The following is a 52,000-nucleotide window of genomic DNA, read 5'->3' as shown; positions in this document are numbered from 1 at the left end:
AAATTATGCCTGCTTATTTTAGCAGGCATAATGTTAAGCATTATTTAGGGGCGTAGCTCAGTTGGTAGAGCACCGGTCTCCAAAACCGGGTGTCGCGAGTTCGAATCTCTCCGCCCCTGCCATATAAATAGCCCTTCGTGAAAGCGAAGGGTTTTTTTATGTCAAAAGTAACCATTTAGTTCTATTTTCATACAGTTCGTCTGCCTCTTTTTACGTATTATTTCCCGTTTAGCTAACATCTATTCAAATTGTTCACATCATAAATCCCCATTTATCCTGTCAACTCACAAATTACCATTACTCCACTAACCACTCTTATTAGTCATATTTCTCATTAAAATCCTGCTGCCTCATATAAGGGTAACGTTCCCAATCCATGTCTATTTAGCTGAATTTATGTACAAAATGATTGTTATTCTATGGTGTGACGCTGCTCATTATTACTTTCACGAAATGTACTAAAACTAATTAGCCTTTTAGCTATCAGGAAGCTCACCTTAAAAAATATCATATATTTTGAGAATAACATTCTCTGCAAATTGGCCGAAATTCAGCGCAATCAATGTTCTGAATGAGCATATTAACTGTTCTTTAGAATAGTAATGAGTCAGCGGCTCGACGATGGCAAGTGAGGAGATAAATATGTACAGACGTTTACTGTTAGCGGCTGCTGTGACAGCAGCAATGTGTAGTGCAGTCCAAGCAGCTCCATTAGTTGTAGGTTTTTCTCAAATAGGTTCCGAGTCCGGTTGGCGTTCTGCGGAAACCAAAGTTTCTAAACAAGAAGCGGAGAAACGCGGAATAACATTAAAAATCGCGGATGCTCAGCAAAAACAAGAAAACCAAATCAAAGCAGTAAGATCGTTTATCGCCCAAGGTGTTGATGCCATTTTTATTGCTCCTGTGGTGGCAACCGGTTGGACGCCAGTGTTACAGGAAGCAAAAGAAGCCAAAATCCCGGTATTCCTGCTTGATCGTATGATTGAGGTGAATGACCCCTCTTTATATACAGCGGCAGTGGCTTCGGACAGCGTATATGAAGGTAAGGTTGCAGGTGAATGGTTGTTGAAAGATGTGGCAGGCAAACCCTGTAATGTGGTTGAACTCCAAGGCACTGTCGGTTCCAGTGTGGCCATTAACCGCAAAAAAGGTTTTGCTGATGGAATTGCCTTTGCGCCTAATGTGAAAATAATTCGTTCTCAATCAGGGGATTTCACACGCAGTAAAGGCAAAGAGGTTATGGAGAGCTTTATCAAAGCAGAGCAAAACGGCAAAAATATCTGTGCTGTTTATGCACATAACGATGATATGGCCATTGGTGCCATTCAAGCTATTAAAGAAGCGGGTCTGAAATCTGGCTCCGAAATCAAAATTGTTTCTATCGATGGTGTGCCAGATATTTTCAAAGCAATGAGTAGTGGTGAAGCAAATGCTACCGTTGAATTAACACCCAATATGGCCGGTCCAGCTTTTGATGCATTAATTGCATTGAAGAAGGACGGCACTCAGCCACCTAAGTTTATCCAGACAGAATCACGTTTATTACAGCCCGATACGGCTAAACAGGAATATGAATCCAAGAAGAGCTTGGGTTATTGATTTAAAAGGCGGGATTTGTCCCGCCTGCTTTCGTCACCTGTATTTGGGCAATATCTGAGTCATTTTTGAACGTGGGTACATCTGATGGAAACACTGCTAGAAGTCCGTGGCTTGTCAGTTGAATTTCCTGGTGTTAAGGCATTGGATTTTGTTGATTTCTCTTTGCAGCGCGGTGAGGTTGTAGCTTTACTGGGCGAGAATGGTGCAGGAAAATCGACGTTAATTAAAGCATTAACCGGGGTCTATAAGCGGGCAGCCGGCGAAGTCTATTTAGATGGTGTAGCCATTTGTCCTATTGATACAGCAGATGCTCAAAAAATGGGCATTGGTACAGTTTATCAAGAGGTCAATTTACTCCCCAATATCTCTATTGCAGCAAATCTCTTTATAGGCCGTGAACCATTGCATTGGGGATTAATTGATCATCGCACGATGAATCAACAAGCAACAAAATTACTGAAAGGCTATGGCCTGGAGTTGGATGTTCAGCGGCCTTTGGCTGATTTCTCTATTGCAATACAACAGATTGTTGCGATTGCTCGGGCAGTTGATCTATCCGCTAAGGTATTGATTCTGGATGAGCCGACGGCAAGTTTGGATGCTAAAGAAGTCAGTATGTTATTGGATATTTTGCGACAGTTGCGTGATCAAGGTATTGGTATGGTTTTCGTGACACATTTCCTCGATCAGGTTTATCGGATCAGCGATCGTATTACCGTTTTGCGTAATGGCAAGCTCGTCGGCACAAAAAACACTACAGAACTCCCCCGCATTGAATTGGTTCAGATGATGCTAGGCCATAGCTTTGACGAACAATTATTAAAACGTGGTGAACATAATATTGTGGTAAGTAACCCATTAGTTGAATTCAAAAACTATAGTCGGCGAGGAGTGGTGGAGAACTTCGATTTATCTGTTTCTCCCGGAGAAATTGTCGGTCTGGCCGGGCTATTAGGCTCGGGTCGCACGGAAACAGCGCAGTTAATTTTTGGTGTCACCACACCTGATACTGGCGAAGCCAAAATTCAGGGCAAACCGGTTAAAATTAGAACGCCACGAAAAGCGTCGAAATATGGTTTTGGTTATTGCCCGGAAGATCGTAAAACTGACGGCATTGTGGGGGCCGCGACGGTACGAGAAAACATTATTTTGGCCCTACAGGCCCAGCGCGGGTGGTTGAGGCCAATTTCTATACGTGAACAAATCCAAATTGCAGAGGATTTTATCCAGCAATTGGGTATTCGAACTCCTGGCCCTGAACAGCAAATTCAGTACCTCTCCGGCGGAAACCAGCAAAAAGTTTTGTTAGCCCGCTGGTTGGCCACAAAACCTCGATTTTTAATATTAGATGAACCGACTCGGGGCATTGATGTGGGGGCTCATGCTGAAATCATTCGGTTAATTGAAAAGTTATGTGATGAAGGATTAGCACTGCTCATTATCTCTTCCGAATTAGAGGAATTGGCAGGTTACGCCGATCGCGTCATTGTTTTGCGAGATCGTCGCCATATTGCACAACTCGGTCACGATGAGATTTCTGTTCCTGCCATTATGCAGGCGATCGCGGTGCAATAAGGAGTTACCTCATGGGAAACAGGAGCCTATCTATGCCGCAAAGGCCGCGTAAAGTTAAATGGGTCTTGCCGAGCGGTGCTACTCAATTTGGTGCTCTGGCGGTCATTTTATTGATTGATAGTTTGGTCGCACCACACTTTTTTTCAATTCATATTCAGGATGGCCGGCTGTTTGGCAGTGTGATTGATATCTTAAACCGGGGTGCTCCCGTTGCGTTATTGGCACTGGGAATGACGTTAGTGATCGCAACCGGAGGCATCGATTTATCAGTTGGAGCGGTGATGGCGATAGCCGGTGCGACTGCGGCCACATTAACCAGCGCAGGATATCCCTTATTGGTGGTATTGATCGCAGCACTTGCTGTCGGTGCGTTATGCGGCTTATGGAATGGTTTTTTGGTCGCGGTATTACAAATTCAACCGATTGTTGCCACCTTGATGTTAATGGTTGCAGGGCGAGGTATAGCTCAACTGATTACCGAAGGCCAGATTGTCACATTTGATAGCGGAGGGTTGGCAGAGTTAGGCAGCAGCACCTTGATGTATATGCCAATGTCTGTGGTCATCGCATTTAGTATGCTGATTATTGTGTGGCTATTGACGCGCAAAACGGCACTGGGGTTGTTTATTGAGTCTGTTGGTATCAACCTGCGTTCAGCACGTAATGCGGGGGTAAGTACCCGTTTGGTGCTGATTTCGGTATATGTCATTTGTGGTGTCTGTGCGGCAGTTGCGGGCATTATCGTGACCGCCGATATCCGTGGTGCAGATGCTAATAATGCCGGTTTATGGTTGGAGTTGGATGCTATTTTGGCGGTGGTCATTGGCGGTGCATCTTTAATGGGTGGGCGTTTTAATCTTTTACTTTCAGTGATTGGTGCTTTGATTATTCAGGGTATGAATACTGGGATTTTGCTTTCTGGCTACCAACCGGAATTCAATCTGGTTCTTAAAGCCATTGTGGTGTTAGCCGTATTGGTGGTGCAGTCACCGATGATCTCATTGAGCCATATCTTCACGAGGCGAAAATAATGTTAAAGCGTAATATTCCTTTGCTGATGACTATCGCCGTTTTTATTCTGGGATATGCCTTTTGTCTCAGTCAGTTTCCCAGCTTCTCTTCCTCTCGTGTTTGGTGTGACTTACTGACAGATAATGCTTTTTTGGGCATTGTTGCTGTGGGCATGACCTTTGTTATTTTATCCGGCGGTATTGATTTATCTGTCGGTTCAGTTATTGCGTTTACTGGCGTGCTGCTGGCGAAGCTAATCGGAACCTATGGCATTCATCCTATGTATGCTTTTGCCATTACATTGATTATGGGGGCGATGTTTGGCGCATTGATGGGGTGGATTATTGATTCTCTGAAACTCCCTGCGTTTATTATTACTCTGGCTGGGATGTTCTTCGTTCGTGGCATGAGTTTTATCGTGTCTGAAGAGTCGATACCCATTGATCATCCACTTTATGCCACGTTGGCAAATTTCGCCTGGAAAGTCCCCGGCGGGGGGCGGTTCACGTTATTAGCTTTTATCATGCTAATAGTTGTGGCATTTGGCATTCTCTTGGCTCATCGAACACGTTTTGGTCATAACGTCTATGCCATTGGGGGAAATAGCGTTTCTGCCGGCTTGATGGGGGTTCCGGTCAGACAAACGACGATAAAAATCTATATGCTGTCGAGCACGCTAGCCGCGTTATCTGGAATTGTTTTTTCTCTCTACACGTCTGCCGGTTATGCCTTAGCAGCCAGTGGTGTTGAGCTGGATGCGATTGCTGCTGTGGTTATCGGCGGTACGTTGCTCACCGGCGGTATTGGCACCGTTTTTGGTACTCTATTTGGCGTCCTGATTCAGGGGCTTATCCAGAGTTATATCACTTTTGATGGCACGCTTAGTTCATGGTGGACCAAGATTGTCATTGGTATTCTGTTATTTAGTTTTATTGCCATTCAGAAGGCGATGAGCGCTTTTTATCTAAATCGTCGGGCACACCCTAAGTCGCCGCCACTTAATCCGGTGTAGCGCTTTGGGTTGTGTTATTTATTGGTGTTTTTAAGAGTTGCCGGATCAATGTTTGCTGGTCGCTGTTTTGTAACCAAACTGCATACAGTGGTCGTACAACAGGTGGAATGTCAGCATTGATAATGAGCTGGGGATATTCTTTTTGCCAATGTTCTGGTAGGAAGGCGCAACCGCCAGTGCTTTCCAGCAGTTGTCGGGTTAACTGTGCGGAGGTGGTGGTTAATACGGGCATTTGTTCACTGTTGAGCAATCTATTTTCTTGTTGATGGACGTCAGCACCCCATTCAAGTTTGATATAGGGCGCTTCATTTGCATTATTATGCGCAACAGGCGCTGTTACTTCTTGTAATGAATCAAGCGGAATCATCGAATACAGCCGTAGAGAAAAATGCCCCAGTAGCTGGCTGGCCAGTTCGTCCATTTTCGGTGGTTCAGTTGTTATTAATAAATCCAGTTGCCGTTCGTGCAGCTGCTTGACCAGTGACTGTCTGAGCGCTATTCGTGCTTCAAGGCGCAATGCTTCACGCTGTTTATAGAGTAGTTGTAACCATGGCGTCAGATATGCCTCCCATAGTGATGCGGTTGCACCGATGGATAACTCGGCGTGCTGTAGCGAGTGTGCAACCTCTTTTTTTGCCAACTGCCAGGTACTCATCAGCGATTCTGCGTAGGGAACCAACCGTTCACCCGCAGGTGTTAGGCGAATATTATTGCGATGGCGAGTGAATAAATTTGCACCTAACTGATTTTCCAATTGACGGATACGAAAACTCACCGCCGACTGTGTTAAGTACAAAGATTCAGCTGCGCGCCCAAAGTGGCGGGTTCTACTGACCTCCAAAAAGGTTTTCAGTAATTCGGTATCCAAACCTATCTCCAATTTATTTTGTCGTTAAGATTTAAATGTTTTGTTTTACACGATGTCAAGCCTATCTAATACTCCGCGCCATAAACAGCACGACCATGAGAGAATTAGGAGCGTGTCAGATGGCGGATAGCTTCATCACGACCAATCGTTTTTTTGATAATAAACACTATCCTCGCGGGTTCTCGCGTCACGGCGATTTCACCATTAAAGAGGCGCAATTACTAGAGCGCCACGGCTACGCCTTTAACGAACTCGACTTAGGTAAACGTGAACCTGCTACTGAAGAAGAGCAACTATTTGTTGCTGTTTGTCGCGGCGAACGTGAGCCGGTCAGTGCTGAGGAAAAGGTGTGGTCCAAATATGTGACCCACACTCGTCGGCCTAAGCGCTTCCACACCTTGTCTGGCGGCAAACCGCAGATGGATGCAGTGGAAGATTATACTGACAGTGACGATTAATATCTGCCGTACTTGAAGTTGCAGAGGGATTCTATTGTCTGCAACTTCAATGATTCCGGGTGCGACCGGGTACGAATAGTGGTTAAAATAGGAGGTTTTGCCTCCTATTTCACATCAGGTTTTTGTGTAACTGCGCCAGTAGGCGGTCCATACAACGATAGCTTAGTGCTTCTGCTAGGTGATTTTTTTGAATGTTTTTCTCCAGAGCAAGGTCGGCAATGGTCCGTGCGACTTTCAGAATATGATGCCAGGCACGTACTGACAGACCTAACGTCAGTAATACCTGTTCAAGAAAAGCCGCATCCGCAGGTGCTAAATAACAATATTTCGTCACTTCATGGCTACCGAGCTGTGTATTGATCTTCCCCGCCCGTTCTAATTGCGTTCTTCTTGCCTGTAATACCCGTTGCCTGACGATTTCGCTACTTTCCCCTGGGTTTTTCTGCGCGCGCAGCATCCCAGCAGGCAGTAAAGGGACTTCTATTGATATATCAAATCTATCGAGAAACGGCCCAGACAGTTTTGCCAGATAGCGCAGAACCTGTTGTGGCGGTGTTCGGTTATGAACTCCCTGATAATGCCCACTGGGGCTGGGATTCATAGCAGCAATAAGTTGTACTTTAGCAGGGAAGCAAACTTTAGCTGCTGCACGGGAAATGATAATTTCGCCTGACTCCAGCGGTTCACGCAGCGAATCTAATACCCGTCGTTCAAATTCAGGCAGTTCATCGAGAAATAACACACCGTTATGTGCCAGCGATATCTCACCAGGACGAGGGATTGTTCCACCGCCCACCAGTGCGGCCATCGATGCGCTGTGATGCGGAGCACGAAAGGCCCGACAGCGCCATTGAGCGGGGCGTTCGTTACTGTGTAGCAAGCCATTGATTGCGGCTGCCTCCAGTGCCTCCTGATCTGTCAAAGGAGGTAATAACCCGGTTAAGCGATTGGCCAGCATGGTTTTACCGGTTCCCGGTGGCCCAAGTAGCAATAAGTTATGCCCCCCCGCCGCGGCAATTTCCAACGCGCGCTTGGCTTGTGACTGGCCGATAATATCTTGTAGGTCAAGGCTGTTATCCCATGATTGGGGGGGAGCTGGCACCTGACCCTGGGCGAGCGTATTTTCACCCTGTAAGAAACCACACACGGCAAGCAAGTGGTCCGCGACCCAGCTATCACCTTGTGGGATCAAGCCAATTTCCAGGTTGTTGGCGGACGGGAGAATTAACTGACGTTTGGCCTGGCTGCTGGCGAGTGCCGCTGGAATTGCGCCGCAAACCCGCCTTAGTGCTCCTGAAAGTGCTAACTCACCCAAGAACTCATATTGCGCTAATCGATCGGCAGGGATCTGTTCTGAGGCCGCCAATATCGCTAACGCGATAGGGAGATCATAACGCCCGCCTTCTTTGGGTAAATCTGCCGGTGCCAGACTGACGGTGATTCGTTTGGCCGGAAAGGTAAAGCCGCTATTAATTAATGCACTACGAACCCTGTCACGCGCTTCTTTTACTGTTGTTTCGGGTAAACCAACCAATACCAGCCCAGGTAACCCGTTACTGATATGCACTTCTACCGTAACCGGTGGTGCCTGAATGCCCAAGGTTGCGCGGGTATGGATAATTGCCAGTGACATGATGCTTCCCTTTGTGGTGATGCGTCCTTGCCGCCAGTTGAGGTGGCCGTGGGTGATAGCTGCAACAGGGTGCCTCACGCCTCTTTTTAGTGCAGAAAAGAATGATGAGATTGCGAGCGTTCACGAGAAGTTTCGCTGCAATAAATGCCGTGCAATTGAACGTTGCGCAGGAGATTGCAAAAAAAGCAAACTGCCAGTGCGGGTTTTAATGATTGATAATTAATATATTTGTGGCGTTTCGTGTGCGGGATGACAAAATAATTTTTTAAATAAATATTGTCAGACAACCGATAACTGTGATAACTCTGTAGGTATTCGTTCGACACTAGACAGATGAACAACCTAATTATGAAAGCGATTTTCCAAGTGATTAACCTAGTCCTAATTAGCGTGGTGGTGATTATTATCCCACCGTGCGGGGCTGCACTTGGACGAATAAAGGCATAAAAATCAAGCCTTAATCTCAAGAAAACCCCCGCACCGAAAGGTTCGGGGGTTTTTTTATTGGTACGTTAAACGACGTGAGGAACATAAAATGCACAACAGAATAAAATGCTGTTCCTTGCGGGAAAGGTCGGGGAAATAACTATGAATGGTGCTCAGTGGGTAGTTCAAGCGTTGCGTGCGCAGGGAGTTAGTACGGTATTCGGCTACCCAGGTGGTGCGATCATGCCTGTCTACGATGCTTTGTATGATGGTGGTGTCGAGCATCTGCTCTGTCGCCACGAACAAGGCGCTGCCATTGCTGCGATTGGCTATGCGCGGGCAACCGGTAAAGTCGGGGTATGTATTGCCACGTCCGGCCCCGGAGCCACCAATCTGATCACTGGTTTGGCTGATGCTTTACTTGATTCTGTACCGGTTATCGCCATCACCGGTCAGGTCGGCTCCGCGTTAATCGGCACTGATGCTTTTCAGGAAATTGATGTCTTGGGCCTCTCTCTGGCCTGTACCAAACACAGTTTTCTGGTCGAATCATTAGATGCGCTGCCAGGTATCATGGCAGAAGCCTTTGCTATCGCTACCAGCGGTCGCCCTGGGCCGGTATTAATCGATATTCCAAAAGATATTCAGTTGGCTGTTGGAGAATTGACCCCGCATTTGATGCCCGTTGAAGAGCATCTGGTGGATTCCGCCGCCGAGTTGCAGCAAGCCAAAGAGATGTTGGCCACCGCGCAAAAACCGATGTTGTATGTCGGTGGCGGGGTTGGCATGGCACAGGCCGTTCCTGCCTTACGTGCTTTTATCGAGGTGACCGGTATTCCTGCGGTGGCTACCTTGAAAGGTTTGGGCGCACCGGATACTAATCACCCGTGCTATCTGGGTATGCTGGGGATGCATGGCACTAAAGCGGCCAACTTTGCGGTGCAGGATTGTGATTTATTGATAGCCGTTGGCGCACGGTTTGATGACCGCGTAACCGGTAAGCTGAATACATTTGCCGCGAAAGCCAAAGTTATCCATATGGATATCGATCCGGCTGAATTGAGTAAATTGCGTCAGGCGCATGTCGCGTTGCAGGGGGATTTGAATGTATTGCTGCCTGCGTTGCAGCAGCCACTGAATATCCAGCCGTGGCGTGATGAGGTTATGGCATTAAAACAACAGTATAGCTGGCGTTATGATCACCCCGGTCAGGCAATTTATGCTCCGTTATTACTCAAGCAGATTTCCGAACGTAAAGCGCCGCAGACCATAGTGACTACCGATGTCGGTCAACATCAGATGTGGACGGCGCAGCATATGAGTTTTACCCGCCCTGAGAACTTCATCACCTCTAGCGGTTTGGGTACCATGGGTTTTGGCGTCCCCGCTGCTGTTGGCGCGCAAATGGCCCGCCCGGATGACATGGTTATCTGCGTTTCTGGTGATGGCTCGTTTATGATGAATGTTCAGGAGTTGGGCACGATAAAACGAAAACAGTTACCGCTGAAAATCGTTTTATTGGATAACCAGCGATTGGGTATGGTTCGGCAGTGGCAGCAACTGTTTTTTGATGGACGTTATAGCGAAACCAATCTTTCTGATAACCCCGATTTCATCACACTGGCCAGTGCTTTTAACATCCCCGGCCAACGTATCACCCGCAAAGACCAAGTCGATGCCGCTCTGGATGCGCTGTTTAACAGCAAAGGCCCTTATCTGCTCCAGGTTTCCATCGATGAACTCGAAAATGTTTGGCCGTTAGTACCGCCAGGCGCAGGCAATGAAACCATGCTGGAGAAAATCTCATGATGCCACATCAACCCTCTATCCAACATCAAATCTCTATCCAAGCCCGCTTCCGCCCTGAGATGTTAGAGCGTGTTTTGCGGGTTGTGCGGCACCGCGGTTTTCAGGTTTGTGCTATGAATATGTCGCCAATGATTGACGACGAAAATGTTAATATTGAATTGACCGTTGCCAGCGGGCGACCTGTCGATTTACTGTCTTCTCAGCTGAGTAAGCTTATGGATGTCGCCTGCGTCGAGATCTTACAACCTAATTCATTACAGATACGCGCCTGATGCGCCACAAGGAAAGAAAAGAATGACGAAGAAAGCTGATTTTATTTGGTTTAACGGTGAAATGGTTCCGTGGGCAGAGGCGAAAGTTCATGTGATGTCTCACGCGTTACACTACGGCACGTCAGTCTTCGAAGGTGTGCGTTGCTACGACTCCCACAAAGGGCCAGTCGTTTTCCGTCACCGCGAACATATGCAGCGTTTACATGACTCAGCCAAAATTTATCGTATGCCGGTTTCCCAAACCGTTGATGAGCTGATGGAAGCTTGCCGCGCAACGCTGCGCAAAAATAATCTGACCAGCGCGTATATCCGCCCGTTAGTGTTTATTGGTGATGTCGGTATGGGTGTGAACCCGCCAGATGGCTATAAAACTGACGTGATTATCGCGGCGTTCCCGTGGGGGGCTTATCTGGGGGCCGAAGCACTGGAGCAAGGTATTGATGCGATGGTTTCTTCATGGAACCGTGTGGCACCCAACACCATTCCAACAGCGGCTAAAGCCGGTGGTAACTATCTCTCTTCCTTGCTGGTGGGCAGTGAAGCACGCCGTCACGGTTATCAGGAAGGGATTGCACTGGATATTCATGGTTTCTTGTCTGAAGGGGCCGGTGAGAACCTGTTCGAAGTCAAAGATGGCATTCTGTTCACGCCGCCGTTTACCTCTTCTGCTTTGCCGGGCATTACCCGCGATGCAATTATTAAACTGGCGAAAGATATGGGCCTGGAAGTGCGTGAGCAGGTGCTATCGCGTGAATCTCTCTATTTGGCCGATGAAGTGTTTATGTCCGGTACTGCGGCAGAAATTACCCCTGTACGCAGCGTGGATGGCATTCAGGTGGGTATTGGTAAACGTGGCCCAGTCACGACCAAAATTCAACAAGCGTTCTTTGGCTTGTTCACCGGTGCAACTGAAGATAAGTACGGTTGGCTGGACCCAATCAATCAATAATAAATAAAAACTGACAGACAGAATCAGCAGGTGGTTCGTTCGCCACCTGCAACACAGAATACATTGGAGTGAAGAGACAATGCCTAAGTACCGTTCCCATACCACCACTCATGGCCGCAATATGGCTGGTGCCCGCGCGTTGTGGCGCGCAACCGGTATGACCGATGATGACTTCGGCAAACCGATTATTGCAGTAGTTAACTCATTTACCCAGTTTGTTCCGGGCCACGTTCATTTGCGCGACTTAGGCAAGCTGGTTGCAGAGCAAATTGAAGCCTCTGGCGGTGTGGCGAAAGAGTTCAACACTATTGCGGTGGATGATGGGATCGCGATGGGCCACGGCGGTATGCTCTATTCACTGCCTTCGCGTGAATTAATTGCCGACTCGGTTGAGTACATGGTTAACGCCCATTGCGCGGATGCGATGGTCTGTATCTCTAACTGCGACAAAATTACCCCAGGGATGTTGATGGCGTCTCTGCGACTGAATATTCCGGTTATCTTTGTGTCCGGCGGCCCGATGGAAGCCGGTAAAACTAAATTATCCGATAAAATCATCAAGCTGGATTTGGTTGATGCCATGATTCAGGGTGCAAATCCGAATGTCAGCGATGCCGACAGTGATCAGATTGAACGTTCTGCCTGCCCAACCTGCGGTTCCTGTTCCGGGATGTTTACTGCCAACTCGATGAACTGCCTGAATGAAGCGCTGGGACTGGCGTTGCCGGGTAACGGTTCACTGTTGGCGACCCATGCTGACCGTAAGCAACTGTTCCTCGATGCCGGTAAGCATATTGTGGCGTTGACCAAACGTTATTACGAACAGGATGATGTCAGCGCCTTGCCGCGCAGCATTGCCAACAAAGCCGCATTTGAAAACGCCATGACGCTGGATATTGCGATGGGCGGCTCGACTAACACGGTGTTGCACTTACTGGCTGCGGCGCAAGAAGGGGATATTGATTTCGATATTAGTGATATCGACCGTTTATCGCGTCAGGTGCCTCATTTGTGCAAAGTGGCACCGAGCACGCAGAAATACCATATGGAAGACGTGCACCGCGCGGGTGGCGTGATGGGGATTTTAGGCGAACTGGACAGGGCCGACTTGCTTAACCGCGAAGTGCGCAACGTGTTGGGGCTGAATCTGACACAAACGCTGGCAGCCTATGATGTGATGCTGACCCGCGATGAAGGCGTCAAGCAGATGTATGCCGCAGGCCCGGCTGGCATCCGTACCACGAAAGCCTTCTCGCAGGATTGCCGCTTTCCATCGCTGGATACTGACCGTGAAGAGGGGTGTATCCGTACCCGCGAACATGCTTATAGTCAAGACGGCGGCTTAGCAGTGCTGTACGGCAATATTGCTGCGAATGGCTGCATCGTTAAAACGGCAGGTGTGGACAAAGAGAGCCTGACCTTCCGTGGCCCGGCAAAAGTCTATGAGAGCCAAGATGATGCAGTAGCCGCGATTCTTGGTGGCCAAGTGGTGGCGGGCGATGTGGTGGTTATTCGTTACGAAGGACCGAAAGGCGGGCCAGGGATGCAGGAAATGCTCTATCCAACCACTTATCTGAAATCAATGGGATTGGGCAAGAGCTGTGCGTTGTTAACCGATGGTCGTTTCTCCGGCGGAACCTCCGGTTTGTCGATTGGTCATGTCTCGCCGGAAGCGGCCAGTGGTGGTTTGATTGGTCTGGTACAAAATGGCGATTTTATCGATATCGATATTCCAAATCGCGGCATTGTATTGGATGTGAGTGAATCTGAGCTGACTGCCCGCCGTGATGCAGAAGAGGCTCGTGGCGATGCTGCCTGGTCGCCTAAAGCTCGCGAACGTCAGGTCTCTTATGCGCTACGTGCTTATGCCTTACTGGCAACCAGTGCCGATAAAGGCGCTGTGCGCGACAAAAGTAAGCTGGGAGGCTAATTCTCATGGCGGTATCACAACCCTTATCAACTGCCCCCGATGGGGCAGAATATCTGCGGGCAATATTGCGCGCGCCGGTATATGAGGTGGCGCAAGTCACCCCGCTGCAAGTGATGGAAAAAATTTCCGCCCGCTTGGGTAACACCATTTTGGTGAAACGTGAAGACCGGCAGCCGGTGCACAGTTTTAAACTGCGTGGTGCTTACGCGATGCTGGCTGGCCTGACAGAAGAGCAGAAAGCCTGTGGCGTGATTACCGCTTCTGCCGGTAACCATGCGCAGGGGGTGGCGCTCTCCGCCAGCAAGTTGAGGATCAAGGCGCTGATCGTGATGCCGGTGGCAACCGCTGACATCAAAGTGGACGCGGTGCGCGGTTTTGGCGGTGAGGTGCTGTTGTTCGGTGCCAATTTCGACGAAGCCAAAGGCAAAGCTATCGAATTGTCTCAGTTGCAGGGTTACACCTTTGTGCCGCCATTCGACCATCCGGCAGTGATTGCCGGGCAGGGGACGCTGGCGATGGAGCTTCTTCAGCAAGACGCGCATCTTGACCGGGTGTTTGTTCCGGTCGGCGGCGGCGGGCTGGTGGCCGGTGTGGCGGTACTGATTAAACAGCTAATGCCGCAGATTAAAGTGATTGGGGTTGAAGCCGAGGATTCAGCGTGCTTACGTGCCGCATTGGATGCGGGCAAGCCGGTTGATCTGGCCCGTGTTGGGCTGTTCGCTGAAGGTGTTGCGGTTAAGCGTATTGGTGACGAGCCGTTCCGCCTGTGTCAGGAGTATCTGGACGAGGTGATCACCGTCGACAGTGACGCTATCTGTGCGGCAGTCAAAGACTTATTTGAAGATGTACGCGCTATTGCTGAGCCATCAGGTGCTTTGGCGCTGGCGGGGCTGAAAAAATATGTCCAGCAGCATAATATCAAGGGCGAACGTCTGGCCCATGTGCTTTCGGGTGCTAACGTCAACTTCCACGGATTACGTTATGTATCAGAGCGTTGCGAGTTAGGCGAGCAGCGCGAAGCCTTGCTGGCCGTGACTATCCCTGAGCAAAAAGGCAGCTTCCTGCGATTTTGTGAATTACTGGGGGGGCGTTCCGTCACCGAGTTCAACTACCGATATGCTGATGCCGAAAACGCCTGTATTTTCGTTGGGGTGCGTTTAACGCGCGGTTATGCTGAGCGTGCTGAGATCCTGGCTGAATTGCAGGGTAAAGGTTATCAGGTGGTGGATTTATCTGATGATGAAATGGCCAAGCTGCATGTGCGTTATATGGTCGGTGGGCGTCCTTCCAAGCCGCTGCGTGAGCGCTTATTCAGTTTTGAATTCCCAGAATCACCGGGCGCATTGCTGAAATTCCTGCACACTTTGGGCACGCATTGGAATATTTCTCTGTTCCACTATCGTAGTCATGGAACTGATTTTGGTCGGGTGCTGGCAGGGTTTGAGTTATCAGACTCTGAACCGCAATTTGAACAGCATCTGACCGCCTTGGGTTACGATTGTCATGATGAAACTAACAATCCGGCGTTTAAATTCTTCTTAGCGGGCTAAGCCTTAGACCGTGATATGGCTGTAAATACATATTATTGTCGACAAAAACTCAGAGTGAAGCTCTCTGAGTTTTTTATTGGTAATTTAATTATATTTATCTTCTTATATACTCTCAAAAATAAGTATTATAAATAAAATGCTGTGTTATTGCAGCGTAATATAATTATCGACATTGTTAATACTGATGAATGATGTCGTAGTTAATATTTCGTGATTGAATGATTTAATTTTTATTGAATCATCCAAACTTAAAATAATACAGTGGAGTTTATCTATGAGTGAGTTATTAGTACAGCCTCGAGCCTCTATACCTGCTGGCTTATCATACTTTTATTGGGATGATATTTATCATAATACTACCGGAAGCATCTTTCAGACCCATGCTGATGATACGCCTTTTAGCGGTGGAACAAGATGTTTCACTCAAAAAGTCACTCAGGCAACTAAAGAGAATAAAGATTCGGGATATTACACTCGTTTTAGTAAAATGCAAAAGACAGTCGATCTGGACTCCATTTCTGCGAGTGATTCTGCCGGTAATATAATTTACTTTATCTCTGTGAACAAAAATACTACTAAAGTAGTTAGCTACTTCAGATATGGCTTAGACAACAAGTTAATCGAAAGCCAGTCGTTTAGATATTCGGGGGATAGATTTACTGGGCGCACAAAGTCTACCTACAACCCTCGCGGTCAGAAAACAGAGAAAGAGCAATTTGATATTCGTGACAAGTTAATAAAGTCTGAAAATTTCAGCTATAAAGCCGATGGCTCCGTAATAGATGAAAAGATCTACAGCCTAAATGGAGACATTAATTCAAGAACTAAATTACATTATGACTTCAGCGGCCGTGTTATTAAAAGTGATGAATGTAATTCAGACGGTAGCCTTATTGAAAGAACGGTATTTGAGTATAAGAGTAGAGGGCAGGGGCTGTGTAGGAAATTGATTTTCAATAGTAACCGTGATTTAACGAGTAAAGAGGAGTTTGGTTACCATGAAAATGGTGAGTTATCCTGGTCTGGTAAAATAAACTACAATAGCAAGAATACCAAAGATGTTGAATCACGTCATTATTCTAATGGTAAAGTGAGTAAAATAATCAATGATGAGTATTCACTTGGCGGTAATCTTCGCCAACGCATTGAGAAAGAATACGATGTTACCAATAGTAAACTAATTAAGAAGACAGAATTAAATTATTCTATGGATGGAATACTAAAGAAAAGTACAGAGCAATATATTCATGCTAATGGCAAAGGGAGTAAACGTATTACTCAGTATTATAAAGATGGTGTCAATTTAACGCGTAAGATTGAACTGAATTTCTCTACTATGGGTAAGATAACTGGAAAGATTGTAGAAGTATTTGATTCTACTGGTGAGATCACTAAAAAGGTCGTAGATGAGGTTGATACTAATGGTAATATGATTCGCACGATTGAAGAAAATGATGAAATAAGTTACGAAACAAAATATAGGCCGATTGATAAAAATATTACGAATAACTCGCTTAGTGATACCCGCCAGTTGGCCGATTCAATCAGCAGTTTCCCTACTCAAGAGAAAACACCAGCCCCTGAGGAAACTATTATTAGTGCTACTCTGGGGAAGAGAAGTCTTATCCCTGTTATGAATTATGTTTCACCTCATTAGCGGATGCCCTCTTTGCTAAGAGATATTCATTATGGAAACTATAATAGTCTCCAAAATGCGTCAATAAGCGGCTCATTGAGCCGCTTTTTCTGCACGCAAACTCCCAGCTCAAATGGCTCGACCAGCGAAACATCATCTAACAGAGAAATGCGATTACGCACCGGTTCCGGGCTGTTATCTACCACCACCGATGGAATAAGCGCCACCCCACACCCTAGTGCCACCATCGAGACAATGGCCTCATGGCCGGAAACAGTAGCATAAATCAATGGGTTACTGATGCGCTGGCGGCGGAACCATAAATCAATGCGTTTTCGCGATGGGCCGTGCTCGGGCAAAATAAATGGAATAGTGGCCCAATCGGGTTGTTCAATTGATACCTGTGAGCGCACTGCACAAGGCAGTGCGGGAGCAATCAAAACCAGCGGTATCTCGCCAATTTGAGTAAAGGACACGGTGGTCGGTAGCACTTCAGGGCGGCCAGCGATACCCAGATCAGCTTCATTAGATTGCACTTTATCGACTGCATCGGCGGCATCACCGGTGGTCAACTTGATTTCAACCAACGGATGGCGCGCCCGAAAGCGGTCGAGAATTGGCGGCAAATGGCTGTAGGCGGCGGTCACCGAACAAAATAGCCGTAGCTCACCACTCAGAGATGGCCCGTGCTGGCCTAATGCATGGCGCAATTGTTGATATTGCAGCAATGTTTGCTGAGCGAAGGCTTTCAATTGAGTACCCGCATCAGTCAGTTGTACCGCGCGGTTATCACGTAAAAACAGCGGTTGGCCGATAGTCTCTTCCAGCCGCTGGATTTGGCGCGATAGGGTGGATGGACTCACATGCATCGCTTTGGCTGTGCGACCAAAATGGCGGCTTTCAGCCAAATGTAGAAACAACTTCAGGTCACGTAAATCCATAACAGGCAGCCTCTTAGGTGAGAATACGCGGTGTATTGTATAATAAACAGGCTGCATTGCAGAATCTGCAATATCACATTGTTAATATATCAATTTCAGCAATGAGTTTCCTGTCATATAGTGAGTTCAAGGCAATCCCCGACACCGGCAGGGGATGTGAGAAAACAGCAACACACAATAGCTATTAACAAACACAATATTCGTCACGCAAACACATTATTCGCTGGCAGTAACTAGAATAAATAGCTGCACCCACAAAACAGAACCCGAACGGAGTAATATCATGGCTAACTATTTCAACACCTTGAACCTGCGTCAGCAGTTGGCGCAATTAGGTCAGTGTCGCTTTATGACCCGCGACGAATTCGCCGATGAAGCAGGCTACCTGAAAGGGAAAAAAGTGGTGATCGTCGGCTGTGGCGCACAAGGCTTGAACCAAGGCTTGAACATGCGTGACTCCGGTCTGGATGTGGCTTACGCCCTGCGTAAAGAGGCGATTGCCGAGAAGCGAGCTTCATGGCGTAAAGCAACTGAAAACGGTTTTAAAGTAGGTACTTACGAAGAGTTGATCCCGCAAGCAGATTTGGTGGTTAACCTGACGCCAGACAAACAGCATTCCGCCGTCGTTAAGGCTGTTCAGCCACTGATGAAAGAGGGCGCGGCACTGGGTTATTCCCACGGTTTCAATATCGTAGAAGTGGGTGAACAAGTGCGTAAAGACATCACCGTGGTGATGGTTGCGCCAAAATGCCCTGGTACGGAAGTGCGTGAAGAGTATAAACGTGGTTTTGGTGTGCCGACATTGATCGCCGTTCACCCGGAAAATGACCCTAAAGGCGAAGGCATGGCGATTGCCAAGGCGTGGGCAGCAGCAACGGGTGGCCACCGTGCCGGTGTATTGGAATCTTCTTTCGTTGCGGAAGTTAAATCAGACCTGATGGGCGAGCAGACTATTCTGTGTGGTATGTTGCAGGCCGGTTCACTGCTGTGTTTCGATAAACTGGTTTCTGAAGGTACTGACGCCGCTTACGCTGAGAAACTGGTTCAATTCGGTTGGGAAACCATCACCGAAGCGCTGAAACAAGGCGGGATTACGCTGATGATGGATCGCCTGTCTAACCCAGCTAAACTGCGGGCTTATGCGTTATCTGAGCAACTGAAAGCGATTATGGCTCCGTTGTTCCAAAAACATATGGATGACATCATCTCCGGCGCTTTCTCCAGTGGCATGATGGCAGACTGGGCGGAAGACGACGTTAAACTGTTGAACTGGCGCGAAGAAACCGGCAGAACAGCATTTGAGAACGCGCCCCAGTTTGAAGGAAAAATCTCTGAACAAGAATATTTCGACCACGGCGTATTGATGATTGCTATGGTCAAAGCGGGCGTTGAACTGGCATTCGAAACGATGGTTGATTCTGGCATTATCGAAGAGTCGGCTTATTACGAATCCTTGCATGAACTGCCATTAATCGCCAATACCATTGCCCGTAAGCGCCTGTATGAAATGAACGTGGTTATCTCTGATACCGCAGAATATGGTAACTATCTATTCGCCAATGCAGCAGTGCCATTGCTGAAAGGTAAGTTTATGGATTCTCTGCAAGCGGGCGATTTAGGCAAAAGTGTTGCCGGAACAGCGGTAGATAATGCCCAACTGCGCGATGTAAACGAAGCTATCCGTAACCACCCAATCGAAGCTGTCGGCCATAAGCTGCGTGGCTATATGACCGATATGAAACGTATCGCGGTTGCCGGCTAATAACCGACTGTAGTGTGTTATTTGATATTAAGCCTCCCAGGTAACGGGGGGCTTTTTTATTTCAGATTAACTGTATTTCGGTCAGGGTAATATTTCGTAAATAAATGCTATCACGGCCCGATAAAACTCTTGTAAGGTGCTAATCGTGGTTGAACACCTCACCAGTAATGTCTGCTTTTTGATTTTATAAATCACAAAATTATTTCGTTGATAATAAATAGGTCTCGCTAATTAGTGAGGCCTTTTTGTTTTATGAAATTACTCTGGCTGATGTTAATTACATCATAAGAAGGATTTTAAATATAAAAAGGAGATAAGTAACGAAGTAAAAAAATGGCGCGCCGAAAATGGTAAGCCCGGATTTAAAGAGTAATTTATATCGTTAAATAATATAAGCCGCCTTTCTGGTGGCTTATATTATTTATTAATTAAATGTTAATAACCTCGCTATTATTTCATTTGGTTTCCAAATGTGGATTTGTTGCGAGGTTACTAAAGCATCTTGAAATTCCTGAGCAATTTAAGCTCAGGAATCAAGATATACTGAAAAAGGGAGAAGTATAAATGGAAAATAAAAATCTATCTGATTATACAGAACAGGAATTCTTAAGTTTTTTGAAAGATATTTATTATGATGCATATCCATCTGAGGCTGAACATGATGAGGCTATTCTTAGATTTGAAGAATTGATCGAGCATCCAGATGGTTCTGATTTGATTTATTACCCTAATGATGATTGGGAAGATAGCCCTGAGGGTATTTTAGCTGAGATAAAAAATGGCGAGCCGAAAATGGTAAGCCGGGGTTTAAGAAATAAATAATAGTGAGAGTAATAATATAGACCGTCTCTCTGGGCGGTCTATATTGATAAGTTTTTTATTTCAGCTCACGACTAAAAGGTTTACGGTTACCTAAATCATCAATTAAAACAAAATTGACGATTTTACTGCCTGGGACTGGTGAGCTGTTTAGCAGAAAGTCGAGCTTTGAATAGGGGGCAACCATATCCGGTAGCCCTTCAGCGGAACCGAATGTTAAAGACGCTAACGACGCATAATAAGGGGTCGGATTATTAACCTTAACCAAGGTGGTGTCGCCGTTACGTTCAAGCGTGAAAGCTAACGCTGTACCAAGAGTATTTCCCGGTGCTGGTAGGTTTTTAGGCCGGTAAAAAACTTTATATTGCAGCCGTAAGCCCAGCGTAACGAAAGATTCATCTTCGGCTTTAGGTGCCGCTTTAGGTGGGATCTCGTAAACATTGAGCCAAAATGCAGATTCCCGATCCACCGGTAATTTACTGGCGCCCGACAAAATTAATCGTAGGCTGCGTTGTGCCTGTGGTTGTAATCGAAACAGTGGAGGTAACACTAATACGGCAGAAATCGCTTTCTCCGGTGTTGCCATCAAGTCGCCGTCGTCCACCCAAACCTGTACCGCCACCGGATAGCTATTGCTATTAACCAGTTGCAGTGATTCTTCAGTGTTGCCTTCACTGAAGATAACGCGTGTTTTTTCCGCAATCACACTTGCCTGCGCCGGTACACTACAGGCCATCATTAGCCAAAGCAGCAAGCCACTAAACTTGCGACTTTCACGTTTGAAAAAGCGATTATTGGACACGTATAACCACTTGCGCATGTGCATTCACTGCTCCTGGCGTCACGGTTTGCCCGCTGATTTTGCTTAACTCAGCCCGAAAGTTCTCAGTGTAACTGTTCCCGCCACTCACCGTACCGGTTAACTGCTGTGCGCCCTGGAAGATACCATACCAGCCACCGCTATTTCCGGTTTGAGTCACATTCTTTGATAGCAGATAAATTGGGTTATTGTTGCGGTAGATACGTATCCCCACGCCACTTGCCATGCCTGCGGTGCCATAATTATCTGATACCAAATGGCTAATACCACCACTGCCGTTCATTAATCCCAAAGCTTGCGCTTTGGCCGCATTCGCTGCCGGCACCAGAAAGCCCATTGCTATAGCGCCTGCATTAACGCCGGAGGTGATACCGGTCTGGCATTGGAAATCCACATTAAACTCAGCAGAACTGGTATTGCCGTTATTGAGTTCTGCGACAGAAATCCTGGGTAATATGACGGTTGGCGTAAAGTTGGTTACCGCGCAAATTGTAGTGCGACGAAAAGTCACATAATTGTACAACCCGATAGAGGCAGGCCAGGTCGAATACCAACCGGGCCAGTTTGATACCGAGTCAGTTCCTTCAATCGGGCCACTAACACCCGGCCCCTTAAAGGCGATATAGGCATTTGGCTGAGTGTAAGCATAGGTATAAGATGCGGCATTGTTGGTGCTGGAACGTGCATAATCGATACGGAATAGCTCGGTATATAGGTTACTAAAGTTCTTAGCTTTGACCAAAATACGGCCAGTGCTGTCGGTATCCAACCCAGTTAAGCGTCGGCCTTTCCAGAGGCGTGAGTAATATTCACCCGTGGATAGGTTAGTCAGCCTGATAACCACATTACGGACATAAGTCGCAAAGCCGGAGGGCACATTGCCTGCAATCGCACCATCTTCATTCTTGCCGCCAAAATCGTTATCCCCGTTAGTGGCATACATCTCGAAAAGCTGATCGACGTCGGCTGCGGCACAGCGGAACAGTACCCTATCAGGGTCATAACCGGTATTCAGTGCAAAGGTGGTAAAGTCAGATGTCGCAGCGGCTAATAATGTGCCGTCGGGTTGAAAATTGGCCGCAGTACTAAGGTCAATAACACCCGGTAAGCCGAGTGATCCATTATTGTTATCCAGGGAGCCGGCCCACGTACCTGCCGTACCATCACCTGCACCTAGCTGATTCTGTGCTGTAATTCGGGTGCAAGTTGACCATGCTGATGGGCTAAATAGCCCAATAAGTAATATCATGCTTACCACCGTGCGCGCGCGATGGTAACGGCAAGGCTTGGTTAGCCGTGAGGTGTCGTAAGATATGAGTTGTTCTGTTGGTCTTAACATTATTGTTCTCATAATTGTTAACGGCGGCAACTGCCTGTGATATGGATGATCTCTTGCTCAGTATCCTGGCTACCCAAAGCATAAGGTAATTCACACTGTTCGTTGCTGTTTTCACCCCAGCGAACATGGAGCGAACCTTTGTCCTCTTTCACGCGTACGTAGATCTGATTCCCTTGGCCTACCATGCCGACAATTTCATTTTCACTGGTATACACATCTGCGCCCAGTGGTAATCCCTCACCTTCGGCGGCCTGGGTTTGGATTAATACCGCGTAGCCGGTCAAGGTTTCGAATTTCACTTTCACCGCGGCTCCGGCATAAGGGACGACGCGCCCCTGATTCTCTTTCAACTCCGTGTTGCGATTAATGCCTTTGGTATCCAAGCCAACCGTATTGTAATTATAAGGTGTTAATGCCGGTATTAGGGCAAAACCGTTACTATCAATTCTCGCGCCTTGCGCATTTCGTACTGTCGCACCTTGAGCGCCATCCGCTTCAATTAAACCAAAGGTTTCGCCGAGATATGGCCCGAGGGTCACGCCTTTTCGATGTATTACTGCCGCTCCGCGAGCGCCAGCACCATATTGGGTATAATTATTGCCACGAGAATAGCTGCCATTGACAGTCGCATTAGGGAATTGTTTTTGTATATTTGCACCCCAATTATTTGAGCTGCCACTGATATTGCTGTCGTCATAGCCAGCATTCACAGAATAGTTCAATGTATTACGTTCACCGGCAGTACCGGATAATGACGTCTGATAGTTATTGCCACTTTTCGGGTTACGGTTGGCAGACATTGATAAATATTGATTCCTACTGCCAATATTCAGAGGAATAGACACAGTTAATGATGCAATATTTTCAGTATCGCCATAGCGTGTTGTTGTCTCATTAGCATCCTCATCCTCCCAACTAAACTGGGTAGATGTATAAATAGTACGCTGGCGGCTGATTGCTACGTTATAACTGATATCCCGGTAGCTATTTGAATAATTTAGCTGTAACTGTGTATCTCTCTGCGTATCGTTATAATAATCACTGGTCGATGCGGAAGCTGCGAGTTGCCCATAACCACCCAAAGTTTGGTTTATTGTGGTGGTGAATTGGCTACGTTGTTTATAGGTCGATGAATCCCAGGTACCGCCATTTTGTTGCACTGAACGCACACCGAAAACATCATTTAAATCGCGATATCCTTTGGTTGAATAGCGATATCCGGCCAATGATAATGTCGTCCCAGTGTCACTAAATGTCTGGCTATAGGTGGCTTGTAGCCGCCAGCCATCTTGTGTTTGGTCATCTTCAACTTTGGCATAAGAATAGGTGGCATTAAGGCCAAACGCACCAACTGTCGTACCCAATACACCACCGGCGAGTAATGCCGTATAGTCTTGCGCTAAACGAAGGCCACTATTAGCCGTTAACTGATTGGTAAGGCCACGCTCATAGGTGAAATCAGTGAAATAGGTATCAATATTAGTGAAATCACGAGATTCCCCGACCACGGCATTATAACGGCTCACCCCTGGGCGCATTGAATCCGGCACGGCACTGAATGGCACAGTAAATGTCGAACGGCTACCATTTGCCTCAATAACCTCAATATTGAGGTCACCCTGGCTGGTGGTGCTATATAAATCATTAATAACAAATGGGCCAGGAGCAACGTTAGTTTCATATATTTCACGCCCATTCTGGCTAATAACAACTCTGGCATTGGTGCTGGCAACACCACGTACTTCAGGCGCAAAACCGCGCATTGACTCTGGCCACATGCGTTGGTCGGTTGCCATTTTAACGCCACGAAATGACATAGTGCCAAATAGGGTACTGTCGGTAAACGTTTCGCCCAGCGTTAATTGACTATCTAATTGTGGGATAGGGCGCTGTATATAAGTGCGGATATTATTCCATTGGGTATCACTGTTATTACTATTACTGGCATAACGCACGTTTGATTGTTGGCGTAGTTGCCATAACCCAAGATTAAGGCCGCTTTTTAGGCCAATAAAGCCGTAGTCAGAGGTGCTATTTTGTTGCGACTGAGTGTCGCTGCGATAAAAGTTGGAACTGTAGTTAATAAACGCGAGTTTTTCACCTTCCTGCCATTCACTCTGCTCGATATAGCCCCTGGGCCGGTTTTGCAGCAAAGCTTGTGGAATTGCCAGTTCTAAGCGCAGTTTTGCCTGATCAAAATGAAAAGATGCCCCTTTTACCCGCTCAGCCAATGGCCCGCATTGTTCTGTAGATGTCGCGGCAGCAGAATCTGAGACTGGCTCTGTCTCTTGGAGGCTGGGTTCGTTGGTGTCGGTACTGTTCTTGTCAATCAGTTCAATACCCATTGACGTTAAGAACTCATCGCTCAGGCAGGGGTAAACTTCGGATGAACCCGCATTCTTAACAAATTTAATGGCCGTGCGTTTAAACTGTTTGTTATTAACTAAGACATCTACGCCCTCGTAATTGCCAGCGGTAACCGAATTCTCTTTATTAAGCTGATTCAAACCTGAGGCAAAATTTGTCCCTAAAAAGAGAGACTCATCAAATTCGAGGCTTTGTGGTTCTTCTTGAGCCAGAACAACGTCAACATGTAATATTAAGGTAATACATAATGTTAATGCTTTCTTACGGGCAGAGAATTCTTTTTTGGCAACGACGCGTGCGAACTCCATAGATCTTCCTTTACCGGAAAGTTACTACTAAACACGGCATATTTATCAATTTTAAAGTTGCAGATGTGTTGGCTGTACTTAATAAATAGAATCACTTAATGATATCAGTGGTTCTAGCTCAATGAGAGCCTCATCTCTACGAGGTAGCATAAATGCTTTAAAATCGGATTCTGACCGATTTGTCTCTCATTTGCTGTGTTCCTGCATATTGAAATCTATGGGGTATAACTGCCGCTATCTTGTCCGCCGAAATCATTCACTATCAGGAAATTAACAACAGCTTTAGAAGGTGCAGATGAGTTTGGAATAACCCACTTGGCTTGAGACATCGGAGGGATCATCTCTGATTTTATTTTTAAGTTTTTTACCTGCCCCAACGACTTCCCCACTGGCGATGGTGGCATAGAAACCTGTCGGATTATTTCCCGTAACAACAACATCTTTACCTTGTTGGCGCACACTAAAAGTCAGTGCGTCGGATACTTGGTCAATACGACCAGTAATGCTTTCGGGCCGATAAAATATCTTAATGCGATTACGCATCAGCACTAACATTTTATTATTTTTCTCTGCTTTATTGACGGGAGGTACCTGTAAAAAATTAAGGTAGAACACAGACTCTCTATCAGTTGGCAGGCCGCTACCGGTATATTTCAGCCGCAATGTTTGTCCCGCATTTGCTTCAATACGAAAGAATGGAGGGGTGACAATAAAGGGCGCTTTACCCGTCTCTGGCGTTGATTGGGCATCGCCACTGTCTAGCCAGACCTGAACAGCATTAGGGAAGTTATCTTTATTGGTCAATTGCACACTGTGCTCTTTTTCCCCCGCCGAATATATAATACGACTGCCGTTCATGACCACGCTGGCTTTGGCAGAAAATATACCCATAAAAATTAATAAAGTGATTAACAGATAACGAGAACTGTAGCTTTGTATATTAAGCATGATGGGTATGTCCTCTAAAGGAAACTGGCCGAACGGTTCTTTTTGTCGGTACTTGACGCTGCGGGCTATGGAGGTCATCCGACTCACTTACTGCTAAGTTTATCGAGTTCTGACAACTTTGCCTGATTGCAGCGTCAATTAATTAGAGTATATCTACTCTGGGAGGGTAGATATTACAGATAAGAAACTGCGTATTGTACAGAGGCAATCACAGAACCAGGGGTTGCTATTCCGGTTGAGTAATATTGAACCGCAAAATCATGCTCTGCTGTTGTTTCGCCTGCTTTTAACACTATACCATCTTGTGGCAAGCCGCTATTCAAATCGATGCCGGCTATTGTTGTTGCGTCTTTCAGTAACTGAAGTTCAACGTTCGTGGCAGTGCCCGTATTTTTTAAGTTACCGGAAGTTGTTACCTGACTACCAACGAAAACTGTTTTTATATCAATATCATCAGGGCCTATTGTGCAGCCAGATACGCCCAGCGTAAAGGTGGTTTTACCTGCTGTTTTGCCTGAGGTATTCAATTCGCCACTCGATACTGTTGGCAGCAATACCATTGGGTTTGCATTAAGTCCGTTGACAGTTACAGAGCAAGTTTGTGCTGTGACTTCCCCTTGGAAAGTAATCGTATTATTACTGGCTGCCAGTGCAGCAGTCGTGGACGCAGAGAATAACGCTATAGCCAAAGTGATCTTATTCATTTGAAACTCCAATATAATAATTAGAAATCAGCCAAATACTCAGTCATATTGAAGTACGACTGAATATTTAGTTTAATTAATATGAAGTGGGGTAATGACTATATGTGCGAATGTTATTCGATTATACTTGTCAGCTTTCCACATGTTCTTTAATTAAGTCATTTAATGGTGTCTATTTTTCCACATCCATTACTTGATGCTGAGAGAATATAGAACTCTGTCTTAACTTTACATAGGATAAACTAACTGATTTGTGTAGGATAATTCCTACGAAAAATAATACCGCAGTAAAACTAATTTAAGTTATTGTTTTATTTGTAATTTAAATTAACTTTAGAATTGCTAATGAGATCTTTCTTGTTGTTTTTTTTGAAATACTCGTTTTAGTTAATATTTTCTGATGTCTGGAGTAAGAATTATCTAATGTTATTTTCGGGTGTATTATTCGTTTTAGTGAAATGTGAAGATATAGAAACAACTGTTACAATAGTGTTTATACTATTGTAACTGAAAGCATTAATATGATGTGGATAACATAAAATGATAACCGATAGGCATAATACTAAATTATTTGCGCCGCCTAAAGGTGGCGCACGACTGATTTAGTTACGGTATAACACTTTAATAATGTGGTAACCGAACTGGGTTTTTACCGGGCCATAAGGTTGCAGCAATTCGCAACTGAACACAGCTTTATCAAATGCTGGAACCATATCCCCTTTATTGAATTCGCCCAGATCACCACCGTTACGTTTTGACGGGCAGTTAGAGAACTTTTTCGCTAACTCTTGGAAATTTGCACCGTTATTCAACTGTGCCAGAATATCGTTTGCCTGCTTTTCATCATCAACCAGAATGTGCAGCGCAGAAGCTTTGTTTGCCATAGTCACGATTACCACCCATTGATAGGGTCTATTAGGGTTATTTGAACGAAGGTTATTTTCAAGGTGGCCTTGAAGCGCGTCAGTGTAGCGTATTTTGGTGGCAATGAGTGCCACTCCTGTTAGAGTTTTACAAATCAAAAGCGCAGGCAGTTTTTTTTCACTGGCGGCTTTCTGCTACAATCCTGTTCCCCTCGTCCACCCACAGAGTTTCCGAGTGCCATGCAATTAAATCCCAGCCAACAACAAGCCGTCGAATTTGTCACCGGACCCTGCCTGGTGTTGGCCGGTGCAGGATCGGGTAAAACCAGAGTCATTACAAACAAGATTGCCCATCTGATCCGCCAGTGTGGTTATCAGCCTAAACATATCGCAGCGGTCACCTTTACCAACAAAGCGGCGCGTGAGATGAAAGAGCGTGTGGCTCAAACACTCGGTCGCAAAGAGGCCAGGGGCTTGATGATTGCCACTTTCCATACTTTGGGGCTGGAAATCATCAAAAAAGAGTACAAAGCGCTGGGGATGAAATCGAACTTCTCCCTGTTTGATGCGCAGGATCAACTGGGCTTATTGAAAGATTTGACCCACAAGTGGTTGGAAGACGATAAAACGTTACTGCAACAGTTAATATCCCAGATCTCCAATTGGAAGAATGATCTGCTCGATCCGGCGAGTGCTGCGGCACAGGTACGATCTGAGCGCGATAAGCTATTCGCCCATTGCTACGGTTTATACGATGCTCATCTGAAAGCCTGTAACGTGCTGGATTTTGACGATTTGATCTCGCTACCGACGCTGTTGCTGCAAAAAAACCTCGAAGTGCGTGAGCGTTGGCAGAATCGCTTGCGTTACTTGCTGGTGGATGAATACCAAGATACCAATACCAGCCAATATCATATGGTTAAGTTGTTGGTGGGCAGCCGGGCGCGCTTTACCGTGGTGGGTGATGATGACCAATCCATCTATTCATGGCGCGGTGCGCGTCCACAGAACCTGGTTTTATTGAATGAAGATTTCCCACAGTTACAAGTGATCAAGCTGGAGCAGAATTACCGCTCATCTGGCCGAATCCTGAAAGCGGCCAATATCCTGATCGCCAATAACCCGCATGTTTTCGAAAAGAAACTGTTTTCAGCGCTGGAATATGGCGATGAGTTGAAAGTTATTACCGCCAATAATGAAGATCATGAAGCGGAAAGGGTGGTTGGCGAGCTGATCGCGCATCACTTTGTCAAAAAGACTCAATACGGCGATTATGCCATTTTGTATCGTGGTAACCATCAGTCAAGGTTGTTCGAAAAGCTGCTGATGCAAAACCGCATCCCTTATCGTATCTCTGGTGGTGATTCGTTCTTCTCGCGGCCAGAAATCAAAGACTTACTGGCTTATTTGCGGGTGTTGACCAATCAGGAAGATGACAGCGCATTCTTACGTATTGTGAATACGCCAAAACGTGAGATTGGTTCAGCAACGATCCAAAAACTGGGTGAATGGGCTAATGTGCGTAATAAAAGCCTGTTTCGAGCCAGTTTTGATTTAGGGTTGGGTGAACATCTCAAAGGCCGTGGCCTGGAGTCGTTACAGCGCTTTACCCATTGGATGGACGGTATTATTCGGTTAGTGGAACGTGAACCAGTGGCTGCGGTACGGGATTTGATCCACGGTATCGATTATGAAAGCTGGTTGTTCGAAACCTCTCCCAGCCCGAAAGCCGCTGAAATGCGCATGAAGAACGTGAATCTATTATTCAGTTGGATGACCGAGATGTTGGAAGGGTCTGAGCTGAATGAACCGATGACACTGATTCAAGTGGTTACGCGTTTTACCCTGCGCGATATGATGGATCGGGGAGAAAGTGACGAGGAGTTAGATCAAGTGCAACTTATGACGCTGCACGCCTCGAAAGGGCTGGAATTCCCTTATGTTTTCTTAGTCGGAATGGAAGAGGGGTTGTTGCCGCACCAAAGTAGCATTGATGAAGATAATGTGGATGAAGAACGGCGTTTGGCTTATGTGGGTATTACCCGCGCTCAACGTGAGTTATTTTTCACTTTATGCAAAGAGCGGCGGCAATACGGCGAGCTGATTCGGCCAGAACCCAGCCGTTTCCTGATGGAACTGCCGCAGGATGATCTTAATTGGGAAAACGAGCGCAAAGCGGTCAGCCCGGAAGAGCGGATGCAAAAAGGCCAGAGTCATCTGGCCAATATTCGGGCCCAGCTAGCGAATGCAAAGAAACAGTAACGGGCAGCGAAGTTAATGCAGCCGTCGCCGGTATCAAAGACGTTATTAAATACCATCATATTTTGGCTATTACCCAACTCGATACCATCAGCGTTATTTGCATCATATGTTTGGTGGATCAATCCGTTGGCAACCACATTATGATTTTCCAGATTCGCCAGTATATCTGCGGTATAGGGGTGTTGAAGCAGTACATGCACTGTCATCCTTTAAAATAAACATCATTTTATAAAAATACACACGATGTTTATTTTTAAGACTGGGGGCGATCACAGTCTGATAGTTTTATCGGAATTTCAGTGCGAAGGAGGGAGATGGGGCGGCCTTGGCCGCCCAACAGCAAAGAATTTAGTTAAATTCTTCTAATAATAGTGGCCACTGGACATAGCTCTGCCAGTGACTTTCTTGCTCTAGCGCTTCAGCACGGTATGGATGCTGTTGCAACCAGCCTGGCGGCAGCAAAACAGTCAGTGTTTCACCCTTGGCCCGCAGCCTGATCGCTGGCAGAGTGTCATCGCGGCGGCGGCTGGAGAAAATAATCGCCAGACGCAGTAAACGACACAAGTGTTGTGCCATTGCCATTGGCAAGGCATTTTGTTGGTTTAATAGTGATAAATCGAGCGTATCGCTTTGATTTTGCAGCAGAGCAGAGAGCAGTAGTTTTTGAGCGGGAGTGAAACCGGGTAAATCCAGATTGCGGATCAGATAGGCCGCATGTTGCGGAGCACGCTTAAAATCGACGCTTAAACCAATTTCATGGATTAAGCAGGCATTTCGCAGTAACTCACGACATCGGTTATCGAGATGCCACTCTTTCTCCACTTGCAGTAAAAAGTTATCAGCCAGTTGACTGACACGCTTGGCTTGCTCAGTATCCAGCAAATAACGGCGCTGCAAATTACGTACTGTTCGGCTGCGAATATCCAACTCAACCGGCAGATGTAACATGCCATACACCAGCCCTTCGCGCAGTGCGCCGCCAGCTAACGTCATGCTTTCAATTGCCAGTTCCTGGAATATGGCGATCAAAATAGACAGGCCGCTGGGGAAAACCAGTGCTCGCTCCAGTGTTAAACCGGGGATTTCCAGCTCTTCCAGCTTGCCGCACTGAATTGCTCGTTGTTTGAGCTGCTGCAACTTGGCCAGCGTGATCAGTTCATCCATACCCTGAGCGACCATGATCTCTTGCAGAGCTTGCACAGTGCCAGATGCTCCGACACAAATTTGCCACCCGTGATCACGAAAACGCTTCGCGACCGGTTTGATCATCTCGCGGGCGGCGTGTTCAGCGCGTTCAAAATTGTCTTTTGCCAGATTGCGGTCACTGAAATAACGCTCCAGCCAGGTAACGCAACCCATTGATAAACTGACAAGTATATTGGCTTGAGCACCGTTGCCCGTCACCAGTTCTGTACTGCCGCCACCAATATCGACCACCAGACGTTGCTCTGGCCCGCCAGTGGTATGCGCCACGCCATGATAAATTAGTCGCGCTTCTTCTTCACCACTGATCACCTGAATGGGGCAACCGAGGATCTCTGTTGCTGTGCGCAGGAACTCGTCAGCATTGGAAGCCAGACGCAGGGTTGCTGTTGCCACCACGCGGATCTGATCCAAAGGAATATCCTGTAAACGTTCTGAAAAAAGTTTCAGGCATTGCCAGCCACGCTCCATCGCTTCTTGCGATAAGTGGTTCTGCCTATCCAAACCGGCAGCCAAACGAACTTTTCGTTTAATGCGAGCCAACGTTTGGATACTGCCTGCCACCTCACGTACCACCAACATGTGGAAACTGTTGGAGCCAAGATCGATGGCAGCATAAAGTGAGGTGGAACTTAGCATTGTTTTATCAGCTCGGTCGCTTACGGTTATTCCGTGGTGCGCCACTACGACGTGGGGCAGAGTTACGTCGTGGACCATTCCCGGTGCGGGTGCGGGCCAAACGTTTTGGTGCCGGCAAGTCTGTTAATAGCGCATCGCTATTATATTTGCTTACTGGAATGCTATGACCAGTATAGGTTTCAATCGCCGGTAAGTTTAACGCATATTCTTCACAAGCCAGGCTGATGGAGTGACCACTTTCGCCAGCACGACCAGTACGGCCAATGCGGTGAACATAATCTTCGCAGTCATCTGGCAGGTCATAGTTGAAGACATGGGTGACCAGCGGAATATGCAGGCCGCGTGCAGCCACATCGGTAGCAACCAGAATATCCAAATCGCCTTTGGTGAAATCTTCCAGAATGCGCAGACGTTTTTTCTGTGCGACGTCGCCGGTAAGCAGGCCAACACGATGACCATCGGCAGCCAGATGGCCCCAGATTTCTTCACAACGATGCTTGGTATTAGCAAAAATAATGCAGCGGTCTGGCCACTCTTCTTCAATCAACGTCTGCAGCAGACGCATTTTTTCTTCATTTGAAGGATAGAACAGCTCTTCCTGAATGCGGTGGCCAGTTTTTTGTAACGGTTCCACTTCAACATATTCGGCGTTGTTCATTTGTTCGAATGCTAATTCACGTACCCGATACGAGAGAGTGGCAGAGAACAGCATATTCAAACGTTTATCAACGGAAGGCATCCGGCGGAATAGCCAGCGGATATCTTTGATAAAGCCTAAATCGTACATCCGATCCGCTTCATCCAATACCACGACCTGAATCGCACCAAGGTTGATGTAATTTTGTTTTGCGTAGTCGATTAAACGGCCTGTTGTGCCGATCAGAATGTCGACGCCACTTTCCAGCACTTTAAGCTGTTTGTCGTAGCCGTCGCCGCCATAAGCCAAGCCTAATTTCAGGCCAGTCATCTGAGAAAGTGATTCAGCATCGGAGTGAATTTGCACTGCTAATTCACGTGTCGGTGCCATAATCAACGCCCGCGGTTGATTGGTCTGACGACCCTCTTCTGCCGGGTGAGAAAGCAAATAATGGAATGTAGACGCTAAGAATGCCAGCGTCTTGCCGGTTCCTGTTTGCGCCTGACCCGCTACATCACGCCCCGAGAGGGTGAGTGGCAATGCTAACGCCTGAATCGGCGTACAATACTGAAATCCTTTGTTTTCAAGGGCTTCAATAACTTGCGGGTGCAGGGCGAAGTCGGAAAACTTCTGTTCGGTCAAGTGTGTTTTGCTCATAGTGTGGTAGAATATCAGCTAACTATTGCTTTACGAAAGCGTATCCGGTGAAATAAAGTCATCCTATTGTTGGTTAATGCTACACCAACGAGGTAGACACAATCCTTTGGAGTAGAACATGAGCGATAAAATTATTCACCTGAGTGACGACAGCTTCGACACTGACGTGCTAAAAGCCAGCGGCCTGGTTCTGGTCGATTTCTGGGCTGAATGGTGTGGTCCGTGCAAGATGATTGCTCCGATTTTGGATGAAATTGCTGACGAGTATGAAGGCAGACTAACTATCACTAAACTGAATATCGATGACAATCAGGGCACGGCACCAAAATACGGTATCCGTGGTATCCCTACACTGTTGTTATTCCGTGATGGTGAAGTTGTCGCCACCAAGGTAGGTGCCTTGTCTAAAGGTCAGCTCAAAGCATTCTTGGATGCAAATCTGTAAGCGGCGTTAGCCGTCACAATACCCAAAGTCATTGAAGCTGCAGCAAGGCCGCAAACGAGCGAATCCCGATGAGCTGACTCAGGTCAGTGATTCGGGTGAGTAAGAGTTGCTAACACAGCTGTGGCTTCAAGGCCGTAGGGTATGTTTAGCGGCAGTTGTGATTTCTCGCACTGACCGCTAGACGCCTGCAAAGAAGCGTGTTAAGTTTACTTCACTGCGTATAGAACATTCCTGTGTATTGAGTCCGGGTTTGTAGCATCTAGCTTATTCTTTAGTACCTAAGAAATAGTCTGTAGCATCTTAATAGTTTGAATCTAACGTTTTACTCTATGTCGAAATAATGTGTGTTGAGAATGATTATGAACTCAATCGGTTTTTTGACAGTCTGACGGCTTTACAAAATCAGTCTAAGGCACCTTCAATCTTTTTACCGTTGTGTCGCGCAATCTGGCGTAAGTCATTACTTACGTAGCTTGTCAAGGCCGGTGATTGAATGTCCCATTAAACAGGCACGTATGACGCTGCCATACCATTCACGACCATAGTTCGAGACATACCCCGAGTTTAAGAACCCACCATTATGAATCTTACCGAATTAAAGAACACGCCGGTTTCTGATCTGATAACACTTGGCGAAAATATGGGGCTGGAAAACCTGGCCCGGATGCGTAAACAAGACATTATTTTCTCTATTTTGAAGCAACATGCCAAAAGTGGAGAAGATATCTTCGGTGACGGTGTATTGGAGATATTGCAGGACGGATTTGGTTTCCTCCGTTCAGCAGACAGCTCCTACCTCGCCGGTCCCGACGACATCTATGTATCCCCAAGCCAAATTCGCCGTTTCAACCTCCGTACTGGTGATACCGTTGCCGGTAAGATTCGTCCGCCTAAAGAGGGTGAGCGTTATTTTGCACTGTTGAAAGTTAACGAAGTTAACTACGACAAGCCGGAAAACGCCCGTAACAAAATCCTGTTCGAAAACTTAACCCCATTACATGCCAACTCTCGTCTACGCATGGAACGAGGTAATGGTTCGACAGAAGACTTAACGGCCCGTGTGCTGGATTTGGCATCGCCAATCGGTCGTGGCCAGCGCGGTTTGATTGTGGCACCGCCAAAAGCGGGTAAAACCATGCTGTTGCAGAACATTGCGACCAGCATCGCATATAACCACCCTGATTGCGTATTAATGGTATTGCTGATTGACGAGCGCCCGGAAGAAGTGACTGAGATGCAGCGTCTGGTTAAAGGCGAAGTTATCGCTTCTACCTTTGATGAGCCAGCATCGCGTCACGTTCAGGTCGCTGAAATGGTTATTGAGAAAGCAAAACGTCTGGTTGAGCATAAAAAAGACGTTATTATTTTGCTGGACTCCATTACCCGTTTAGCGCGGGCATACAACACCGTGGTACCGGCTTCAGGCAAGGTATTGACCGGTGGTGTTGATGCTAACGCCTTACATCGTCCAAAACGCTTCTTTGGTGCTGCACGTAATGTTGAAGAGGGCGGCAGCCTGACCATCATTGCCACCGCGTTGGTTGATACCGGTTCTAAAATGGATGAAGTTATCTATGAAGAATTTAAAGGTACCGGTAACATGGAACTGCATTTATCGCGCAAAATTGCCGAAAAACGTGTGTTCCCAGCCATCGATTTCAACCGCTCTGGTACGCGTAAAGAAGAGCTGTTGACCACCACTGAAGAATTGCAAAAAATGTGGATTCTGCGTCGAATTCTTCACCCAATGGGTGAAATTGATGCGATGGAGTTCCTTATCAGCAAGCTGGCGACAGCAAAAACTAACGATCAGTTCTTTGATAACATGAGACGTTCGTAAGTTTAGAAAATCAAGAAAAAAAACGCCACGCTTAGCCGTGGCGTTTTTTGTTTTTGGGCTATACGATAGCGGAGTTTGTTATCCATTAAGTGGGCAACAGCACAGCACCAACCGATGCTTATTTTGGTATCCATTCTCAACACCGGAGAGAAAATATCAAAATAGAGTTGGGAATAACAAATAAGGCTGTCATCATATTCAGAAATAACTGAAAGCGTGTGGCGGGCATGGTAAGTGCCAAACCACATGTTAAGCTGTCATATCTTTTTGCAGAGAGCGGTTAAACGTGAATTTACTCACCATGAGTACTGAAATATTTATTATTTTCCTGTTTTCGTTGGCATTTTTATTTGTAGCTCGCAAGGTTGCCAAGAGAATTGGATTAGTTGATAAACCTAATTACCGCAAACGTCACCAAGGTTTGATCCCATTAGTGGGCGGAATATCTGTGTTTGCAGGTATCTGTTTTACTTTTCTGATTACCAGTCAGCAAATACCTCATTTTCGCCTCTATCTCGGTTGTGCCGGTTTGTTGGTATTTATCGGTGCATTAGATGACCGTTTCGATATCAGCGTAAAAATCCGTGCTTTTGTTCAGGCGCTGGTTGGTATTGCCATGATGGTAATCGGAGGGCTTTACCTACACAGTTTGGGGCACGCCTTCGGTCCGTGGGAGATGGTGTTGGGGCCATTTGGCTATGTTGTCACACTGTTTGCAGTCTGGGCGGCGATAAATGCTTTCAACATGGTTGATGGTATTGATGGCTTACTGGGCGGTTTATCTTGCGTCTCTTTCGGCGCAATGGGGATTTTACTGTATCAGGGCGGGCAGATGGCTCTGGCGTTATGGTGTTTTGCCATGATTGCCGCCATCCTGCCTTATATCTTGTTGAATCTCGGGTTGTTAGGGCGCAGATATAAAGTCTTTATGGGTGATGCCGGCAGTACTTTGATTGGTTTTACGGCAATCTGGATGCTGTTGCAAACGACGCAGGGAAATTCTCATCCTATTAATCCGGTTACTGCTTTATGGATTATTGCCATTCCTTTGATGGATATGATTGCCATCATGTATCGGCGTCTGCGCAAAGGGATGAGCCCTTTCTCTCCTGACCGCCAGCACATTCATCACCTTATCATGCGTGCCGGTTTTACCTCACGGCAGGCTTTTGTCTTGATTACGCTGGCCGCCGCCCTATTGGCCGCTGTTGGTGTTATCGGTGAACGACTGACATTTATCCCTGAATGGGTCATGTTGGCATTATTCTTGCTTGCATTTCTGTTGTATGGCTACTGCATAAAACGGGCATGGCGAGTCGCACGTTTTATCAAGCGTATCAAACGTCGGATGCGCCGGGCATCGCAAAATAAGCATGAATCTTAACCTGAGGCTTTTAGGCAGTGATGAAACCAGAATCTATGTCGACTGATAAAACAGGATCTACCCATAATGAGCCTGCTGTGGATAACGAGTTAGATATCCGTAGCCTGTTTCGCACTCTCTGGCGTGGCAAGGTGTGGATTATCGGGATGGCAATTCTTTTTGCTGCAATAGCGCTGGGTGTTTCCTACCTGGTGAAACAGCAGTGGAGTGCTACAGCTATTACAGACCGGCCAACCGTCAATAATTTGGGCGGCTATTATTCCCAGCAGCAATTCTTGCGTAACCTGGACACCCGCATTAATAGCGGCGTTGCCAGCGAGCAGCCAGGTATTGCTGATGAAGCCTATGGTGAGTTTATTACCCAACTTGCGGCTTACGATACCCGTCGTGATTTTTGGCTACAAACTGATTACTACAAGCAACGTCTGGAAGGTGATGCTAAAGCCGATGCGGCATTACTGGATGAGTTGGTGAACAATATTGTTTTCACGCCGCGCGATGATAAAAAAGTTTTGAACGACAGCATTAAGTTGACGGCGGAAACCGCCTCTGATTCAAATAAACTACTGCGTAGTTACATCGATTTTGCCAGTCAACGTGCGGCCAGCCATTTGAATGATGAAATTCAAGGCGCATGGGCTGCTCGTACTCAGTCAATGAAAGCCCAAGTCAAGCGGCAGGAAGCGGTGGCCCAAGCGGTATTCAACCGTGAAGTCGCTGCGGTGACGCAGGCATTGAAAGTGGCAGGGCAGCAAGGGATTAACCGCAATCAAACGGATACCCCTGCGGAGCAGTTGCCTGATTCTAAAATGTTTATGTTGGGTAAACCGATGCTTGAAGCCCGCCTGGAAACATTACAGGCGACTGGCCCGAGTTTTGATATTGATTACGATCAGAATCGCGCCATGCTGGCAACTTTGAACGTCGGCCCGACACTGGATAAAACATTCCAGGCTTATCGTTATTTACGTACCCCGGAAGACCCGGTAACGCGTGATAGCCCACGTCGTGTTTTCCTGCTGATTATGTGGGGCGCGATTGGAGCCTTGGTCGGTGCTGGTGTAGTGTTGGCACGTCGCACTGCGATACAATCGTAATCGGGCGCATTCTATAAATTACAGTATGGGTACATCGTGTACCCACTTGCAGGCGTTGTCTGCGGCTAACTGACCTAAAGAGATTCACTGTGAAAGTGTTGACTGTTTTTGGCACCCGGCCTGAAGCCATTAAAATGGCTCCTCTGGTGCATGCTTTGGCTCAGGATGAAGCCATTGAATCAAGAGTTTGCGTAACCGCTCAACATCGTGAGATGTTGGATCAGGTATTGCGTTTATTTGAGATTCAACCGGACTATGACCTGAATATCATGAGGCCGGGACAAGATTTGACGGAAATAACCTGCCGCATTCTGGAAGGGTTAAAGCCTGTTTTGGCGGAGTTTAAGCCGGATGTCATTTTGGTACATGGCGATACCACGACCACGTTGTCGACCAGTCTGGCCGCATTCTATCACCGCATTCCTGTTGGTCATGTTGAAGCGGGTTTACGTACCGGGAACCTCTATTCTCCGTGGCCAGAAGAAGCCAACCGCCAGTTGACCGGTCACCTGGCAACGTACCACTTTGCTCCGACCGAGAATTCGCGCCAAAATCTATTGCGTGAGATGGTGCCGGATAACCACATCTTCGTTACCGGCAATACGGTGATTGATGCGCTGTTCTGGGTACGTGATCGGGTGATGAATAACCCGGAGTTACGCGCCAGTCTGGCGCAACGCTACCCGTTCCTCGACACCAATAAGAAAATGATTCTGGTTACCGGCCACCGCCGTGAGAGCTTTGGCGGTGGTTTTGAGCGAATTTGCAGTGCGTTAGCTGAAATTGCCCTTAAACACCCTGATGTGCAGGTGGTTTATCCGGTGCATCTCAATCCAAATGTCAGTGAGCCGGTCAATCGTATTCTGAAGGGTATCGATAATATTATTCTGATCGACCCGCAAGATTACCTGCCGTTTGTTTATCTGATGAACCACGCTTATCTGATCCTGACGGACTCCGGCGGTATTCAGGAGGAAGCGCCTTCATTAGGTAAACCGGTATTAGTCATGCGGGATACCACTGAGCGCCCGGAAGCTGTCGATTCCGGTACGGTTTTGTTGGTTGGCACTAATATTAATAAAATTGTCGATGCAGTGACCCGCTTGCTGACTGATGAAACTGCCTATCATCAGATGACACGGGCACATAATCCTTACGGTGACGGCCAGGCCTGTCAACGCATCCTTGAAGCTTTAAAGAATCATCAGGTGACGCTATGAGTTTTGAAACTATTTCTGTTATCGGTCTTGGGTATATTGGCCTGCCAACGGCTGCTGCTTTCGCCTCGCGTAAGAAGAAAGTCGTTGGTGTGGACGTCAACGCCCATGCAGTTGAAACCATTAATCGCGGTGCCATCCATATTGTGGAGCCGGATTTAGATAAAGTGGTGAAGCTTGCTGTCGAAGGCGGTTACCTACAAGCCGTAACCAAACCACTGGCAGCAGATGCGTTTCTTATTGCCGTACCGACACCGTTTAAAGGCGATCACGAACCGGATATGGTTTATGTCGAATCAGCCGCTAAATCTATCGCTCCGGTGTTGAAAAAAGGTGACCTGGTCATTCTGGAATCCACCTCTCCTGTGGGTGCCACTGAACAAATGGCGCAATGGCTGGCTGAAGCTCGCCCTGATTTGAGTTTCCCGCAGAACGCCGGTGAAGAGGCTGATATCAACATCGCCTATTGCCCTGAGCGCGTATTGCCAGGCCAGGTGATGGTTGAACTGATTCAAAACGACCGTGTTATCGGTGGGATGACGCCGAAGTGCTCTGCCCGCGCCAGTGAGTTGTACAAAATCTTCCTCGAAGGCGAATGTGTGGTGACCAATTCCCGCACCGCAGAAATGTGCAAGCTGACTGAAAATAGCTTCCGCGACGTTAACATTGCCTTTGCCAACGAACTGTCGCTGATTTGTGATGAGCAAGGAATCAATGTATGGGAGCTGATTCGCCTGGCGAATCGTCATCCACGCGTCAATATCTTGCAGCCAGGCCCAGGTGTTGGCGGCCACTGTATCGCGGTTGATCCGTGGTTTATCGTTTCGCAAAATCCACAACTGGCTCGCCTGATTCACACCGCTCGTTTGGTGAATGATGGCAAACCGCTGTGGGTAGTAGATCGTGTTAAAGCGGCCGTTGCTGATTGTTTGGCAGCCACTGATAAACGTGCGTCTGAAGTGAAAATTGCCTGTTTCGGCCTGGCATTCAAACCTAATATTGATGATTTGCGTGAAAGCCCAGCGGTTGAAATCGCCCATCTGATTGCACAATGGCACACCGGTGAAACATTGGTGGTTGAGCCTAATGTGGAACAACTGCCGAAGTCGCTGGCAGGCCATGTCACCCTAAAAGATACCGCCACTGCCTTGCAGCAAGCGGATGTGCTGGTGATGCTGGTGGATCATAGCCAATTTAAAGCAATCAAACCTGAAGATGTGAAGCAATCCTGGATTGTTGACACCAAAGGAGTATGGCGTTGAGACGTATTCTGGTCACCGGCGGAGCCGGTTTTATCGGCTCCGCCGTGGTAAGACATATTATTGATGGCACCTCAGATAGCGTGTTGGTGGTGGATAAGCTTACCTACGCTGGCAATCTGGAGTCACTGGCGGTTGTCGCTCACAGTGAGCGCTACGCTTTTGAACTGGTTGATATTTGTGACCGTGCTGAGTTGGATCGTGTTTTTGCGCAATATCAGCCAGATGTGGTAATGCATCTGGCTGCAGAAAGTCATGTTGACCGCTCTATAGATGGCCCGGCTGCTTTTATCGAAACTAACGTGGTGGGCACTTACACTATGTTAGAAGCGGCGCGCCATTATTGGCAGCAACTGCGCGCTGAGGCGAAATTAGCATTTCGCTTCCACCATATCTCAACGGATGAAGTGTATGGCGATCTGCACGGTACGGATGATCTGTTTACCGAAACCACACCTTATGCGCCAAGCAGCCCCTATTCCGCCTCTAAGGCATCCAGTGACCATCTGGTGCGCGCCTGGCAGCGAACTTACGGTTTACCAACCTTGGTAACCAATTGTTCAAATAACTACGGCCCATATCATTTCCCTGAGAAATTGATCCCACTGGTGATTTTGAATGCGCTGGCGGGCAAACCGTTGCCAGTCTATGGCAATGGCGCGCAGGTTCGCGATTGGCTGTTTGTTGAGGATCACGCCCGCGCCTTGTACCAAGTGGTGACCGAAGGTGTGGTGGGCGAAACATACAATATTGGCGGCCATAATGAGCGCAAAAATATTGAGGTGGTTGAGACCATTTGTACACTTCTGGATGAACTTATCCCCGCCAAACCGGCCGGAATTGTGCATTACCGCGACCTGATTACTTATGTCAAAGACCGTCCAGGCCACGATATGCGTTATGCCATCGATGCCAGCAAAATTGAGCGGGAACTGGGCTGGCGGCCACAGGAAACCTTCGAAAGTGGCATCCGCAAGACCGTATTATGGTATTTAAATAATAAATCTTGGTGGCAGCGTGTTCAGGATGGTTCTTACGCCGGTGAGCGTCTGGGCTTGAGTGACTGATACTCTTCATCTTTCAAGTTGCAGATGTGTTGGCTGCGCTCATTACTCGGCCCGTCCATGGGCCTCGCCTCTGCGAGGCCGCTGCAAGCAGCGTTCAAATCGGTTTCTGACCGATTTGTCACCCGAATCAATGACTTATGTCAGCTCATCGGGATTTCCTTGCTTGCCGCCTTCCTGCACCTTGAAACCTATAGCGTATTTCGTTAGGTGACTGACGATAGGTTCGAAGTTTATTAATCATTGAGATGACGTCATCCAGTAGTTTGCATGATGTTTTCAAGACCATGACGTTTTTAAAAATGGTATGTTTCAGGAGATTGTATGAAAGGCATAATTCTGGCTGGTGGCTCTGGTACGAGGCTGCACCCCATCACCCGTGGCGTCTCTAAGCAACTGCTTCCGGTGTATGATAAACCGATGATTTACTATCCGCTGTCAGTGCTGATGCTGGCAGGGATCCGTGACATTCTGATTATTTCTACTCCAGAAGATTTGCCGTCATTTCAGCGCTTGCTGGGTAATGGTGATGAGTTTGGTATCAATCTGAGTTATGCCGCGCAACCGAGTCCAGATGGGCTGGCACAGGCATTCCTTATTGGTGAAGAGTTCATTAACGGCGAATCATGCTGTCTGGTGCTGGGAGATAACATCTATTTTGGTCAGTCTTTCAGCCCGAAATTGAAAGCGGTGGCGGCTCGTCAGCACGGTGCAACTGTCTTCGGCTATCAAGTCATGGACCCTGAGCGCTTTGGCGTGGTGGAGTTTGATGACAACTTCCGGGCGCTATCTCTAGAAGAAAAACCGAGTCAGCCAAAATCTAATTGGGCAGTCACCGGGCTTTATTTTTACGATAACCAAGTGGTTGACTTTGCAAAACAAGTTAAACCATCTTCCCGTGGTGAGCTGGAAATAACCAGCATCAATCAGATGTATTTGGATCGCGGTGAACTGACGGTGGAATTATTAGGCCGTGGCTTTGCCTGGCTGGATACCGGTACTCATGACAGCTTGATTGAAGCCAGTACCTTTGTGCAAACCGTTGAAAAACGTCAAGGTTTCAAGATAGCCTGTCTGGAAGAGATCTCTTGGCGCAATGGCTGGTTAGATGATGATGGCGTAAGACGTGCGGCAACGGCATTGGCGAAAACCGGTTACGGCAAATATCTATTGGACTTACTCCATGCCCGTCCACGCCAGTATTGAGCCGCTGGCCTGGGAAAGTGAATTTTTCCAGCGCCACAGTGCAAAACTTAACTTCTCCGATTCAGCCCCGCAACTTAACCCGGCTGAGTTGGATGCTTTTACCCTGACCCAAGCCAAAGTACCGACCCATCACCTTGACCTCATTGACTCCCTCGGCCAGCTTGGTTTCAAGTTAGTTGAAGGTGAGGTTGATCTGGCGCTACCAGTTGAGGGCAAGACTGTAGTTGGCACGGAAAATGCTACATCTGAGACAGATAGTGGAACCTATCAACAGCGGCTGGCAACAACCGCCGATATCCCGCTATTGCGCAGCGTGGCTGCTCGCACCTTTGCATTAAGCCGTTTTCGTGCGCCGTGGTATGACCCACAGGACAGCGGACGATTTTATGCATTATGGGCTGAAAAGGCTGTGCTGGGTACTTTTGACCATCAATGCTTGTTGGTGATGGATGTATGTGGTCAGCCTGCGGGGTTTGTGACATTACGCGACTTGCAAGATGGCAGCGCGCGTATTGGCCTGTTAGCGGTATTTCCTGACGCACAGGGTAAAGGCATAGGTTCATTATTAATGTCGGCGGCAAAGCAGTGGTGCCAGCATCATGGGTTACAGCGGTTACGGGTAGCCACACAGATGAGCAATATTGCTGCTTTGCGCCTCTATATTCGCAGTGGTGCTTCGATTGAGAGCACCGCGTATTGGTTATGCAGGGGATGAGATGATTCCATTTAACGCTCCACCGGTAGTAGGCACAGAACTGGGTTATATGCAGGCGGCTATGACCAGCGGTAAATTATGTGGCGATGGTGGCTTTACCCGTCGCTGCCAGCAGTGGATGGAGCAGCGCTTCAACTGTCCAAAAGCATTATTGACGCCATCTTGCACTGCCTCACTGGAAATGGCCGCGTTGCTGCTGGATATCAAGCCTGGCGATGAAGTTATCATGCCAAGTTTCACTTTTGTGTCGACCGCCAATGCCTTTGTGCTACGTGGTGCCAAGATGGTGTTCGTTGATATTCGCCCGGACACCATGAATATCGATGAAACCAAGATTGAAGCCGCCATCACCGATAAAACCAAGGTTATTGTACCGGTTCATTATGCAGGCGTAGCTTGTGAGATGGACACCATCATGGCGCTGGCGAAAAAGCATAATTTATTTGTGGTAGAAGATGCCGCGCAGGGCGTGATGTCGACTTACAAAGGTAAAGCGCTGGGCACGATTGGTCATATTGGCTGCTTTAGCTTCCACGAAACCAAAAACTACACCGCGGGCGGTGAAGGCGGGGCGACACTTATCAATGACCCGTCACTAATTGATCGGGCAGAAATTATTCGCGAGAAAGGCACTAACCGCAGCCAGTTCTTCCGTGGTCAGGTTGATAAATATACCTGGCGTGATATTGGCTCCAGTTATTTGATGTCCGATTTACAAGCCGCATATCTATGGGGGCAGTTGGAAGCAGCACAACAAATTAATGAACGTCGTTTGGCGCTGTGGCACACCTACTACAATGCGTTCAAGCCACTGGCAGATGCCGGGCGCATCGATTTGCCAGTGATTCCTGACAATTTGGTACAAAATGCGCATATGTTTTATATCAAACTGCGTGATATCGAAGATCGCTCTACGTTCATTAGTTATTTAAAAGAAGCTGAGATCATGGCGGTATTTCACTACATCCCGCTGCATGGTTGCCCGGCGGGTGAAGAATTTGGTCGTATGGACGGTGAAGACCGCTTTACCACCAAGGAAAGTGAGCGTCTGGTGCGTTTGCCTATCTTCTATAATCTGACTGATGTGAATCAGAGAACGGTGATTAACACTGTTCTGAGTTTCTTCGCCTGATATGTCTCTGGCAAAAGCATCGATTTGGACTGCTGGCTCTACGCTGATTAAGATCGGCGTAGGGCTGTTAGTGGTTAAACTGCTGGCGGTGACCTTTGGCCCTAGCGGTGTTGGGCAGGCGGGTAATTTCCGCCAGCTAATTACGGTATTAGGCGTGCTCTCTGGCGCGGGTATCTTTAACGGCATAACTAAATATGTTGCTGAATACCATCAGCAACCAGAACGTTTGCGTGCCGTGTTGGGGACGTCATCGGCGATTGTGCTGGGTTTCTCAACCCTGTTGGCACTGATCTTCCTGCTGGCGGCCAGGCCGGTCAGCATCGCATTATTTGGCCATGCTGATTACCAGAATGTGGTGCGGGCGGTGGCGTTTATTCAAATGGGCATTGCCTACGCCAATCTATTCCTGGCTATTCTCAAAGGTTATCGCGATGCGATGGGGAATGCGCTGGCGGTGATTGGCGGCAGCCTGATTGGTGTGGTGGCGTATTATATTTGTTTCCGCATTGGCGGTTATCCCGGCGCGCTGGTGGGCCTGGCATTGGTGCCTGCGCTGGTGGTTATCCCTGCGGCAGCGATGCTAATTCGGCGCAAAACTATTCCATTAAGCTATCTTAAACTTAGCTGGGATAAAGCGCTGGCCAGTCATTTAGGCAAGTTTACCATCATGGCGCTGATTACGTCGGTAACCTTACCGGTGGCTTATGTGATGATGCGTAACCTGCTGGCTGACCGCTATGGTTGGGATGCTGTCGGGATTTGGCAAGGGGTGAGCAGTATTTCAGATGCTTATCTACAATTTATCACAGCGTCATTTACCGTTTATCTGTTGCCAACACTTTCAAGGCTCAAAGCCAAAGCAGATATTTCGCGTGAAATTCTGCGCTCACTGAAATTTGTGTTGCCAGCGGTTGCCACCGCAAGCTTGGTCGTGTGGTTATTACGTGATTTCGCCATCTGGCTGCTATTCTCGCACCAATTTATCGCGATGCGTGATCTTTTCGCCTGGCAACTGGTCGGTGACGTACTGAAAGTTGGGTCGTATGTCTTTGGTTATCTGGTGATTGCCAAAGCCTCTTTACGTTTTTACATTTTGACGGAAGTGAGTCAGTTCTTACTGTTGACCGGATTTGCGCATTGGCTGATCCCTTTAAATGGCTCACTGGGCGCGGCACAGGCTTATATGGCCACTTATATCGTCTATTTTGCGCTCTGTAGCTGCGTATTCATTATGTATCGTAGACATTCATCACCGTAGACACTCTTTACAGTAGAAAAAAATGACAACCCTGATTCATGTATTGGGATCTGATATCCCGCACCATAATCTGACTGTATTGCGCTTCTTTAATGACGTGCTAAGCACGCAAGTGCCCGCTGAACAGGTGCAGCACTTCATGGTAGCAGCAAAAGAAACTGCACCATTTTCGTCTTTCCCGCTGTTGGATATCGAAATCCACGGCAATAAAAAAACCTTGGCTGACGCGGTGATCGCCCGCGCACAAGCAGACAGAAATACGCGCTTTTTCTGGCATGGGCAGTTTAATGCCACGTTATGGCTGGCGTTGTTAAGTGGGAAAATCAAGTCACAGCAGGTCTATTGGCATGTTTGGGGCGCTGATTTATATGAAGATGCCAAGAGCTTGAAATTCCGCCTTTTCTATCTGCTGCGCCGTTTAGCGCAAGGGCGGGTCGGGCACGTTTTTGCGACCCGTGGTGACTTAATGCATTTTCAGCAGCGCCACTCTCGGGTGCCAGCGTCACTGCTCTATTTCCCAACGCGAATGGATCCGGCGTTAACCGGCCTCAACATTGATAAGCCGTTGGCCGGGCCGATGACGATTTTGGTGGGTAACTCCGGTGACACCACCAATCGCCATATTGAGGCGCTAAAATCGATTCATCAGCAATTTGGCCCAGATGCCAGAGTGATTCTGCCGATGGGGTATCCGGCCAATAATGCGCTGTATATTGAGCGGGTTAGGCAGGCGGGGCTGGCGTTGTTCTCGCCAGATAACCTGCGCATTCTGACAGAACAGATCCCGTTCGACGATTATCTGAATATCCTACGCGAATGCGATTTGGGCTATTTTATTTTTAATCGTCAGCAAGGTATTGGCACATTGTGTTTATTAATCCAATTTGGCGTGCCCTTCGTCTTAAGCCGTAAAAACCCATTCTGGCAAGATTTAGCCGAGCAGCATATTCCGGTACTTTTCTATGGCGACTCATTGGATGAACCGTTGATTCGTGAGGCGCAGCGGCAATTACTGGGGCTGGATAAGCAGGGTATTGCGTTCTTTAACCCTAATTACATTGAGGGTTGGCAACAAGCACTGGCGCTGGCGGCAGGAGAACACCCATGACGTTGGGGCAATTTGGCGGTCTTTTCGGCGTTTACCTGCTCGCCGTTATTTTTATCCTGATATTGACGTATCAGGAGTTTAGGCGCGTGCGCTTTAACTTTAACGTGCTGTTTTCAATGCTGTATCTGCTGACGTTCTATTTTGGTTTCCCGCTGACCTGCATGTTGGTATTCCAGTTTGACGTCGCGGTGGTGCCGGTTGAGTACTTACTGTATGCCATGCTTTCTGCCACGGCATTTTATGGCATTTACTATATCAGTTACAAAACTCGCCTGACCAAGCCGCGCAGTCAGCCACGGGCACCAATATTCACCATGAATCGGGTAGAGACTAATCTCACCTGGATACTCTTGGCGCTGGTGGCGATGGGTACTGTCGGTATCTTCTTTATGCAAAATGGTTTCCTACTGTTTAAGTTGGACTCTTATAGCAAAATCTTCTCCAGCGATGTTTCGGGTGTCGCCCTGAAGCGCTTTTTCTACTTTTTTATCCCGGCGATGTTGGTGGTCTATTTCCTTAAACAGGATATGCGGGCTTGGTTTTTTTTCCTCGCCAGCACAGTAGCGTTTGGCATATTGACCTATGTTATCGTTGGCGGAACACGCGCTAATATCATTATCGCGTTTTCATTATTTCTGTTTATCGGCATCGTGCGCGGTTGGATAACCTTGTGGATGCTGGCAGCGGCGGGCATCTTTGGCATTGTCGGGATGTTCTGGCTGGCCTTGAAGCGCTATGGTTTGGATGTGAACGGCGCTGAAGCGTTTTATACGTTCCTTTACCTCACTCGCGATACCTTCTCGCCGTGGGAAAATCTCGGATTATTACTACAAAATTACGATAAAATAGACTTCCAAGGGTTGGCACCGATTATTCGTGATTTCTACGTATTTATCCCCAGCTCCTTGTGGCCAGACCGCCCTGATCTGGTATTGAATACTGCTAATTACTTTACCTGGGATGTGTTGGATAACCACTCTGGGCTGGCTATTTCGCCAACTTTGATAGGCTCTTTGGTGGTGATGGGTGGGGTGGTGTTTATCCCACTGGGTGCCATCGTGGTGGGGCTAATCATTAAATGGTTCGACTGGCTGTATGAACAAGGCAAAGCAGAGACGAATCGTTATAAAGCGGCGATTATGCAAAGTTTCTGTTTTGGTGCGATATTTAACATCATCGTGTTAGCACGGGAAGGGTTAGATTCCTTTGTCTCGCGGGTGGTATTTTTCTGCGTGATTTTTGGTGCCTGTTTGATACTGGCGAAATTGTTGTACTGGCTGTTCGATACGGCAGGTTTGATAACACAACGTGTACAGCGTCGTGTGGGTAAATCAACGCGGCTATCACCGCCTCAAACGAACAGTCAACTGTAAGGATCGTGATGGAACCGAATACGGCTATTCCTAAATCTATTGATATTCCAAAATACAGTGTCCGTGGCTTTGACATCTGGGGCTTTCGTGACATGAGTCAGACGTTGGATCATCTGTTGAGCAGCGGCCCGGTGAAGACTGGCACGCTGGTGGCGATGAACGCAGAGAAGCTACTGAAGGCCGAAGAGGATGCTGCGCTGCGTGAACTGATTAACGAGGCGGAATACTTATACGCTGATGGTATCAGTATGGTGCGTGCCATTCGCCGTAAATATCCGCAGGCGTTGTTGTCACGCGTGGCGGGAGCAGACTTATGGGAAGCGCTGATGCAACGCGCCGGGCAGCAAGGGACACCGGTATTTTTGGTGGGTGGCAAGCCGGATGTACTGGCAGAAACTGAAGCGAAGCTGCGCGCGCAATGGAATGTGAATCTGGTGGGCAGTCAGGATGGTTATTTCACACCAGAACAGCGTGAAGCTTTGTTTGCCAGGATTGCAGCCAGTGGTGCGGCTATCGTAACTGTTGCGATGGGGTCGCCAAAGCAGGAGTTATTTATGCGTGATTGTCGTAAGTTCTATCCTGATGCACTGTATATGGGCGTAGGTGGCACTTATGACGTCTTTACCGGCCATGTGAAGCGTGCGCCGAAGATTTGGCAGAACATGGGGCTGGAGTGGCTATACCGCCTGCTGGCGCAGCCTAGCCGCATTCGCCGCCAATTCAAACTGCTTAAGTTTGTTGGTTATTATTACAGCGGTCGCTTGTAATCATCTCGCTAAGCAGGGCCAGATCTGGCCCTGTGATTGTAAAACCCCATCTATTCCTCCATTCAATATTAAAACTCATTAATTCCATTATGGAATCGATGTATTAATTTTTATTCCATAAAGTTTTACTTTCTTGTTTGCTAATCTGCGCCAGATGCGGAAGGATACTGGCCGATTAAAAAACGGATTACTTAATAAAAACAACCGGGAATCCGGAGCGGATACACACCATCAGGTACAGAGGATATATGGCAGACATCGAACAGAAAAAAGGACTACACCGTGGGCTGGAAGCCCGACATATCGAACTGATAGCGTTAGGCGGGACGATTGGCGTCGGGCTATTTATGGGGTCTGCCAGCACATTGAAATGGGCGGGGCCATCGGTCTTACTGGCTTACATTATTGCGGGTTTATTTGTCTTTTTCATTATGCGGGCAATGGGCGAGATGCTCTATCTGGAGCCGGTAGCGGGGTCGTTTGCGGTATATGCGCATAAATATCTCAGCCCCTACTTTGGCTATCTGACCGCCTGGGGCTATTGGTTTATGTGGATTGCGGTAGGGATATCTGAAATTACCGCGATTGGCGTGTACGTTCAGTTTTGGTTCCCCGAAATTCCACAGTGGCTGCCAGCGATAGCTGGGGTGGCTATCGTGGCACTGGCCAATCTGGCGGCGGTCAGATTGTATGGTGAGCTGGAGTTTTGGTTCGCAATGATCAAAGTCACCACTATTATTGTGATGATTCTGGTCGGTCTGGGCGTGATCTTCTTCGGCTTTGGGAATCATGGCCAGGCGATTGGTTTTGACAACCTGACGGCTCATGGCGGCTTCTTTGCCGGTGGTTGGAAGGGATTCATGTTTGCGCTGTGTATTGTGGTGGCGTCTTATCAGGGCGTTGAGCTGGTGGGGATTACCGCCGGTGAGGCCCGAAATCCACAGGTCACACTAAAGCGAGCCATTAATAACATCTTATGGCGTATTCTGATTTTCTATGTCGGTGCGATATTTGTCATCGTCACCATCTTCCCGTGGAACGGTATCGGTACTGAAGGCAGCCCGTTTGTACTGACCTTTGCCAAGATAGGAATAGTTTCAGCCGCCGGTATTATTAACTTCGTGGTACTGACCGCCGCGCTATCTGGCTGTAACAGCGGTATGTATAGCGGCGGGCGTATGCTGTATGCGCTGGCAAAAAACCGCCAGTTACCGGCCTGCCTGACTAAACTGTCTACCAGTGGTGTACCGGTTTACTGTATTGCGGTAACGATCCTGTGCCTGTTGCTGGGTTCAAGCCTCAATTACATTATTCCGAATCCGCAGCAGGTGTTTGTCTATGTTTACAGTGCCAGCGTGTTGCCAGGCATGGTGCCGTGGTTTGTGGTACTCGTCAGCCAACTGCGTTTTCGTCAGGTACATAAAGAAGCACTGAAGCAGCATCCGTTCAAATCCATCATGTTCCCGTATGTCAATTACCTCACTATCGCTTTCCTGATATGTGTGTTGGTGGGGATGGGGATTAATCCGGAGACGAGGTTATCTCTATTGGCGGGGGCCATTTTCTTAGGACTGGTGAGCCTGTGTTATTTCGGGCTGGGAATGCATAAACAGACCGTCGCTGAAGTATCCCCAAATTAATTGGCGTGACAGATAGGCTGCTAAAGAGCAACAAATCTGTCGGCAACCGGTTTGAACAGCATTTATGCTAGCCAGTAGGGGGGGCTTCAAGGATGAGCCTCACCCGGTGGTTTCAAGTACGAAGGCGATAAAACGGCTATAAATCCAGCGGATCGGGTGCGGCGGGGCTAATCAGTGGCTGATTTTGCGGCATAGTGTGCAAAGCGTAAGCAAACACACCATTTCTTCTAAAAAAGCACTAGACAGCCAAGTATTAAAACCGTAGTATCCTCACCCGCAACGGCGCTAAGCGCCCGTAGCTCAGCTGGATAGAGCGCTGCCCTCCGGAGGCAGAGGTCTCAGGTTCGAATCCTGTCGGGCGCACCATTAATTTTGTGTGCAAGAGCTGCGGTGGTAAGATTGCCGCGTACGACGAAGTCGAAGTAAGCTGTGTAGTAAGAAGTTATGGTGGCTATAGCTCAGTTGGTAGAGCCCTGGATTGTGATTCCAGTTGTCGTGGGTTCGAGCCCCATTAGCCACCCCAAATTTTGTGGAACATGCGATGGTGGCGGAATTGGTAGACGCGCTAGCTTCAGGTGTTAGTGTCCTTACGGACGTGAGGGTTCAAGTCCCTCCCTTCGCACCACACAAACATGTAGATTTTGTTAATATTTACATGGACATAGGTTGAAAGACCATGTAGAGTAATCAGTAAGAAATCGGCGAGTAGCGCAGCTTGGTAGCGCAACTGGTTTGGGACCAGTGGGTCGGAGGTTCGAATCCTCTCTCGCCGACCAATTTAAGAAGAAACCCCGCAATGCGGGGTTTTTTTTCGTCTCAATATTCTCTCTTTTTTACCCAACTCGTCACGTCATATATTCCCTGCCTCCTTAAAAGCACACAACTTACAGATTCTCCCTTAGCTACAGCCATTGTTGGCGCACTTTGATCAAATCTTGCCGTTTGCATAGTAAAAGCCTTATTTAACATACGTAAAATGCGGTGTTGGTTTTTTGCGACAAAAAGCGAAGGCATTGTCGTTAAATGGAGACAGGTAATAGTCTGAATAATATAGGGAAAAATAATAAGGTGTTTTAACGTCGTTTTGTAGCGACAGATCACATCTCATGCTCTGACATCTATATGACGGTGGAACCAAGTTGAGTAGAGTGAACAGATAAAAATAAATCTTTTATAAATCAGTTAACTAAAGTTATTTATGCAGTTCTACTGAATTAAATCAGGGTCAGATATTCGAATTGGCATACTAAGTGCATTATCTATTCTGTAGATGCTCATCCCACTTCTTATGACAGTTTGGTTTTATAGCCACTTCATAAACCCAGGGATGATGCAGAGCCGATTTTAGGGTGCCTATTGTCCATGTAAACGATGTTGAGTCTCTTCATCACATACCGGGCATAACGTTGAGTGAGGCACCGACATTGTTGTCTGTAGACCTGAAATTTTAGACGCTTGCCCTTCTCGGCAAGCGTTTTTTTTTGCATACCCTTCGTCC

The 52,000-nt window shown here is 47.4% G+C and carries 40 protein-coding genes, 5 tRNA genes and 2 pseudogenes; 35 read left to right on the top strand and 12 right to left on the bottom strand.

All coding sequences use genetic code 11. The features are described from left to right. Positions 1 to 46 precede the first annotated feature (46 nt). The 5 genes from YALDO0001_RS14530 (at position 47) to yjfF (ending at position 5,197) form a co-directional block, all read left to right on the top strand. A tRNA-Trp gene (locus tag YALDO0001_RS14530) sits at positions 47 to 122 on the top strand. Between the two features lie 520 nt (positions 123 to 642). Continuing rightward, positions 643 to 1,599, top strand: coding sequence for a galactofuranose ABC transporter, galactofuranose-binding protein YtfQ (gene ytfQ / locus YALDO0001_RS14525; protein WP_042840158.1), 957 nt, complete (start codon positions 643 to 645; stop codon positions 1,597 to 1,599). 84 nt (positions 1,600 to 1,683) lie between these two features. Next, a complete protein-coding gene (gene ytfR, locus YALDO0001_RS14520; protein WP_004704183.1) occupies positions 1,684 to 3,174 on the top strand; it encodes a galactofuranose ABC transporter, ATP-binding protein YtfR in 1,491 nt (496 codons plus the stop codon). Positions 3,175 to 3,185: 11 nt separating this feature from the next. After that, a complete protein-coding gene (gene ytfT, locus YALDO0001_RS14515) occupies positions 3,186 to 4,205 on the top strand; it encodes a galactofuranose ABC transporter, ATP-binding protein YtfT (RefSeq protein ID WP_082167923.1) in 1,020 nt (339 codons plus the stop codon). Next, on the top strand, positions 4,205 to 5,197 hold the full coding sequence (gene yjfF, locus YALDO0001_RS14510) for a galactofuranose ABC transporter, permease protein YjfF (protein ID WP_042840157.1): 993 nt from the start codon (positions 4,205 to 4,207) through the stop codon (positions 5,195 to 5,197). Before ytfT ends, yjfF begins: the two co-directional genes overlap by 1 nt. On the opposite strand, the gene hdfR is transcribed toward yjfF, so the two are convergent. Then, complete coding sequence (gene hdfR, locus YALDO0001_RS14505; protein ID WP_042840155.1) at positions 5,184 to 6,065, bottom strand: HTH-type transcriptional regulator HdfR; 882 nt, start codon at positions 6,063 to 6,065, stop codon at positions 5,184 to 5,186. The genes yjfF and hdfR overlap by 14 nt on opposite strands. A gap of 119 nt (positions 6,066 to 6,184) precedes the next feature. On the opposite strand from hdfR, the gene YALDO0001_RS14500 reads away from it, so the two are divergent. Then, a complete protein-coding gene (locus YALDO0001_RS14500) occupies positions 6,185 to 6,523 on the top strand; it encodes a MaoP family protein (RefSeq protein ID WP_004704181.1) in 339 nt (112 codons plus the stop codon). Positions 6,524 to 6,632: 109 nt separating this feature from the next. On the opposite strand, the gene YALDO0001_RS14495 is transcribed toward YALDO0001_RS14500, so the two are convergent. Continuing rightward, entirely contained in the window at positions 6,633 to 8,156 is a 1,524-nt protein-coding gene (locus YALDO0001_RS14495; protein WP_004704180.1) for a YifB family Mg chelatase-like AAA ATPase, read from the bottom strand. A gap of 348 nt (positions 8,157 to 8,504) precedes the next feature. On the opposite strand from YALDO0001_RS14495, the gene ilvL reads away from it, so the two are divergent. The 7 genes from ilvL (at position 8,505) to YALDO0001_RS14465 (ending at position 16,749) form a co-directional block, all read left to right on the top strand. Next, positions 8,505 to 8,603, top strand: coding sequence for an ilv operon leader peptide (ilvL, locus tag YALDO0001_RS20295; protein ID WP_071777720.1), 99 nt, complete (start codon positions 8,505 to 8,507; stop codon positions 8,601 to 8,603). Positions 8,604 to 8,744: 141 nt separating this feature from the next. Continuing rightward, positions 8,745 to 10,391 (top strand): acetolactate synthase 2 catalytic subunit, encoded by a 1,647-nt coding sequence (gene ilvG / locus YALDO0001_RS14490; protein ID WP_004704179.1) that lies wholly within the window; start codon positions 8,745 to 8,747, stop codon positions 10,389 to 10,391. Further along, complete coding sequence (gene ilvM, locus YALDO0001_RS14485; RefSeq protein ID WP_042840161.1) at positions 10,391 to 10,663, top strand: acetolactate synthase 2 small subunit; 273 nt, start codon at positions 10,391 to 10,393, stop codon at positions 10,661 to 10,663. The genes ilvG and ilvM overlap by 1 nt, the downstream gene beginning before the upstream one ends. Before the next feature lie 22 nt (positions 10,664 to 10,685). Continuing rightward, the gene (locus YALDO0001_RS14480) at positions 10,686 to 11,612 is read left to right on the top strand and encodes a branched-chain amino acid transaminase (protein WP_004704177.1); all 927 of its coding nucleotides are present in this window, start codon (positions 10,686 to 10,688) and stop codon (positions 11,610 to 11,612) included. Positions 11,613 to 11,691: 79 nt separating this feature from the next. After that, positions 11,692 to 13,542 carry a dihydroxy-acid dehydratase gene (ilvD, locus tag YALDO0001_RS14475; protein ID WP_004704176.1) on the top strand — a complete coding sequence of 617 codons (1,851 nt, stop codon included), beginning with the start codon at positions 11,692 to 11,694 and terminating at the stop codon, positions 13,540 to 13,542. Positions 13,543 to 13,547: 5 nt separating this feature from the next. Further along, complete coding sequence (ilvA, locus tag YALDO0001_RS14470) at positions 13,548 to 15,092, top strand: threonine ammonia-lyase, biosynthetic (RefSeq protein ID WP_004704175.1); 1,545 nt, start codon at positions 13,548 to 13,550, stop codon at positions 15,090 to 15,092. 274 nt (positions 15,093 to 15,366) lie between these two features. Further along, positions 15,367 to 16,749: a hypothetical protein gene (locus tag YALDO0001_RS14465; RefSeq protein ID WP_042840153.1), complete on the top strand. Its 1,383-nt coding sequence runs from the start codon at positions 15,367 to 15,369 to the stop codon at positions 16,747 to 16,749. A gap of 38 nt (positions 16,750 to 16,787) precedes the next feature. Here the strand turns inward: YALDO0001_RS14465 and ilvY are convergent, their stop codons facing one another. Further along, on the bottom strand, positions 16,788 to 17,669 hold the full coding sequence (ilvY, locus tag YALDO0001_RS14460) for an HTH-type transcriptional activator IlvY (RefSeq protein WP_004704173.1): 882 nt from the start codon (positions 17,667 to 17,669) through the stop codon (positions 16,788 to 16,790). Positions 17,670 to 17,952: 283 nt separating this feature from the next. On the opposite strand from ilvY, the gene ilvC reads away from it, so the two are divergent. Both ilvC and YALDO0001_RS14450 read left to right on the top strand, forming a co-directional pair. Continuing rightward, positions 17,953 to 19,431: a ketol-acid reductoisomerase gene (gene ilvC / locus YALDO0001_RS14455; protein ID WP_004704172.1), complete on the top strand. Its 1,479-nt coding sequence runs from the start codon at positions 17,953 to 17,955 to the stop codon at positions 19,429 to 19,431. Between the two features lie 564 nt (positions 19,432 to 19,995). Continuing rightward, positions 19,996 to 20,249, top strand: a pseudogene (locus tag YALDO0001_RS14450) (bacteriocin immunity protein). Positions 20,250 to 20,308: 59 nt separating this feature from the next. Here the strand turns inward: YALDO0001_RS14450 and YALDO0001_RS14445 are convergent. From YALDO0001_RS14445 to ppiC, 6 genes and pseudogenes are all read right to left on the bottom strand, one after another. Further along, positions 20,309 to 21,076, bottom strand: a complete 768-nt coding sequence (locus YALDO0001_RS14445) for a fimbrial biogenesis chaperone (protein ID WP_042840152.1) — start codon at positions 21,074 to 21,076, stop codon at positions 20,309 to 20,311. Beyond that, positions 21,042 to 22,319 carry a fimbrial usher protein StbD gene (gene stbD / locus YALDO0001_RS14440; protein ID WP_004704168.1) on the bottom strand — a complete coding sequence of 426 codons (1,278 nt, stop codon included), beginning with the start codon at positions 22,317 to 22,319 and terminating at the stop codon, positions 21,042 to 21,044. Before stbD ends, YALDO0001_RS14445 begins: the two co-directional genes overlap by 35 nt. A 107-nt stretch (positions 22,320 to 22,426) precedes the next feature. Beyond that, entirely contained in the window at positions 22,427 to 25,084 is a 2,658-nt protein-coding gene (locus YALDO0001_RS14435) for a fimbria/pilus outer membrane usher protein (RefSeq protein WP_004704167.1), read from the bottom strand. Between the two features lie 215 nt (positions 25,085 to 25,299). Beyond that, positions 25,300 to 26,032, bottom strand: a pseudogene (locus YALDO0001_RS14430) (fimbrial biogenesis chaperone). 173 nt (positions 26,033 to 26,205) lie between these two features. After that, complete coding sequence (locus tag YALDO0001_RS14425; RefSeq protein WP_004704165.1) at positions 26,206 to 26,736, bottom strand: fimbrial protein; 531 nt, start codon at positions 26,734 to 26,736, stop codon at positions 26,206 to 26,208. Between the two features lie 602 nt (positions 26,737 to 27,338). Further along, the gene (gene ppiC, locus YALDO0001_RS14420; RefSeq protein ID WP_004704164.1) at positions 27,339 to 27,620 is read right to left on the bottom strand and encodes a peptidylprolyl isomerase PpiC; all 282 of its coding nucleotides are present in this window, start codon (positions 27,618 to 27,620) and stop codon (positions 27,339 to 27,341) included. A 219-nt stretch (positions 27,621 to 27,839) separates the two neighbouring features. Here ppiC and rep point away from each other — a divergent pair, with 219 nt between their 5' ends. Beyond that, complete coding sequence (rep, locus tag YALDO0001_RS14415; protein WP_004704163.1) at positions 27,840 to 29,861, top strand: DNA helicase Rep; 2,022 nt, start codon at positions 27,840 to 27,842, stop codon at positions 29,859 to 29,861. On the opposite strand, the gene YALDO0001_RS14410 is transcribed toward rep, so the two are convergent. The 3 genes from YALDO0001_RS14410 to rhlB form a co-directional block, all read right to left on the bottom strand. After that, positions 29,813 to 30,061: a hypothetical protein gene (locus YALDO0001_RS14410; RefSeq protein WP_042840151.1), complete on the bottom strand. Its 249-nt coding sequence runs from the start codon at positions 30,059 to 30,061 to the stop codon at positions 29,813 to 29,815. The two genes, rep and YALDO0001_RS14410, sit on opposite strands and share 49 nt — an antisense overlap. Positions 30,062 to 30,209: 148 nt before the next feature. Further along, positions 30,210 to 31,703 carry an exopolyphosphatase gene (gene ppx, locus YALDO0001_RS14405; protein WP_004704162.1) on the bottom strand — a complete coding sequence of 498 codons (1,494 nt, stop codon included), beginning with the start codon at positions 31,701 to 31,703 and terminating at the stop codon, positions 30,210 to 30,212. Between the two features lie 7 nt (positions 31,704 to 31,710). Continuing rightward, the gene (gene rhlB / locus YALDO0001_RS14400) at positions 31,711 to 32,997 is read right to left on the bottom strand and encodes an ATP-dependent RNA helicase RhlB (RefSeq protein ID WP_004704161.1); all 1,287 of its coding nucleotides are present in this window, start codon (positions 32,995 to 32,997) and stop codon (positions 31,711 to 31,713) included. Between the two features lie 118 nt (positions 32,998 to 33,115). Here rhlB and trxA point away from each other — a divergent pair, with 118 nt between their 5' ends. The 19 genes from trxA (at position 33,116) to YALDO0001_RS14300 (ending at position 51,278) form a co-directional block, all read left to right on the top strand. Next, entirely contained in the window at positions 33,116 to 33,442 is a 327-nt protein-coding gene (gene trxA, locus YALDO0001_RS14395; protein WP_004704160.1) for a thioredoxin TrxA, read from the top strand. 580 nt (positions 33,443 to 34,022) lie between these two features. Beyond that, positions 34,023 to 35,282 (top strand): transcription termination factor Rho, encoded by a 1,260-nt coding sequence (rho, locus tag YALDO0001_RS14390; protein ID WP_004704159.1) that lies wholly within the window; start codon positions 34,023 to 34,025, stop codon positions 35,280 to 35,282. Between the two features lie 286 nt (positions 35,283 to 35,568). Then, entirely contained in the window at positions 35,569 to 36,666 is a 1,098-nt protein-coding gene (gene wecA, locus YALDO0001_RS14380; RefSeq protein ID WP_004704157.1) for a UDP-N-acetylglucosamine--undecaprenyl-phosphate N-acetylglucosaminephosphotransferase, read from the top strand. Positions 36,667 to 36,686: 20 nt separating this feature from the next. Further along, positions 36,687 to 37,763, top strand: coding sequence for an ECA polysaccharide chain length modulation protein (gene wzzE, locus YALDO0001_RS14375; RefSeq protein ID WP_004704156.1), 1,077 nt, complete (start codon positions 36,687 to 36,689; stop codon positions 37,761 to 37,763). Between the two features lie 89 nt (positions 37,764 to 37,852). Beyond that, the gene (wecB, locus tag YALDO0001_RS14370) at positions 37,853 to 38,983 is read left to right on the top strand and encodes a non-hydrolyzing UDP-N-acetylglucosamine 2-epimerase (protein ID WP_004704155.1); all 1,131 of its coding nucleotides are present in this window, start codon (positions 37,853 to 37,855) and stop codon (positions 38,981 to 38,983) included. Beyond that, positions 38,980 to 40,242, top strand: a complete 1,263-nt coding sequence (gene wecC / locus YALDO0001_RS14365) for a UDP-N-acetyl-D-mannosamine dehydrogenase (protein WP_042840146.1) — start codon at positions 38,980 to 38,982, stop codon at positions 40,240 to 40,242. The genes wecB and wecC overlap by 4 nt, the downstream gene beginning before the upstream one ends. Further along, a complete protein-coding gene (gene rffG / locus YALDO0001_RS14360; protein WP_186367026.1) occupies positions 40,233 to 41,306 on the top strand; it encodes a dTDP-glucose 4,6-dehydratase in 1,074 nt (357 codons plus the stop codon). The genes wecC and rffG overlap by 10 nt, the downstream gene beginning before the upstream one ends. A gap of 321 nt (positions 41,307 to 41,627) precedes the next feature. Next, on the top strand, positions 41,628 to 42,509 hold the full coding sequence (gene rfbA, locus YALDO0001_RS14355; protein WP_004704151.1) for a glucose-1-phosphate thymidylyltransferase RfbA: 882 nt from the start codon (positions 41,628 to 41,630) through the stop codon (positions 42,507 to 42,509). Continuing rightward, positions 42,487 to 43,224: a dTDP-4-amino-4,6-dideoxy-D-galactose acyltransferase gene (gene rffC / locus YALDO0001_RS14350; RefSeq protein ID WP_042840143.1), complete on the top strand. Its 738-nt coding sequence runs from the start codon at positions 42,487 to 42,489 to the stop codon at positions 43,222 to 43,224. The genes rfbA and rffC overlap by 23 nt, the downstream gene beginning before the upstream one ends. Position 43,225: 1 nt before the next feature. Continuing rightward, positions 43,226 to 44,356 (top strand): dTDP-4-amino-4,6-dideoxygalactose transaminase, encoded by a 1,131-nt coding sequence (gene rffA, locus YALDO0001_RS14345; protein WP_004704149.1) that lies wholly within the window; start codon positions 43,226 to 43,228, stop codon positions 44,354 to 44,356. A 1-nt stretch (position 44,357) separates the two neighbouring features. Then, a complete protein-coding gene (gene wzxE / locus YALDO0001_RS14340) occupies positions 44,358 to 45,614 on the top strand; it encodes a lipid III flippase WzxE (RefSeq protein WP_004704148.1) in 1,257 nt (418 codons plus the stop codon). Between the two features lie 22 nt (positions 45,615 to 45,636). Then, a complete protein-coding gene (locus tag YALDO0001_RS14335; RefSeq protein WP_004704147.1) occupies positions 45,637 to 46,722 on the top strand; it encodes a TDP-N-acetylfucosamine:lipid II N-acetylfucosaminyltransferase in 1,086 nt (361 codons plus the stop codon). Continuing rightward, complete coding sequence (gene wzyE / locus YALDO0001_RS14330; RefSeq protein WP_042840142.1) at positions 46,719 to 48,095, top strand: ECA oligosaccharide polymerase; 1,377 nt, start codon at positions 46,719 to 46,721, stop codon at positions 48,093 to 48,095. The genes YALDO0001_RS14335 and wzyE overlap by 4 nt, the downstream gene beginning before the upstream one ends. 8 nt (positions 48,096 to 48,103) lie before the next feature. Next, a complete protein-coding gene (wecG, locus tag YALDO0001_RS14325; RefSeq protein ID WP_004704145.1) occupies positions 48,104 to 48,862 on the top strand; it encodes a lipopolysaccharide N-acetylmannosaminouronosyltransferase in 759 nt (252 codons plus the stop codon). A gap of 248 nt (positions 48,863 to 49,110) precedes the next feature. After that, positions 49,111 to 50,502, top strand: a complete 1,392-nt coding sequence (gene thrP / locus YALDO0001_RS14320; protein WP_004704144.1) for a bifunctional threonine/serine APC transporter ThrP — start codon at positions 49,111 to 49,113, stop codon at positions 50,500 to 50,502. A gap of 289 nt (positions 50,503 to 50,791) precedes the next feature. Beyond that, a tRNA-Arg gene (locus YALDO0001_RS14315) sits at positions 50,792 to 50,868 on the top strand. Between the two features lie 81 nt (positions 50,869 to 50,949). Continuing rightward, positions 50,950 to 51,025, top strand: a tRNA-His gene (locus tag YALDO0001_RS14310). Positions 51,026 to 51,040: 15 nt separating this feature from the next. Further along, positions 51,041 to 51,127: transfer RNA gene (locus tag YALDO0001_RS14305), tRNA-Leu, on the top strand. 74 nt (positions 51,128 to 51,201) lie between these two features. Beyond that, positions 51,202 to 51,278 (top strand) — tRNA-Pro (locus tag YALDO0001_RS14300). The last annotated feature ends 722 nt before the right edge of the window (positions 51,279 to 52,000 follow it).

The organism is Yersinia aldovae ATCC 35236 (genome assembly GCF_000173735.1).
In the GTDB taxonomy this organism is placed as follows: domain Bacteria; phylum Pseudomonadota; class Gammaproteobacteria; order Enterobacterales; family Enterobacteriaceae; genus Yersinia; species Yersinia aldovae.
The sequence above is the reverse complement of the archived record's forward strand: the minus strand, read 5'-3'. Positions and strand labels throughout refer to the sequence as shown.

What these genes read in the sequence shown, in the direction of transcription:
- YALDO0001_RS14480 (WP_004704177.1), top strand. Translation starts at nt 10,686, where the DNA reads ATGACGAAGAAAGCTGATTTTATTTGGTTTAACGGTGAAATGGTTCCG.
- wzyE (WP_042840142.1), top strand. Translation starts at nt 46,719, where the DNA reads ATGACGTTGGGGCAATTTGGCGGTCTTTTCGGCGTTTACCTGCTCGCC.
- YALDO0001_RS14445 (WP_042840152.1), bottom strand. Translation starts at nt 21,076, where the DNA reads ATGCACATGCGCAAGTGGTTATACGTGTCCAATAATCGCTTTTTCAAA.
- rffC (WP_042840143.1), top strand. Translation starts at nt 42,487, where the DNA reads ATGCCCGTCCACGCCAGTATTGAGCCGCTGGCCTGGGAAAGTGAATTT.
- rffG (WP_186367026.1), top strand. Translation starts at nt 40,233, where the DNA reads ATGGCGTTGAGACGTATTCTGGTCACCGGCGGAGCCGGTTTTATCGGC.
- ytfT (WP_082167923.1), top strand. Translation starts at nt 3,186, where the DNA reads ATGGGAAACAGGAGCCTATCTATGCCGCAAAGGCCGCGTAAAGTTAAA.
- trxA (WP_004704160.1), top strand. Translation starts at nt 33,116, where the DNA reads ATGAGCGATAAAATTATTCACCTGAGTGACGACAGCTTCGACACTGAC.
- wzxE (WP_004704148.1), top strand. Translation starts at nt 44,358, where the DNA reads ATGTCTCTGGCAAAAGCATCGATTTGGACTGCTGGCTCTACGCTGATT.
- rep (WP_004704163.1), top strand. Translation starts at nt 27,840, where the DNA reads ATGCAATTAAATCCCAGCCAACAACAAGCCGTCGAATTTGTCACCGGA.
- ytfQ (WP_042840158.1), top strand. Translation starts at nt 643, where the DNA reads ATGTACAGACGTTTACTGTTAGCGGCTGCTGTGACAGCAGCAATGTGT.
- YALDO0001_RS14425 (WP_004704165.1), bottom strand. Translation starts at nt 26,736, where the DNA reads ATGAATAAGATCACTTTGGCTATAGCGTTATTCTCTGCGTCCACGACT.
- ilvD (WP_004704176.1), top strand. Translation starts at nt 11,692, where the DNA reads ATGCCTAAGTACCGTTCCCATACCACCACTCATGGCCGCAATATGGCT.
- rffA (WP_004704149.1), top strand. Translation starts at nt 43,226, where the DNA reads ATGATTCCATTTAACGCTCCACCGGTAGTAGGCACAGAACTGGGTTAT.
- stbD (WP_004704168.1), bottom strand. Translation starts at nt 22,319, where the DNA reads ATGATATTACTTATTGGGCTATTTAGCCCATCAGCATGGTCAACTTGC.
- ytfR (WP_004704183.1), top strand. Translation starts at nt 1,684, where the DNA reads ATGGAAACACTGCTAGAAGTCCGTGGCTTGTCAGTTGAATTTCCTGGT.
- YALDO0001_RS14335 (WP_004704147.1), top strand. Translation starts at nt 45,637, where the DNA reads ATGACAACCCTGATTCATGTATTGGGATCTGATATCCCGCACCATAAT.
- rfbA (WP_004704151.1), top strand. Translation starts at nt 41,628, where the DNA reads ATGAAAGGCATAATTCTGGCTGGTGGCTCTGGTACGAGGCTGCACCCC.
- ppiC (WP_004704164.1), bottom strand. Translation starts at nt 27,620, where the DNA reads ATGGCAAACAAAGCTTCTGCGCTGCACATTCTGGTTGATGATGAAAAG.
- wzzE (WP_004704156.1), top strand. Translation starts at nt 36,687, where the DNA reads ATGAAACCAGAATCTATGTCGACTGATAAAACAGGATCTACCCATAAT.
- YALDO0001_RS14500 (WP_004704181.1), top strand. Translation starts at nt 6,185, where the DNA reads ATGGCGGATAGCTTCATCACGACCAATCGTTTTTTTGATAATAAACAC.
- ilvL (WP_071777720.1), top strand. Translation starts at nt 8,505, where the DNA reads ATGAAAGCGATTTTCCAAGTGATTAACCTAGTCCTAATTAGCGTGGTG.
- thrP (WP_004704144.1), top strand. Translation starts at nt 49,111, where the DNA reads ATGGCAGACATCGAACAGAAAAAAGGACTACACCGTGGGCTGGAAGCC.
- ppx (WP_004704162.1), bottom strand. Translation starts at nt 31,703, where the DNA reads ATGCTAAGTTCCACCTCACTTTATGCTGCCATCGATCTTGGCTCCAAC.
- wecG (WP_004704145.1), top strand. Translation starts at nt 48,104, where the DNA reads ATGGAACCGAATACGGCTATTCCTAAATCTATTGATATTCCAAAATAC.
- wecC (WP_042840146.1), top strand. Translation starts at nt 38,980, where the DNA reads ATGAGTTTTGAAACTATTTCTGTTATCGGTCTTGGGTATATTGGCCTG.
- rho (WP_004704159.1), top strand. Translation starts at nt 34,023, where the DNA reads ATGAATCTTACCGAATTAAAGAACACGCCGGTTTCTGATCTGATAACA.
- ilvY (WP_004704173.1), bottom strand. Translation starts at nt 17,669, where the DNA reads ATGGATTTACGTGACCTGAAGTTGTTTCTACATTTGGCTGAAAGCCGC.
- YALDO0001_RS14465 (WP_042840153.1), top strand. Translation starts at nt 15,367, where the DNA reads ATGAGTGAGTTATTAGTACAGCCTCGAGCCTCTATACCTGCTGGCTTA.
- ilvM (WP_042840161.1), top strand. Translation starts at nt 10,391, where the DNA reads ATGCCACATCAACCCTCTATCCAACATCAAATCTCTATCCAAGCCCGC.
- YALDO0001_RS14495 (WP_004704180.1), bottom strand. Translation starts at nt 8,156, where the DNA reads ATGTCACTGGCAATTATCCATACCCGCGCAACCTTGGGCATTCAGGCA.
- rhlB (WP_004704161.1), bottom strand. Translation starts at nt 32,997, where the DNA reads ATGAGCAAAACACACTTGACCGAACAGAAGTTTTCCGACTTCGCCCTG.
- YALDO0001_RS14435 (WP_004704167.1), bottom strand. Translation starts at nt 25,084, where the DNA reads ATGGAGTTCGCACGCGTCGTTGCCAAAAAAGAATTCTCTGCCCGTAAG.
- ilvC (WP_004704172.1), top strand. Translation starts at nt 17,953, where the DNA reads ATGGCTAACTATTTCAACACCTTGAACCTGCGTCAGCAGTTGGCGCAA.
- ilvA (WP_004704175.1), top strand. Translation starts at nt 13,548, where the DNA reads ATGGCGGTATCACAACCCTTATCAACTGCCCCCGATGGGGCAGAATAT.
- ilvG (WP_004704179.1), top strand. Translation starts at nt 8,745, where the DNA reads ATGAATGGTGCTCAGTGGGTAGTTCAAGCGTTGCGTGCGCAGGGAGTT.
- yjfF (WP_042840157.1), top strand. Translation starts at nt 4,205, where the DNA reads ATGTTAAAGCGTAATATTCCTTTGCTGATGACTATCGCCGTTTTTATT.